The sequence below is a fragment of the Mesorhizobium sp. M8A.F.Ca.ET.207.01.1.1 genome, assembly GCF_004794715.1.
Lineage (GTDB): Bacteria > Pseudomonadota > Alphaproteobacteria > Rhizobiales > Rhizobiaceae > Mesorhizobium.
Genome location: NZ_SRUS01000019.1, coordinates 1 through 44,346, shown reverse-complemented (window position 1 = coordinate 44,346; position 44,346 = coordinate 1). Strand labels below are relative to the sequence as shown.

Below are 44,346 nucleotides of genomic sequence, written 5' to 3'. Positions count from 1 at the left end.
ATTGACGGTTGTAGCCGGAGGGGCAGCGGGCGACTTCGCCAAGCCTCGGGCCGGATGGCCATCCGGCCCGAGGCTCAGTCGCTTCCATCGCACAAAAATCATCTCGTGCAGATACAAGGGGCGGCGCAAACCTTCGCGCGAATAGCGCCTGTCAGCGCGGAGCCGCACCCAGCCGACGCCCTCAGATAAACTGCACCTGGACGATTTCGTACCCGCGTGCGCCACCAGGCGCGTTGACCTCGATGGCGTCGCCGACTTCCTTGCCGATCAGCGCGCGCGCGATGGGCGAAGAGATCGAGATGCGGCCGGACTTCACGTCGGCTTCCTGGTCGCCGACGATCTGGTAGGTCTTCTTCTCCTCGGTGTCCTCGTCGACCAGCACCACGGTGGCGCCGAACTTGACCTTGTCGCCGCTGAGCTTGGTGACGTCGATCACCTCGGCGCGCGCGATATAATCCTCGAGCTCGTTGACGCGGCCCTCATTGAGGCTCTGCGCCTCTTTCGCGGCATGGTATTCGGCATTTTCGGACAGGTCGCCATGCGAGCGCGCCTCGGAGATCGCCTCGATGATGCGCGGCCGCTCTTCCTGCTGGCGCCAACGCAGTTCTTCCTTCAATGACGCGAACCCCTCGCCTGTCATCGGGACCTTGTTCATAGTGCCTGACCTTTCCTGCCGCCGCCCCCGCGTTTCGGGGGAAGCCTTGTCGTTGGGTACAAAAAGAAAACGGTCCGGCAGCCTCGGGCTAACGGAACCGTTTCACCGCAATTTCCCTGAATATAGCAATCTTTGCGGGCTTTTCACGCTCAAAAATCGGTTTTGCCAAAATCATCCCTTCTTTTGTCAGCGAAGGTGGCTGTGGAATGGAGCGAACAAAAACGGCCGCGATCGCTCGCGGCCGCTTCGAGAAACCATGGTGCCCGATCAGCTCCTCATGAAATGTTCGATCTGCTCGGACAGCATGCCGTATTCGCGCGAACCCTTGCCGGTGCGCTTTTCGATCTCCGTCAGCTGCTGCTGGGCGCCGGCCAGGTCACCGATCTGTAGATGCGCCTCGCCGAGATATTCGCGCACCAGCGTGTAATTCGGGTCGATGCGCAGCGCTTCCTCGTAGTAGCCGAGGCCGACGGTAACGCGGCCGGAATGGCGGTGCGAATAGCCGAGATAGTTGAGGATGCGCGGATCCTGCTTGTTGGCGGCCAGAACGAGAACCGAGATCGCCTCGTCGTAGCGGCCGGCCATCGCCAGTGCATGGCCCGCATCATAGATGCTGTCGTCGTCCAGCATGCCTTCCTTGGGCGGCACGCATTTCTGCTTCTTCTTATCCCAGACCTCGCCCTTTTTGCATTGGGTGACAGTCTGGTCGCTGCCACCGCTGCTGCCGGCGGCAAACGCCGGAACGGCGAGGAACTGCAGAGCGACAAGCGCGCTCGCCGCCTGGATAAGCACTCTTTTATGCATGGAAACCTCCTGAGGCTGTGACAATGCCACACTAACGCCGAGCAGTCCGCGTTTCATCCCGGAAAAAAGCCCGCCTGGAGAACATGAGGTGACGGATGCCGCAAATCCGGTATCATCCGGCAAACGACTGACGGAGAGGCCCGTGCAGCGGCGGCGTGAAAAGACCTGGGATCTGACGATCGGACCCGACACCGTGCGGCTGTTCATTCTCAAGGCCAAGGCGCTGAGCGCGGCCGTTAACGAGGACTATGCCGACGGCGCCGAACACGAGGTCGAGTTCGACGGCGACAGGCATGACAACCATCACCATGACGGCCTTGCCGAGGAAAGCTCGGAAAACCTCACCGAGGAAGAGCTGCGCGAGCTGATCAACGACCTCAATATCGACGAGGCGGCCGAGCTGATCGCGCTGGCCTGGGTCGGCCGCGGCGACTACGACCCCTCGGAATGGGCCGAAGCGGTGGCGACGGCGCGGGAGCGGGCCAACAAACGCACGGCGAAATACCTGCTCGGCATGCCGCTGCTCGCCGACTTGCTGGAAGAGGGGCTGGAAGCGATCGGCGCGTAACGCGGAGGTAACCGATTGTGATCGGGTCGAAGGGCCTGTCCAGGCAACTTCAGCCGACCGGCGCCGTTTCCGAGCGATGGCAACGCTGAGCTTTTCCCGATTCTGCACTCTGGCGCTGCTTTTGGCGGCGGCGGTTCTGCTGGTAACGCCGGCCGACGCCAGACATCGTCACAGACACCACGGGCCGCTAAGCCCGCGCGTGGATCAGCCGCTGACGCAGCGGGCCGACCAGCCGCTGCGGCCAAGAGGCAAGCGACAGTCGAGAGCGCGGGTCAGGCAGCATATCGCGCCAAAACCCGCACCGCAAAAAACGCAAGATGCCCAGCCGTCCGCCGATGTTCCGGTGCCCGAGCCACGTCCGGCGGACGCCCCAAAGGTAGACGCTCCAAAGACGCAGGACCGGAACACCGAAGGTCCAAAGAGCGGCGGAGCGCCCGATCTGCTCAAGGACGAAGAGTCCCATCAGAAAAGCCAGACACCGCCCGAACCACCAGCCGAAACGGACAGCGAGCCGGAGCCGCCAGCCGTGGTGCCAACACCGACGCCTAAGCCCGACACCACGACGCCCGAGCCTCAGCCGCCGGCCGTCGCCCCCCAGCCGACGCCAAAACCGGCGGAAGCGGGCGACGAGGAGAAGATGCTGCCCGATCCGCGCTCGGCCGATCTCCCCGCCGACAAGATGCCGGCTGAGGAAGTCGCCTGCCGCGAGCGCCTGAAGACGCTCGGCGTCGAATTCGAGGACCACAAAGCCGAGAGCAATCCCGAAATCGGCTGCTCGATCCCCTACCCGATCGTGCTGAAGTCGCTCGGCAAGTCGATCGCGATTGCCCCCGGCACCGAACTCAACTGCCCGATGGCGGAGGCGGCAGTGCGTTTTGCCGCCGACGTCATCCAGCCGGCCGCGAAAGCCGAATTCGGCGCGGACCTGAAATCGATCAGCCAGGCATCCGCCTTCGTCTGCCGGCCGCGCCACGGCACGCGCAAACTGTCGGAACATGCTTTCGGCAACGCGCTCGACATCGCCAGCTTTACGCTGTCCGACGGCAAGACGATCGAGGTCGGCCCGACACCGCCGGAAAAGGACGGCAAATTCCTCGACGCCGTGCGCAAGGCCGCCTGCGGACCATTCAAGACCGTGCTCGGCCCCGGCGCCGACGCCGACCACGCGCTGCACTTCCATCTCGATCTCGAACCGCGCCGGCATGGCGGCACGTTCTGCCAATAATGCGGCTGTTACAGGCTCGCTGCCGCATTTCAGCCGCAGGCGTGAACGCGGGCGCTGAGTTTTCCTTTACCCTTGATCGTTAAAATGCCGGATATCCAACAGGATTCCGCCAATGGCCGGCACATTTCGCGCCGTTTTCCGCGCCGCCGCGCGGCAACTGAAACCTGCATCGCTGCTGGCCGCCGGTCTGGGGACGGCCGCGGTTTCGGCCTGCAACACTGGCAGCGTGCTGTCGTTGCAGCCCGCCGTCGATGTCGGCTCGCAGACCGCGGCCGTGCCGCAATATACGGGCATGCAGAGGCTTGTCCCGTCCAATCCCTACATGACGCAGGCCGCCTATCCACGCATGGATGAACCGATGTCGCCGGTGGAGCAAATCCCAGCCAGCGAAACCGATTGCCGCCAGCAGCTGAAGCGCCTCGATGTCGCCTACACCGACCTGGCGCCGATCCATGAAGGCCAGTGCGGCATCGACTATCCGGTCAAGGTCACCGCAATCGGCAGCATCCAGATGAAACCCGCCGCGACGCTGACCTGCGAAATGGCCGCCACCTTCGCCGCCTGGACGAAGAACGAACTCGTTCCCTCCGCCCGCTGGCGCTATTTCTCCGGCGTCAGGACCATCCACCAGGGCTCGAGCTATTCCTGCCGCAACATTGCCGGTGAGGGCGTGCTGTCCGAGCACGGCAAGGGCAACGCGCTCGACGTCATGAGCATCGAACTCAACAATGGCGATGACATCGACGTGCGCAAGCCCGGCCTGTTCGCCTTCCGCACCCGGGGCTTCCTCAACAATGTGCGCGCCGACGGTTGCCAGTATTTCACCACCGTGCTCGGCCCCGGCTACAATTACGACCACCGCAACCATTTCCACTTCGACATCAAGAACCGCAAGAACGGTTATCGCGCCTGCCGGTAGAGCACCGCAATCAAGGACGATGGAATTTAGCCGGAGCCGGTACTTCGTCATCCTAGGGTGGAGCAGTCGCGAAGCGACGTCGCGGAGACCCTAGGATCCATGCCGTGACCCCTGAGCAGGTGCGACGGTGAGATGCTATCAGAAGAACGTGTGTCCACTCTCAGGCAGTTCCGCTCATTCTGAACCGCTGTATTCTTCGGCCGTTGTCGTGGCATGGATCCTAGGGTCTGCGCTGCGTCGCTTCGCTCCTTGCTCCGCCCTAGGATGACGAAGGCATGGTGGCAGCAACGAGACAGTGAGTAGATGATCCACGGAAGCCTTCGACGACGCATTACGATCTGGGTAGCGGCCTTGTTGGCCGCCTATGTGGCGCTCGCCTATGTCGCCGCGCCGGAATTCTGGACATTGCGCGATCGCGGCTTTCGCAACCAGCGCTTCGAAATGGTCACCCACACGCCGCAAGGCATTCCCGGCGATCCCATCAATGTCGGCCTGGTCGGTACGGAGAAGGAGTTGGTGCACGCTTTCGCCGTCGCCGGCTGGGACACCGCCGACGCCGTCACCTTGAGGACCGCCATCGATATCGGCGAGAGTGTCCTGTTTTCCCGCCCCTATCCCGATGCCCCGGTGAGCCGCCTGCTGTTCGAGGGCCGCGCCCAGGAACTCGCTTTCGAAAAGCCGGTCGGCGACAGTGCTGACCGGCGCCACCACATCCGTTTTTGGCGGACGGATACGGTCGGCGACGATGGCAGGCCGCTCTGGCTGGGCGCCGCCAGCTTCGATCGCGGTGTCGGCTTGAGCCACGACACGGGCGCCATCACCCATCATATCGGTCCCGACATCGATGCCGAACGCGACTTTGTGATCGGCGATCTCAATGCCGCCGGCCTATTGTCCTCGACCAGCGACCTGGCGGGCATCGGCGCCACCAAAACCGGCCGCAACGGTGGCGGCGACCCCTATTTCACCGATGGCAGGGCGATCGTCGGCGTGCTGAAGCAGTTGCGGTGATCACAGGTCAGGCCGTGGCGATGACGATCTTGCCGAACGGCCCCTTCTCCAGATGCTCGAAGGCCCGCGGCACCTCGTCGAAACCAAAGACCTTGTCGATGACCGGCTTGATCGCCAGCGCCTCGATCGCCTCGTTCATCCGTTCGAAGGCGCGGCGATGGCCGATCGAAATGCCTTGCACGACAATACGGTTGCGCAGGAAGGGCACGATGGGAAAGCTGAGTTCCATGCTGCCCAGCAGGCCGATGATCGACAGCCGCCCATCGGCGGCCAACGCGTCGAGCGATCGCCGCGCATTGTCGCCGCCGACCATTTCGAGGATATGGTTGACGCCGGCGCCACCCGTCAACTCACGCGCCACCTCGTCCCATGCCGGTTTGGCGCGATAGTTGATCACCTGCCAGGCGCCGAGCGTCTTTGCCCGCTCGAGCTTGCCGTCGCTGCTTGACGTGACGATGGCGCGCAGGCCGAAGGCGTGGGCGAATTGCAGCGCAAACAGGGAAACGCCGCCGGTGCCCTGGATCAGAATGGTCTGGCCGGGCACCGGTCGTGTCGCCTCGGCCATGGCGAACCAGGCCGTCAGCGCCGCGATCGGCAGCGTCGAAGCCTCCGCATCGTTGAGCGAGGGCGGCGCCAGCACGGCGGCGTCCTCATGCAGGAGCAGATAGTCGCTCAACGTGCCGGGCAGCGACGATCCCAGCGTGTGCTGGTGCAGCACCGGCGGCGCATCGCCATCCGGCCAGTCGGCAATCACCTGCCCCAGCACGCGCTGGCCGGTCCGGAAACGGCTGACACCGCCGCCGACCGCCACCACTTCGCCAACGGCATCGGAGGTCGGCACGAATGGAAAGGCAAGGTCGGGGATCAGCACGCCATCGACGATCATCCTGTCCTTGTAGTTCAGCGATATGGCCTTGATCCGCACCAGCAGTTCATGCGGCCCGGGCTCGGGAACCCTCCCTTCGGCCAATTCCAGCCTGGGCAGGCCGAAGCCGGTCATCCGCCAGGATCTGTTGATGTCGCTCTTCATTGCGTCTGCTCCCGATTGCATGGCTGGCGGGATATTTACGCAATTTTACTGTGGAAAAAAGCGCTTCCATGATCCATAATCGGAAACGAGTTGGTGATCAGATTTCTACAATTGGAATAGATCGATGGAATCCGCGGATCTGCAAGGCATCGTCGCCTTTGTTCAAACGATCGAGGCCGGAAGCTTCACCGGCGCCGGCGAGCGGCTGCGCGTGACGAAATCGGCGGTCGGCAAATCGGTCGCGCAGCTGGAACAGCGCCTTGGCATCCGCTTGCTCAACCGCACCACGCGCAGCCTCAGCCCGACCAGCGAAGGCCTGTGCTATTATGAAGCCTGCGTCAGGGCGCTGTCCGAGATCGAAGCCGCCCAGGCGCTGCTGGCCTCGCGCCGGCAGGTGCCCTCGGGCCGCCTTCGGGTCGACCTGCCCTCGGCCTTCGGCCACCGCTGCGTGGCGCCTGTGCTGTTCGACATTTCCAGGCGATTTCCCGATCTGGCCATGGAGATTTCCTTCAACGACCGCCGCGTCGACCTCATCGAGGAAGGCATCGACCTCGCGGTCCGCATGGGCGACCTCGACGACAGCCTGTCGCTCGCCGCACGCCGGCTCTATACCCAGCGCTCGGCCATATGCGCCGCCCCCGCCTATCTCGACAGAAACGGCAGGCCACGGACGATCGAGGACCTCGCCGGCCATGACCTGATCGGCTACACCCGCAACGGCGTCGCCCACGCCTGGAGCATCAGGCAAGCCGATGGCCATGTCGCGAAATTCACGCCGCGGGCAAGGCTGGTGCTCGACAATGGCGAGCCGATGCTGGGCGCGGTCCTTGCCGGATGCGGCATCACCTTCCTGCCGACCTGGCTGGTGGCGGACAGCCTCAGGAGCGGCGCGCTGGAAATGGTGCTGGTGGACACGCTGGTCGAAAACATTTCCGTCCATGCCATCTGGCCGGTGACACGAGCCTTGACGCCCAAGGTGCGGGTCGTCGTCGACGCGCTGGTCGCGCACTTCTCGTCGCCGCCCTGGGATGCCGTCTGATCGGCCCGTATCGCCGTCATCTTTTTAAAATGGTCGCCGACTATTTTCGAAAGCCGTGCGGCAATGCTATTGACCCCTCATGTTATACGTTGAAATCGCCACCGTGGTCGTCCTCATCTGCGTGAACGGCCTTCTGTCGATGTCCGAACTCGCCATCGTCTCGTCGCGGCCGGCTCGCCTGAAGGCGATGATCGACCGCAACGTCAAGGGTGCCGGCCGCGCTCTGGCGCTTGGCTCCAATCCGGGCAAATTCCTGTCCTCCGTGCAGATCGGCATCACGCTCGTCGGCGTGCTCTCTGGCGCCTTTTCCGGTGCCACGCTCGGCCAAAGGCTGGCGCAATATCTGGCCTCGACAGGCATCCGCGAGACCATCGCCGATCCGCTCGGCGTCGGCATCGTCGTGGCCATCATCACCTACGCCTCGCTGATCATCGGCGAACTGGTGCCCAAGCAGATCGCGCTGCGCGATCCCGAGCGCGTTGCCGTGAGAGCCGCGCCGGCGATGACCATCCTCGCCACCATCTCGGCGCCTCTGGTCTTCCTGCTCGACATTTCGGGCCGTACCGTGCTCTGGCTGCTCGGCCAGCGTGGCGAGAGCGAGGAAAAGGTCACCGACGAGGAGATCAAGATGCTGGTCGCCGAGGCTGAGCATCACGGCACCATCGAATCCGACGAGCGGCGCATGATCGCCGGCGTCATGCGGCTTGGCGACCGCGCCGTGCGCGCCGTCATGTCGCCGCGCACCGATGTCGACTGGATCAACCTGCAGTCCGATGAAACCACCATCCGCAAGCTGCTGATGGACACCCAGCATTCGCGCCTGCCCGCCGGCGACGGCGGGGTGGACGCCATGATCGGCGTCATCCAGACGCGCGACGTGCTGGCCGCACTGCTCGGCGGCCGCGCGCTCGACCCGCGCAAATACGTGCGCGCGGCACCCATCGTGCACGACCAGGCCGACGCCCTTGACGTGCTGCAGAAGCTGAAGGAGAGCGACGTGCCGATGGCGCTTGTGCATGACGAATACGGCCACTTCGAAGGCATCGTCACGCCCGCCGACATTCTGGAAGCCATCACCGGCGTCTTCCGCTCGGACCTCGAGGCCGGCGAGGAAGAAAGCGCCGTCCAGCGCGACGACGGCTCATGGCTGCTCGCCGGTTACATGCAGGCGGACGAGATGGCCGAGGTGCTGGGCATCGACCTGCCGGAGAACCGCGACTACGAGACCGTCGCCGGCTATGTGCTGTCGCACATGCACCATCTGCCGGCGACCGGCGAGTGCGTCGATGCGCAAGGCTGGCGCTTCGAGGTGGTCGACCTCGACGGCCGCCGCATCGACAAGCTGATCGCCACCCGCCTGGCCAGCGGCCACCGCGAAGTGGTGCGCTGACCGTTCAAATGTCCAAGCGCCGGTTGACTGCCGGTCCTCGATCTACTGCTCCGCGAAAGCGCGCGAAAATGAATCGAGCATCGGCCGCGAGAGATACTCCAGGAAAGTGCGATCGCCCGTGCTGATGAACGCCTCGACAGGCGTCCCGGGATAAAGCTGGTCGCGCCTCACGCCGGGCGGCAGGTCGGCGGCAATCGTCAGCTTGGCGCGGAAATACGGTTCTCGCGTGGCCGGATCGATGAGCCGATCCGCCGAAATCTGTGTCACGGTGGCTGAAACCTCGGGCGTGAGCCGCGCGTTCAAGGCGGACAATCGCAGTTTCGCCGGCTGGCCGACACGGACCTGATCGATGTCCTTCGGCCGCAGCTTCGCATCGACGACCAGGCCAGACGCGGTGGGCAGGATTTCCATGATCTTTTCGCCTGGGGCAATCACGCTGCCCTTGGAATTGTAGGTCGATGACACCACGATGCCTGCCGCCGGCGCTTTGATCGTCGTTCGCCGCAGCACCGCCTCCGCCGCCCTGATCTGTTCCTCGACATCGGCCAGATTGGAGCGAACGTCGTCGAGTTTCGTCAGCGCCTCCTCGACGCGTTGGGTGGTCAGGCGCTCGGTCTGCTCCTGGGCCTCCACGATCTGGGTATTGGCCGTCGCCAGATTGGCCTCCAGCATCCCCGCTTGCCCGATGAGATCGGCCTCGCTGCGCAACAGCTGGGAGTATTCGGTACGGTTGGTGAGGCCCCTGTCCAGCAGGCTGGTCTTGATGCCGAGTTCTTTCTTGACGACTTCGGCTTGTTGCTGAATGGCCTGTTTCTGGGCCTGCAATCCCACCAGCGACTGCCGGTGCATGGCGACCCGTTGTGCCAGGATAGATTGTTCCGACCGGAACCGGGCGAGCCTGGCGTCGAATTCCTTTTGCTGTTCTCGAATCAGGATCTCGAAATCGGACTGGAAAGGTGCCGGCGCCGCTTCGGCGATTGGCGCCAGCCTGTCCAACCCGTCGCGTTCCGCCTCCAGCCGCGCCGCACTTGCCCTGAGCGCGATCGACTGTCTTGTCAGCCGGTTGAGCTCGGCCTGCGCAGCCGTTGGATCCAGCACGACCAGATCCTGGGCCAGTTGCACGCGATCGCCTTCATGGACCAGCAGCGCCTGGACGATACCCCCCTCGCGATGCTGGATCTGGATGTTTCCGCCGGTCGCCGAGATCGTGCCTTGCGTAATCACCGCTCCCGACAAGGGGGCGCTGACGGCCCAGTAGCCGAAGCCGCCCGCCAGCAGCGCCATGGCTGCATAGCCGGTGAGGGCCACGCGTCTTATGTCGGTGCGTGGCTGGCTGTCCCAGGCGATGCTCTGTGTCGTCATCTCACGATCCGAAACTGCCGCCCGCGCGGATCGTCGGGACGAACGACCCGGTCACCACCGTGCTCTGCTGGACGCCCTTGCCGATGACCGAGCGCCGCAGTATCTCGCTGCTTGGCCCGAAGGCTTCGATCATGCCGCCGCGCAAAAGCATCACGCGATCGCAAGCAGCGGCGATCGAAGGCTGATGGGTGATCACGATGACCGTGACGCCGGCCGTCCGCGCGGCCGAAAGCGCCGCCTCGAGCGCTGCCTCGCCGCTACCGTCGAGATGGGAACTGGGCTCGTCGAGCACCAGGAGCCGCGGATTGCCGTAGAATGCACGCGCCAGCCCGATCCGCTGGCGCTCGCCGCCCGACAGCGCCCTGTCCGACGGGCCGATCATGGTCTGGTAGCCGTCGCGCTGCGCCAGGATCAGCTCATGCACCTGGGCGCGCCGTGCCGCGTCCACGATCGCGGCATCGTCCGCCTCCGGATCGAAGCGGGCGACGTTTTGCGCGATCGATCCCGGAAAGAGCTCGACCTCCTGCGCGAGGTAGCCGACATGCTTTCCGAGCTGGCTTTCGTCCCACGTCCCGAGGTCGGCGCCGTCGATCCTGATGGAGCCGCCGGTCGGCTGGACGGCACCCACGAGCAGCCGCGCCAGCGTCGATTTGCCGGCGCCGCTCGGGCCGACGATGGCCAACACTTCGCCGGCGCCGATCGCGAAATTCAGCCGCTTGAGGATGGGCTCCGTGCCGGGCCGGGCATTCGGCGCCATGAAGAAAACATCCTGCGCGGAAATCGCGCCTGCCGGATCGGGCAGGATCAGTTTTCGCGGCTCGGCCGGACGCGCCGCAAGCGCCTTTTCCAGCCGCGTCCACGCGCGCCGGACGTCGGCGATCTGCCGCCAGGCGCCGATCAGCTGGTCGAGCGGCTGCAGCGCGCGGGACGAGACCAGCGACGAGGCGAAGATCATGCCCGCCGTCATCTGCCCTTGAAGCACCAGCCATGCGCCAGCGCCGAGGATCGCCAGCTGCAGCATCATGCGCAACGCCCGCGAGGCGCCGCTGAAGATTGCATTGGCGCTCGAGGAGCGGTCATGGAAGGCGAGCGCCGCCGCTACGTGCCGTCCCCAGACCCGCGAGGCATTTTCCACCATGCCCATGGCGCGCAGCGTCTCGGCATTGCGGGCAAAGGCCTGTTCCGCCTGGCTGGCCAGAGCCGAGCGCTCCGTGGACAAGGCGTCGTTCCGGCCGATGGCGAGCTGGTTGGCCACGACCAGGAAAATCAGAAGCACCGCGCCGGCGACCGTCACCCAGAACAGCACCGGATGGATGAGATAGAGCAAGGCAAGGAAGACAGGGGCAAAAGGCAGGTCGAACAGCACCGCCACACCGCGCGACCTGATGAAGGCGCAGACCGAGGCGAGGTCGCGCAGCGGCGACAGGCCGCCAGCATATTTTGCTCCGAGCGAAACGGCGAAGGTGCTGGCACCCAGCTTGCGGTCGACGGTCGCCGCGACGCGCTGCGTGTAAACCGCCCGGATCGCGTCCAGCAGCCCGAGGAAGGCGAGCGCGAGAACCGCGATGCCCGAAAGATAGACAAGCGTCTCGACGCTGGAGGACGGCAGCACGCGGTCATAGACCTGCAGCAGGTAGAGCGGAATCACCAGAAGGAGGATGTTGATCAGCAGCGAGAAGACGCCGACATCGGCGATGGCGCGCATGAAGACCGGTCGCAGGCCGGAGGGTCCGGTCATTTGCGCATTTCCCGCCGCTGCATGATCCCGGGACCTTATACGTGGCCCCCGAATTCGGAACCGCCGTGCAGCGTGCTGCTGGCGATGCTATGCGTGGCGGTGCTGCTGGTGAGGTGCAGGGCGCTCGCCGGCGCGTTGTCCAGCGTATAGGCCCGGATGTAGTCGATCTTCATCTCGGCAGGTGTCGCCAGATGATCGGGAGGCGCGCCGGCATAGCCGCCAACCGCGAGATCGGCCAGCATGTACATGGGCTTGTTCATGTCGGATGGCGTCGCCGCTTCCGCGACCTGCACACCGTCATAGGTCCAGACGAGCTTGTCCGGTGTCCAGAGCAGGCCGTAGGTGTGGAAGCCGGCGGTATCCATGGTATTCACCGTCGACGAGACCTTGGTGTGCGTTCCCGTTTCATTCGAGTGCGCCGTCATGATCAACGAGTTCGGGTCCTGCCCGCGCGTTTCCACGACATCCAGCTCGGGCGGCCACGAACCGTCTTCCGGCAGCAGCCAGAAGGCCGGCCAGGCGCCAGCGTTCTCGGGCAGGTCGGCCCGCATTTCGAAATAGCCGTAGGTTTGCGAGAAGGTGTCATGCGTGGTGATGATGCCTGACGTGTATTCGTAGTTGTTGATCAGCGGCTTGATGTCGGCCGGCGCCTGCGCGGCGGTGATGGTCAGCACGCCGTTGTTCACGCTGAACGGGTGGACGGAGCTCGTCGGCGCGTAATTGGCGTCGATGTACCATTGCAACTCGCCATTGTTGGTCAACGTGCTGCCGTTGGGCGCTCCCCACGAGAAATTGGTATCCCATGTGCCGCCCTGGTCGTTGTGAAGATTGAGCGAGTTGAACTCGTCGCTGAACGACAGCTTCATTGCCGACATGTCGATCGGCAGTTCGAACTGGCCGGGCTGCATCTTGTCGATGGTCGTGTCCTTGAACTCGAGAATCTCACCGGATCCCAAATTCAACAGCACGTTCGATCCCGCCTGGATCATGTTGGAATGGATGGCGTCGAACGACGTGAACCCATAGCCATTGAGGCGGACCGTGTCGGTGGCGGCAAAATTCGCGATCAAGTCGCTTCCATTGCCCTTCGAGACGATGAACGTGTCGTGACCGCCGCCGCCGTCGATCAGCACATCGTTTCCCGCGCCGCCGTCCAGGGTCTGGTGTCCGACCGTGGCGGTGATGATGTTGTCCAACCCATTTCCGAAGGCATAGTTGTTGGCGTGTGTGACGATGAGGTTCTCGACATTGTCGGGGAGCTTGTAGCTCATCCATGTGCTGATCGTGTCGATGCCTGCGCCAGCCGCCTCCGCCACCTTGTTGCCGGCCCCATAGAGGTAATAGATGTCGTCACCCGTGCCACCATGCATGGTGACGTTGACATTGCCTGCGCCATAGAAGGAGTCATTTCCGGTGCTGCCGTACAAGTCCGGCCCGGATCCCGCCGCCGAGTACCAATGGCTGGAAGCGCCGCTATAGGGAAGAGGAACGCCCACGGCGTTGACGAAGAAGCTCATCGGATAAACCCTTCTCGTGATGCCTGGCCAGTTCGCATCGTTCGATTCCCGCCGGCCGCATCCGGACCAACGTTGCCTTGCACGATATCGTTCCAGGAATTTGCCACATAGTCTGTCATAGCATCGACCATTCGGTGACATTTTCTGAGCGGACAGCACAACAGACCAACATAAAGTCTATGGACCGTAATCACGCGGGCGAAATATTTAATAAAAATTTCACGACACACAAAAATTTACTTGCGGCCACGCCCGCTTCAGAGTCACCCGGATGGCTCTCTGCTTTTGGGCGAGGCCGTCAAAACGCAAATGAGGGATTTGGAAATTTCAGGCTGAACACTGCCGTGAGCGGTGCCCCCTTCCGGCCCTCGAAACGAGGCCGCACCCGTCGCGCCCCGGCAGTCTCGCCGCCATCCAGGCATGCAAGGAATTACTTATATATATTGATTATATTCAGAACATCTAATGTTGCGTTGAAGTAACGGCAGAAAAAAATCAGTAACGAACGCTTCAACTGCGAGACAGGAATCAAACCCGGAGTTAACCTATTGCCGGTTTGGTTCGGCGCGAGCCACCCGAACCGCGACATTGGGCATGGCAGGCAGCAGAGTTTCGAGCGGGGCAGACTGATGAAGGCGAACGGCGGCGCGCTTCGGCGCATTCGGGACGGGATGCTCCTTGCGGGTGTGAGCGGCGCGGCGGTGGCCTGCCTGTTTCCAGGGATGGCATCGGCGGCGCAATACGACGTCGCCAGCCTGGGCGAACTCAACAATGCCCTGGCCACGATCACTTCGACGGGTGACCCAACTCCGGTTATCGTCTTGAGGGCCGACATTACGACCAGCATCAACGTCCTGACTTCGACCAGCCCGCTGACGATCGACACGAATGGATACACGCTGACGGCTCCTCAATTCAGCGGTGGACAAGCGGTGATCGTGACCGGAACCGGCAATGTTGTCGGACTGAGTAACGTGGCCGGGCTTGTGGTTAATAATGGGGCTAACGTCACCAATGAGGTATCGGTTGAAGGCGCCTCGTTCAGCACTCCGGGCACCACCGGACAAATTGGCGCGAGCGTCATGAACAATTCGACGCTTGCCAACAGCGGCAGCATCGTAGGCGGCAACGGCACCACGGCTGGCGGTCCAGGTGTGCAAGTGAGCTCCGGTGGCCAGTTGATAAACAACGCGGGCGGCACCATTCAGGGAGGTAGCGGTAGCCAAGGACCGGGAGGCATCGGCGTTGCGATTGGGAGTCCCGCCGGCGCGCAGACAAAGCTCACCAACAACGGTACCATCCTGGGTGGCGAGGGTACGACCAGCGGTGGCATCGGCGTAGTGGTGCGCACCAGTAATGTCGGGACGATTATCAACACCGGCAAAATCCAAGGCGGCACCGGAGCGGCTGCAATCATGACCAACAGCGTCGGGGGATCGCTCAGCATCGTCAACAGCGGCACCGTTAGCGGCGGCGCGGGCGCCAATGCCATTTCTCTTATCGCAGGCTCGACAGGGAGCCTTAAGCTTGAACTTCAGGCCGGTTCGGTGATCGTCGGCAATGTCGTGGGCGGAAGTGGAGCCAATGACGTCCTCACCCTCGGCGGCGACAACTTCGCGGTCCTCGACGGCATGATCGGCGATACCGGCCAGTACCGGAACTTCGACGTACTCGAAAAGACCGGCGCCGGCACCTGGGCGCTGACCGCGGACAACACCGCCACGCAAGCCTGGACGATCTCGCAGGGAACGCTTCAGATCGGCAATGGCGGTACGACCGGCGGCATTCTTGGCAATGTCACCAACAACGGCACGCTGGCCTTCGACCGCTCCGACACCTGCACCTATGCCGGCGTCATCTCCGGCAGCGGCGCGGTGAGCCAGATCGGCACCGGCACGACGGTGCTCACCGGTGCCAACACCTATAGCGGTGGAACCACGATCTCCGCCGGCACGCTCTCGGTCTCCGCCGACAACAATCTCGGCGATGCTTCCGGCGGCCTGACCTTCAATGGCGGCGTGCTGCAGGTGACCGGAACCGCCTTCACCGGCACCGACCGCACCATCACGTTGGGGTTGCTGGGCGGCAGCTTCGACATCGCCGACGCCGGTAACGCTTTCACCGCCAGCCAGGCGATCACCGGCAGCGGCGCGCTGACCAAGCTTGGCGCCGGCACGCTGATCCTGACCGGCGACAGCAACTACGGCGGCGGCACGACGATCTCGGCCGGCACGCTGCAGCTCGGCAATGGCGGCACATCAGGTTCAATCACCGGCAACGTCGCCAACAATGGAACCTTGGCCTTCGACCGCTCGGACACCTATACCTTTGCCGGCACGATTTCAGGCAACGGCGCAGCGATCCAGCAGGGTTCGGGCACAACGATCCTGACGGCCGACAGCAACTACACCGGCGGCACAACGATCTCCGCCGGCACGCTGCAGCTCGGCAATGGCGGCCTGTCGGGTTCGATAACTGGCAACGCCACCAACAACGGCACCCTCGTCTTCGACCGCTCCAACGGCCTGGTTCTTGCTGGCGTCATCTCGGGCAGCGGCGGCGTGATCCAACAGGGTTCGAGCACCACCGCCCTGACCGGCGACAACACGTACAACGGCGGCACGACGATCTCGGCCGGCACCTTGCAACTCGGCAATCGCGGCACATCCGGTTCGATAACAGGCGACGTCACCAACAACGGCACGCTCGCCTTCTACCGCACGGATAGCTATACCTTTGCCGGCACCATTTCCGGCAGCGGAGCGGTGAACCAGTTGGGGTCCGGCACCACGATCCTGACCGCCGACAACACCTATGCCGGCGTCACGACGATCTCGGCCGGCACACTGCAGCTCGGCAATGGCGGCACGTCAGGCTCGATAGCAGGTAATGTCATCGACAACGGGACGCTTGCCTTCGATCGTTCCGATGCAGTGACCTTTGCCGGCGTCATCTCCGGCAGCGGCGCGGTGAGCCAGATCGGCACCGGCACCACGATCCTGACCGCCGACAACACCTATGCCGGCGTGACGACGATCGCGGCCGGCACGCTGCAGCTTGGCAATGGCGGCACGTCAGGCTCGATAGCAGGCAACGTGACCAACAACGGCACCCTCATCATCGACCGCTCCAACGGCGTGACCCTCGCCGGCGCGATATCCGGCAGCGGCTCAGTTGTGCAGCAGGGCGCCGGCAGCACGACGCTCGCCGGTACGAACAGCTACGGCGGCGGCACGACGATCTCCGCTGGCACGCTGATCGGCCAGGCAACGAGCTTCGGCACCGGCAACATCCTGAACGACGCCGCGCTCGTCTTCGACCAGCCGGCGAACGCCACCTTTGCCTCCATCATCGAAGGCAGCGGCACGCTCACCAAGCGGGGCGCCGGCAATCTCGATCTCACCGGCATCAATACGCTGAACGGCGCGACCACGGTCGAGGCCGGCAAGCTCTCGGTGAATGGCTCCCTTGCCAACTCGGCCGTCACCATTCTCGGTGGCGGAGCGCTTGGCGGTAACGGCACCGTGGGATCGACGACACTCCAGGCCGGCGGCGTCATCGCGCCCGGCAATTCCATCGGCCTGCTGACCATCCAGGGCAATTTCGTCGGCGCGGGCGGCACGGTCGAGATCGAGGCTATTCTCGATGGCGACGCCTCTTCCACCGACAAGCTCGTCATCACCGGCAACACCTCGGGCACCGCCAACGTCAAGGTGATCGGCCTCGGCGGTGGTGGCGCGCAGACCGTCGACGGCATCAAGATCATCGATGTCGGCGACACGTCGGCCGGTACCTTCAACCTTTTGGGCGATTACGTCTTCCAGGGCGACCAGGCCGTGGTGGCCGGCGCCTATGCCTACCGCATGTATCAGAACGGCATTTCCACGCCGGCCGACGGCGACTGGTACCTGCGCTCCGCGCTGATCAATCCCGTCGATCCCGGCGGCCCGACGTCGCCGCTCTACGCTCCCAGCGTGCCGGTCTACGAGGCCTATGCCGGCGTGCTGCAGAGTTTCAACCAGCTCGGAACGCTGCAGCAGCGCGCAGGCAACCGCTCATGGACCGGAGCGGCGCAACCCGATGCGGACGACCGCGTCGAGGGTGGCAGTCCGATCTGGGGCCGCATCGAAGCCGCCCACAAAAAGTTCGACCCCGGCACGTCCACGACCGGCACCGACTACGACGCGGATCTGTGGAGAGTGCAGGCGGGCCTCGACGGCCAGCTCGCGCAAATGGCCTCCGGCGTCCTGATCGGTGGCGTGACCGTTCATTACGGTACGGTGAAGTCGGATATCTCCTCGGCTTTCGGCCTCGGCTCGATCGACACGACAGGCTACGGCTTCGGCGGCACGCTGACTTGGTACGGCAACAGCGGCTTCTATGTCGACGCGCAGGCCGAACTGACCTGGTTCGACAGCGACCTGTCCTCCGCCACGCTCGGCAAAAGGCTAGTCAAGGGCAATAACGGCTTCGGCTATGGCCTCGGTATCGAAGCCGGGCAGAAGATCGGTCTCCAGGGCAACTGGTCGCTGACGCCGCAGGCGCAGCTCAGCTATTCCTCGGTCGATTTCGACAGCTTTACCGACCCCTACGGCGCCGTCGTCGCCAATGGCGGCAGCGACAGCCTGATCGGCAGGCTCGGCCTGTCGGCGGACTATGAAAGCCGGTGGAAGGACAAGACGGGCCGGACGAGCCGCTCGCATGTCTACGGCATCGGCAATCTTTATTACGACTTCCTCGACGGCTCCGATGTCGATGTCTCGGGCACCGTATTCAGCAGCAAGTCGCGGCAGCTGTCGGGCGGGCTCGGTGTCGGCGGCTCGCTGAGCTGGGCCGATGACCGTTATTCCGTCAATGGCGAGGTCTTGGCACGCACCAGCCTGGAAGACTTCGGCGACAGCCGCTCCATCGGCGGCACGGTCGGCTTCAAGGTCAAGTGGTAAGTCGAGCCAGGCGCGCTTTCCGGGAACGGGGAGCACGCCTGGTGAAAACCAGCGGCAAACCTACCCTCAGACCGCGGCTTCGATCGGCTCGGCAAGCCTTGGATTGGAACGCGCCGCGATCAGGCAACTGGCGACGATAAGGCCCGCTCCCGCCAGCGTGGTCCAGGTCACCGCCTCGTCGAAGAAGAACCAGCCAAGCGCGATCGCCCAGATGAAGGCCGAGTACTCAGTCGGGATCAGATATTGCGCTTCGGCGCGCGCGTAGGCCCAGCTCATCAGGAACTGGCCGGCGAGCGACAGCGCCGTCACCCCGGCGAGCGGAAGCCAGAGCTCGCGCGGCAAGGCGATGGCGAGCCAGGGCGCCGCGAGACCGAGCATGACCGCCACGCACAGGTTCTGGAACAGCATGATCTCGATCGGCTTGGCCACCAGTGCCTGCTGCCGCGCAAGGATCAGATTGTAGGCATAGAATACCGTCGATACCAGCACCGCCGCCGTGCCGAGCAAGGCATCCCTTGCATGGTTCGCCTGCCCGAACTGGCCGCCCACGATGATTGCGACGCCCGCTATGCCGGCCATTGAGGCCCAGATCGCCTGACGCTGTATGCGTTCACCGAGCAGCAGCGCGGCGAGCAGCAGGGCAAACAGCGGCGCGACGAAACTGAGCCCGATCGCCTCCGCCAGCGGCAACCGGGCGAGCCCCCAGAAGAAGGACAGCAAGACAAAGCCGACGACCGCGGCACGCAGCGCATGCAGCCTGAGCACGGGAAGCGCGGGCAGCCTGCGTGGCCCCATCGACCAGCCTGTGCCCGCAACCACGGTTGCCAGCATGCTGCGCCACAGCACCGTGTTGTAGACGCCTACCGCGATGACCAGGACCTTCATGGCCGCGTCCATCCCCGACAGCAGGAAGATGCCTAGAGCGCAGACAAGCACCGGGACCATGGGAGAAACGGCGCCTGCCAGGCTAGATGACTTCACGAGGCCCCTCATGTGATGGATCGCAGCCGGATATATCAGGGCGGACCGGCGGGGCCAGATGGCAGCCTCGCCGATATGGCGGTCCAACACACGTTCGAGATCCGGGATTCGAAGTTTCTCCCGCGCCTGTCGATTTCACCATGGCCCGTTCGTCATATGATTGAACCAACCCAACCAAGGAGAAGACCATGCGGTTCATGATGCTGATGATCCCCGGCGGCTACGCGGAGGCGGCGCCCGATGTCATGCCCAGCGCCGAGGCGGTGGAAGGGATGATGAAGTACAATCACGAGCTGAAGAAAGCCGGCGTGCTTCTGACGCTCGACGGCCTGCATCCGCCGTCCGCCGGGGCGCGGGTCAGCTACAAGGGTGGCAAGCCTCTGGTCGTCGACGGCCCCTTCGCCGAGGTCAAGGAAGTGCTGGGCGGCTATTGGGTGATCGACGTGCGCTCACGCGACGAGGCCATCGAATGGGCCCGCCGCTGCCCCGCTGGAGAAAATGACGTGATCGAAATCCGCCAGGTCTTTGAAATGAGCGAATTTCCCGAGGACGTCCAGAAGGTGGCGGATCGTCTCGGCAGGATCAAGGATTGATCGCCAACAGAACCATCGAGGCCGTCTGGCGGATCGAGCAGCCGAAGCTCACCGCCAGATTGGCACGCACCCTCAGGGATGTCGGGCTGGCCGAGGAAATCGCGCAGGACGCCTTCGTGCTGGCGCTGGAGCGCTGGCCTCGCGACGGCATCCCGCGCAATCCGGCCGCCTGGTTGACGCAGGTCGCCAGGAACCGGGCGCTCGACCGGCTGCGCCGCACCACCATGATCGACGGCAAGCATCGCACGCTCGCCATCGACCTCGCCGAGCTGGAGCGCGAGATGCCCGACATCGAGACGGCGCTCGACGAGGATATCGACGACGACCTCTTGCGGCTGATATTCACCGCTTGCCATCCCGTCCTGCCCGCCGAGCAGCGCGCCGCGCTGGCGCTGCGACTCCTGGGCGGCCTGTCGACGCCGGAGATCGCCCGCGCCTTCCTGGTGCCCGAAGCCACCGCTGCCCAGCGCATCGTGCGCGCCAAGCGAACCCTTCGCGATGCCGCCATCCCGTTCGAGACGCCGCGCGCGGAAGAGCGCCGCGAGCGCCTCGCCGCAGTGCTGGAGGTGGTCTATCTCATCTTCAACGAGGGCTATGTGGCGACCGCCGGACCGGACTGGCTGCGCGCCGATCTCTGCGCCGAGGCGCTGCGCCTCGGCCGCTCGCTGGCGGCGCTGATGCCCGACGAGCCCGAGGTGCGGGGGCTGGTGTCGCTGATGGAGTTCAACGCCTCCCGCTTCGCGGCCCGCACCGGCAAAGCGGGCGATCCGATCCTGCTGCTCGACCAGGACCGCGGCCGCTGGGACTGGTCGCTCATCCGGAGCGGCCTCGACGGCCTGAATCGCGCCATGGTCCTGACCTCGGCGCCCGGCCCCTATCTGCTGCAGGCGATGATCGCGGCCTGCCACGCCCGCGCGGTCACCGCCGCCGACACCGACTGGATCGCGATATCGGCCTATTACCAGGCGCTTGCCTTGGCGGCCCCCTCGCCCATCGTCGAGATCAACCGGGCCGTGGCCGTCGGCATGGCGTTCGGTCCGGCGCAAGGCCTCGCCATCGTCGAGGCGCTGAAGGACGAGCCGCGCCTGAAGGACTCGCATCTCCTGCCCACGGTGCGCGGCGATTTCCTGGAGAAGCTCGGCCATCGGGCGGAAGCCAGCGCCGCGTTCCGCCACGCCGCCCAATTGACCGGCAATGACAGAGAGCGCGCGCTGTTGCTGGCCCGTGCCACCCTCAATGAGCGTCCGGCGGCGGCGCCTTCGGCGTGACATTGCGCAGGAACGGAACCAGCGCCGTCGCGATGACGAAGGCGGCCATGATCGCCAGGAAGGCGTCGGCGTAGGCCATGGTGGATGCCTCGCGATAGGCGAGCGCCCATAGCTGCTTCAGCGAAGCGGTGTGACCGTCGGCGACGGCACCGGGCAACTGCCCGTAACGCAGCGCGACGTTGTCGACCAGACGCATCGCGGCTTCGTTCTGCGGCGTCAGATGCGAAGCGATCGTCAGGAAATGGAAATTGGTGCGGTCGTTGAGGATCGCGCCGCAAATGGCGATGCCGACCGCGCCGCCGAGATTGCGCATCGTGTTGAACAGGCCGCTGGCATATTTCAGCCGTTCGGGCGGCAGGCTGCCAAGGCCGAGATTGACGCTCGGCGCGACGGCGAACACCTGCGGGAAACCGCGAAACAGTTGCGGAATGAGCAGCTCGGCCGCACCCCACTGGCTGGTGATGGCGCTGAAACTCCACATCGAGGCGCCGAAGGAGGCCAGCCCGAACATCATCAGCCAGCGCGTGTCGAAGCGCTTGGCGAGGAAGATGTAGACGGGAACGCCGACCATCGAGGCGACGCCGGTGGAGAACACAGCGAGCCCGGTCTGCAAGGCGTCGTAGCCCCTGACATAGCCGAGGAACAGCGGCGTCAGATAGATCGTGGCGAAGATGCCGATACCGGTGACGAAGGAGAGAAAACAGCCGATGGCGAAATTGCGGTTGCCGAAGGCACGGAAATCGACCACCGGCTGCGCAAAGGTCAGGCTGCGGATGACGAACAGAACCATGGTGATCCCGGCGACGATGGCGCCATTGCGGATCGTGGCATCGTCGAACCAGTTCCAGCGCGAGCCTTCCTCAAGGACGTATTCCGCCGTGCCCAGGCTGACCGCCATCAGCACCATCCCGATATAGTCGGCCCCCCTGAGCAGCGACGGATCGGCCTTGTCGATCTTGACCAGCAGCGCAACGAGGATGGTGATGATGGTGCCCGGAATGACGTTGACATAGAACAGCCAGTGCCAGTTCAGCGTGTCGGTGATCCAGCCGCCGATGACAGGCCCGAGCGTCGGCGCAATCGAGGCGATGCTGCCGACCACCGCTGCGGCATAGACCCGCCTTGGCCCCTGGAAATAATGGAACGACGAGGTGAACACCGTCGGGATCATCGACGCGCCGAGCAGCCCCTGCAGCGCGCGGAACACGATCATGCTTTCGATGCTCCAGGCGAAGCCGCACAGCATGCTGGCGAGCGTGAAACCGGCCGCCGAAATGGTGAACAGCCAGCGTGTCGAGAACACCCGCGTGAGCCAGCCCGACAGCGGGATGACGATAATTTCCGCCACCAGATAGGATGTCTGCACCCAACCGATCTGGTCCTGCGCGGCCGACAGGCCGCCGCCGATGTCCTGCAGCGACGACGCCACGATCTGGATGTCGAGAAGCGCGATGAACATCCCGACGCACATCACCATGAATGGCAGAATGCTGGCGATGAAGGATTGCGGGACGGCGCGCTCAGACATGGCGTCCTCAGTGCGCGCCAGTATCGACCATGACCGTGGTCGACAAGCCTGGCCGCAACGCGACCTTTTGCGCCTGGTCCTGGTCGATGGCGATGCGAACGGGCACGCGCTGGACGATCTTGGTGAAATTGCCGGTCGCGTTCTGTGGCGGGATCACGCTGAAGATCGCTCCCGTCGCCGGCCCAAGGCTGGTGACATGACCCTTGAGCGGCGCGTCCGGCGCGATGTCGGTATAGACCGTCGCCGCCTGCCCGTCGGTCATGTCGCGCAACTGGTCTTCCTTGAAATTGGCATCGACCCACAGGCCTGAAGCCGGAACGATGGTCAGGAGATAACTGCCCGGCGACACATAGGTGCCGACCTGCGCCAGCCTGTTGCCGACGATACCGTCGATGGGCGAGCGGACCTCGGTAAAGCCGAGATCGAGCTGCGCTGTATCGACATCGGCCCTGGCGGCCGCGAGCGCGGCGGTCGCTTCCGAGATCTGGGTGTTGAGCACATCGAGCCGTTGCGTGGCGGCCGCGAGCCCGGCGCGGGAGGCGGTCACCGACGCCCTGGCCTGGCCATCGGCGGCAAGGCTTCTCTGCGCGTCCTGCTGCGTGCCGGCTTTGGTGCTGGCCAGCGCCTCATAGCGTTTGGCGTCCTGGGCGGTGAAGACGGCCGCCACGTTCTTGGCCTCGAGATCGGCTTGCGCCTGCTCGATCAGCGAATTCTGCAGCGAGACCTGGGCGCGAAGATTATCGAGGGCCGATTGCTGCTGCTGGACGGCGGCCCGCGCACGGTCCAACGCCGCCATGAACGGCCGGTCGTCGATGCGGATGACGAGCTGGCCCGCCGTGACATGCTGGTTGTCCTCGACGAGGATCTCGTCGATGTGCCCGGCAACGCGTGGCGCCAGCGGCGTGACGTTGCCGCCGACATAGGCATCGTCGGTCGAGACGAGGAAACGGCCTGCCTGCCACCATTGGAGGCCATACCATCCGGCGACGCTGACAGCGACCAGGGCGCCCAATACCAGCAACGGCTTGCGGCGCTTCCTTGCCGGCGCGGGAATTTCAACGGTCGAGGGCTGCACTGGCTGCAACTCGGCAGCGGAGAGAACCTTGTTCATTTGCTCCGCGCCTCTTCACGGCTTTGATCAACCAGCGCGTTGTCGACAAGCGGCAGGCCGGAGCCGTTGCTGGTGAAGCGATATCGCTGGCGCATGCGGTCGGTGGCCATCGGCCCCGTGGCCATGGTGAAATCATCGCTGTCGAGCTGCCTGCCGCTCTGGCGATCCACCAGAACCGGCTCGGCCCAGCGACCATCAGTCTTGTCCACGACCACCAGGCTCGGGCCCTCGGGCGCCAGATGCTTGTTTCCCCAGGCGAGCAAGGAAAGCAGGACCGGGCGGAAATCGCGCGCCTTGGCGGTCAGCACATATTCGTGACGAAGCGGCCGTTCGCAATAGACGCGCTTTTCGAACAGCCCGCGCTCGACCAGGCTGTTCAGCCGCCGCGTCAGGATGTTGGGCGCGATCGCCAGGCTCTTTTGAAACTGGTCGAAGCGCGTCAGCCCCTGGAATGCGTCCCGCAGAAGCAGGATGCTCCACCACTCGCCGACATCGTCGAGGCTGCGCGCGATCGGGCACGGGCGTGTTTCGAAGCTTGTTTTCGCAACCATGATCGACAGTCTCTTTCAAGATGAAAGTGACTTGTAGCCAAGTTAGTTGCATTATGCAAGTCACTCGGTCGTGATCATGCGAGTGGGCGCGAGAGACGCAATTGACTGCGGGCGCAGCCGCAACTTCTTTGCAAGAACCCCAATGAAAAAGGGCGGCGCAAGCGCCGCCCTTCGGGAGGATGATGATCTGCTACGAGATCAGGCCGCCTGGGCTTCCCCAACGACGGCATCGGCGGCACGAGCGGCTTTCAGTACCTTGGCCCACCAGGCGACGTCGTTGACCAGCGCGGTGGCGGCCTGGTTCAGGTGCTCGAGATCTTCGAGCTTCTTCTCGCCCTGGCGCACGGCAAGGAAATCGCCCCAGGCGATATGGACGGCGGACTTGACCGGCGCCATCTGCAATTCGACGGCGTGCAGACGAAGCTGCTCGACGGCGCGCGAGCCGCCGACACTGCCATAGCCGACAAAGCCTGCCGGCTTCTTGTTCCACTCGTTGGCGGCGTAGTCGATGGCGTTCTTCAGCACGGCCGTCGGGCCGTGATTATATTCGGCGGCGGTGAAGATGAAGCCGTCGAATCCGGCGACCTTCTTCTGCCAGCGCTGTGCGACTTCGTTCTGCGACGGCGCCCAGGCCGAAGACGCTACCTCATCGAAGAAGGGCAGCGGAAAGTCGCGCAGATCGACAATTTCGACATCGATATCGGCATGTGCCTTGGCGATCTTGGCGATCCACTGCGTCGGCACGTCGGCGAAGCGGGCGGCGCGCGTCGAACCGATGACAATGGCGATTTTGGGCTTGGACATAAGGGGCTCTCCTTGCGGGAATTTTTGGTATCGTTTGGATACCGGCGCTATATGTGATACTGACAAACAGGCGCGCAAGGAGGCACGTTTTTGTTACTGAGGCACCCGCATAACACCGAGGACTGCCGGGCCGTGTCGGAGATCCTGCAGCGCGTCGGCGACAAATGGACCGTGCTCGTGGTCGGCAAACTGGGCGGCGGACCGCTGCGTTTCAACGAGCTGCGCGCGGCCGTCGGCGGCATCTCGCAGAAGATGCTGACGACCACCTTGCGCGGCCTGGAGCGCGACGGCTTCGTCACGCGCAAGGTGTTTCCGACCATTCCGCCGCGCGTAGATTACGAGCTGACCGAACTCGGCCATGAGTTGCTGGTACCGGTCGGCGCGCTTGGCGAATGGGCGCGCAAGAACACCCAGCGCGTTCAGTCGGCGCGCGCCAGATTCGACGAGATGCAAGCCTGAAACCCTTGCACGGCAAGGGCTCCGGAATTCGCACCGAGCGACGCTGCGTGTTTGCAGGGAAGTCATGGTTCCCTGAAATAGACGCCTTGGTCCGCTGAAAAAGACCTGGGAGTTTGTCTGTGGCGCTCGAGGCTCGGCCTCACGCATGCTCGCGCCCCGCGACGGTGACCGCATTCCAAAGGCAGCCAATCAGGCTCTTGGCGCCATGGCCCCGCAAGGCATCGGGCTGCAGATCGCGCACGTCGCTCTCCGCTCCTTCACACCAGTCGTGTCATGCAAACAGGCGGTGCGCCCGAGGTCCTGTTTGACTTCGGCATAAGCAGTTATGCCGAGCAGGCAGGCCAGGGCGGCGAGAGCCGCCGCAAGCCAGCCGTTCAATAGGTGTTGACGCATTGTCTTCCTCCGACGCCAGCAGAATTGGCCGTGGAGGCAACGGCAGGATGTCGCTGAGCGCATCGCTCCGCTCGGGCGATGTTACAAATGTCGCGCGGTGGCGGTATCGAATCAATTCTCGGCCGGAACGGCTTTCGGCTTGCCCTCGCCGTCGAGCGCCACCATGACGAAATCGGCGTGGGTGACCTTTTCCATCAGGTCGGAGAGATAGCGCTGCGCCCAGGCCTCGACCTTGAGCGTCATCGAGGTGCGGCCGACGCGTTCGACATGAGTGTAGATGCACAGCGTGTCGCCGATCTTCATCGGCTTGGCGAAGGACATCTCCTTGACCGCCGCCGTCACCACGCGGCCCCTGGCGCGCTCGGCGGCGCGAATGCCGCAGGCAAGGTCCATCTGCGCCATCACCCAGCCGCCAAAAATGTCGCCGGCCGCATTGGCGTCCGAAGGCATGGCCAGCGTGCGCAGCGTCAGGTCTCCGATCGGCCGTCCATCCGCGTACTGCACCATGCGAGAAATCCCTCGATATAATGATCATCGGTATCGCCACGGCAGGAATAGGTCAACGCAAGGCAGCCCCCGCTTCCTCGCCTCCATGGGATCACAGGCTCGCCGGTGGTGCCCCATTTTCGGTGATAGTGGGTTTTGGAGAGGGCTTCCCCCACTCCGTCGCTGCTTCGCAGCGCCACCTCTCCCCCCTCCGGAGGGAGAGGAAGGGAGCCCGGCCGGGCAAGCTCGCGCCTTTCCTCTCCCCGTCGATCGGGGGGTCCGAAGGACGGGCGAGACCCGCGGCTCGCCCCGGCAAGGTGTCGAGCGAAGCTCGACGGAGTGGGGGTCGACTGCGCGGCGTAAGACCAGGCGCTAGCTGAGAGACGCACCTCTCAAAAATAATCTGCAAGGTTAGCTCGGATACGATCGAGAACCGTATCCCCGGAAAGGTCGGGAACGAATGCCTTGCCCGTAATCGCCTCGAAGGCCTGGGCATAGACACGCGAAGCCTGTTCGACGACCTCGTCCGGGATCCTCGGGATCGGATCCTTGTAAGGATCGCAGCGCGCCGCCACCCACGAGCGGATGAAATCCTTGTCGAAGCTCTCCGGCCGCGTGCCATCAGCCAGCGCCTGTTCGTAGCTCGCCGCGATCCAGTAGCGGCTGCTGTCGGGCGTGTGGATTTCGTCGGCGAGAATGATCGTCCCGTCCTTGTCGGTGCCGAATTCGTATTTTGTGTCGGCCAGGATCAGGCCGCGCTCGGCGGCGCGCGCCTGGCCGCGGGCGAACAGCTGCAAGGCGTAGCTCGAAACGGTCTCCCACTGCGCCGGCATGAGCAGGCCCTGCCCCAGGATCTCGGCCCTGGACAGCGGCTCGTCATGGCCGCCATCGGCGGCCTTGCTCGTCGGCGTGATGACCGGTTCGGCCAGCTTCTCATAGTCGCGCAGGCCGTCCGGCAGGCGCATTCCGTACATCTCCCGTTCGCCGCGCTTGTACCGGGTCAGGATGGAGGTGCTGGTGGTCCCGGCCAGATAGCCGCGCACGACGATCTCGACCGGCAGGATCTCGAGCCTTGTGCCGACGACGACGTTGGGGTCGGGATATTCCAGCACATGGTTCGGACAGATGTCGGCGGTTTCCTCGAACCAGTAGCGCGCCGTCTGCGTCAGGATCTCTCCCTTGAACGGGATCGAGGTCAGGATGATGTCGAAGGCGCTGAGACGGTCGGTGGCGATGATGATGCGCCTGCCGTCGGTCAGGTCGTAATTTTCGCGGACCTTGCCCCGGTAATAGCCCGGCAGTTCGGGAATGAAAGCATCCGACAGGACACGCATGGGTTCTCCTGCCTTGTGCAGAGTGGCCGATGTCCCCGCATAGTCCTTCGACCCCATGCATATCAAGCGCGATTGTCGGTATTCCCCACAACCCGGCCGGATAGACCAGTCGCTTTTTTCACAACCGATGCCGGAAGGCGCGGCGACGCGGCGAACTCGTGGCGTCTAGGCTGCGCCCTGTTTTCAGGAGCCGCCCATTTCCATCATGCAGACCTATGATTTCATCATCGTCGGCTCCGGCTCGGCCGGCTCGGTGCTCGCCGACAAGCTCTCGGCCTCGGGCCGTTTCTCCGTGCTGGTGCTGGAGGCCGGCGGCAGCGACCGTCGCTTCTACGTGCAGATGCCGCTCGGCTACGGCAAGACCTTCTTCGATCCCACGGTGAACTGGAACTACAAGACCGAGCCGGATCCCGGCCTTGGCGGCAATGTCGACCACTGGCCGCGCGGCAAGCTGCTCGGCGGGTCGAGTTCGATCAACGCCATGGTCTGGATCCGCGGCGCGCGCGAGGATTTCGACGACTGGCGCGCCGCCGGCAATCCCGGCTGGGGCTATGACGATCTGTTGCCGGCCTTCAAGGCGCTCGAGGACAATGAGGCCGGCGCCGACCAATGGCGCGGCACCGGCGGCCCGCTTCACATCAGCGACACCACGAACGCCGTCCACCCGCTGACGAAGCGTTATCTCGCCGCCGGCCAGCAGGCCGGCCTGCCGCTCAACCCCGATTTCAACGGTGCTGCCCAGGAAGGCGTCGGCATCTACCAGATCTCGACCAAGAACGGCCGCCGCATGTCGGCCGCCCGCGCCTTCCTGCGCCCGGCGATGAAGCGCGCCAATGTCCGCGTCGAGACCAACGCGCTGGCGAGCCGCATCCTGTTCGAAGGCAAGCGCGCCGTCGGCGTCGAATATCTGCGCAACGGTGAGACCAGGACGGCACGAGCCGGCCGCGAAGTGATCCTCTCCGCCGGCTCGATCAACTCGCCGCAGCTCATGCAACTCTCCGGCATCGGCCCCGCGGCATTGCTCAAAGGCTTGGGCATCCCGGTCGTGCAAGCCAACGAGAATGTCGGCGCCAATCTGCAGGACCATGTCGGCATCAACTACACCTTCAAGGGCAAGCTGCCGACGCTCAACCAGATCCTGCGGCCCTGGTGGGGCAAGCTTCTGGTCGGCATGCAGTACATCCTGACGCGCTCCGGCCCACTGTCTTTGTCGATGAACCATGGCGGCGGCTTCTTCCGCACCGACCCGGCCTTCTCGCGGCCCAACATGCAGCTTTATTTCCAGGCCTTCTCGACCCTCATCCCGAAAAACGGCGAGCGGCCGATCCTGACGCCCGACCCATGGCCGGGCTTCTCCATCGGCCTGTCCAACTGCCGCCCCTCGAGCCGGGGCGAGATCATGATCCGCTCCAGGAACCCGCTCGATTATCCCAAGATCGTCGCCAACGCCTATTCCACCAATGCCGATGTCGACGAGATGCTGGCGGCGGTGAAATTCGTGCGCAAGATCGCCTCGATGCCGGCCATGGCCGAGATCATCGCCGAGGAGGTGTTGCCCGGCCCGTCGATCCAGTCCGACGCCGACCTGCTCTCCGATTTCAGGAAGCGCTCCGGGACCGTCTATCACCCGGTTTCGACCTGCCGCATGGGGCCCGACCCCTCGCGCTCCGTCGTCGATCCGCGCCTGAAAGTTCATGGCCTTGAAGGCCTGCGCGTCATCGACGCTTCGATCTTTCCCGACAACATCACCGGCAACACCAACGCCGCCTCGGTCATGACCGGGTGGAAGGGCGCCGAACTGGTTCTGGAGGACCACACATGAAGATCACCGACGTCAAGACCTGGGTTGTCGGCAACCCGCCGCCCGGCATCGGCGGCAAATATTTCATCTTCGTCAAGCTCACGACCGACGGCGGCGTGGTCGGCTATGGCGAAGCCTACAATGCCACCTTCTCCGCCCATGTCACGGCCAGGATGATCGAGGACATGGCCGAGCGCTATCTGATCGGCCGCGATCCGCACGACATCGAAAACTTCTTCCGCCGTGCCTATTCCTCGGGCTTCACCCAGCGTCCCGACGTCTCCGGCATGGGCTGCTTCTCGGCACTCGAAATGGCCTGCTGGGACATCGTCGGCAAGGAAGCGAACAAGCCGGTCTACAAGCTGCTCGGCGGCCAGGTGCACGAGACGCTGCGCTCCTACACCTATCTCTACCCGCACACGGGCAGCGTCCATTCCGAGGACGCGCCCGATGGCAGGAACGTCTACAACGACCCTGAGATGGCCGCAGCCTGCGCGCTCGAATATGTCGAGCAGGGATTTAATGCCGTCAAGCTCGACCCGGCCGGTCCCTACACCGCCTTCGACGGTCATCAGCCGCGCCTCGTCGACATCGATGTCTCCACCAGCATGATCAAGGCGATCCGCGAGGCGGTCGGCACCCGCGCCGACATATTGTTCGGCACGCACGGCCAGTTCACCGCATCGGGCGCGCTGCGCATGGCGCGCGCCATCGAACCCTACGACCCCCTGTGGTTCGAGGAGCCGGTGCCCCCGGACATGCCCGAAGTGATGGCGCAGGTGGCGCGTGCGACTTCGATCCCGATCGCCACCGGCGAGCGGCTGACGACCAAGTCCGAATTCGCCCGCGTCATCGAGAACCGCGCCGCGACCATCCTGCAGCCGGACCTCGGCCGCTCCGGCGGCATTCTCGAAACCAAGAAGATCGCCGCCATGGCCGAGGCCTACCACATCCAGGTCGCGCCGCATTGCTATTGCGGGCCGATCGTCGGTGCCGCCAACATCCAGCTCGCGGTGACACTGCCGAACTTCCTGATCCTGGAATCGCTGAAGCAGTGGGACGGCTTCCACGCGACGCTGCTGAAGAAGAAGATCGAATGGCAGGACGGCAACGTCATCCCCTCGAAGGAGCCTGGCCTCGGCGTCGAGCTCAACGAGGCGGTCTGCGACGCGCATCCTTACACCGGCAAGGACCTGCATCTGCAGATGATGCAGATGCCGCTGATGCCGTGAGCGAAAGCTACGCCTTCATCGGCCTTGGCCATCTCGGCGGCAACCTTGCCGCCAGCCTGATCCGCAACGGCTTTGCCGTTACCGTTGTCGACCGCGACCCCACCGCCGTCGAGCGCCTTGTCGCGCTCGGCGCCACGGCTGCCGGCAGTCCCGCCGAGGCCGCCGCCCGCGCCGGCAATGCCATAAGCTGCCTGCCTTCACCAAAAGTCAGCGAGGCGGTGCTGGCCGGCCCGGGCGGATTGCTGGAAGGCCTGCCCAAGGGCGGCACCTGGATCGAGATGTCGACCAACGGCCGCGACGAGATTTTGCGGCTTGCCGCCCTCGCCTCGGCCAAGGGCGTCGAGACATTGGAATGCCCGGTCACCGGCGGCGTGCATCTGGCGGCGGTGGGCAAGATCACCGCGCTGGTCGGCGGCAATGCGGCCCTCTACAAGCGCCACCGCCCCGCCATCGAAGCGATGTGCGCCAAATCGTTCCTGATGGGGCCGATCGGCTCGGCGGCGGTGATCAAGGTCATCACCAACATGCTGGCCTTCATCCATCTGGTCGCCGCCGGCGAGGCGCTGATGCTGGCCAAGCGGGGCGGGCTCGACCTCGCGCAATCCTACCACGCCATCGTTGCTTCTTCCGGCAACAGCTTCGTCCACGAGACCGAAAGCCAGCTCGTGCTGAACGGCTCCTACGACATCGGCTTCACCATGGACCTGGCGCTGAAAGACCTCGGCTTCGCGCTCGCCATGGGCGAACAATCGGGCGTGCCGCTCGATCTGGCATCGCGGGTCAACGCGATTTTTCAGCAGGGCAAGGCAGCCTATGGCGGCGCCGCCTGGTCGACGCAGATCGTCAAATTACTGGAGGATACTGTCGGCACCGACCTGCGCGCGCCTGGTTTTCCGGCCAGATTGGAGATGTGATCCCGGCAGACCAGCCAATGAAATCAAGGCGTTGGGCAAGCATCTGGAATCACGGCCTCAACAACTTGAATCAGAGCTGGAACATCCCGACTGGTTATCGGGAGAGAGTTTCGATCACGCTGCACGTCTCGGCGATCGGCAGAAGCACCCCTTCCCTTCGTCATCCTCGGGCTTGACCCGAGGATCCATGCCGTGACCTTGGCCAAAGAATGCGACGGAGCAGAATCAGCACCGTTGCAGCGCTATGGGAACGCTCCACCCCGCTCAACGCCTTCATTCAATATCTCAGCGTCAGGGCCCCCGGCAAAATCTCGAAGGTCGCGGGTATCCGCCCGGGCGACTCGCCGTCTATATCGACCAGCGCGCCATTCTTCTCGACGTCGCCGAGCGGTTCGACCACCACTTTCCGGCCGCGCAGGATAGTAATGGCGGGGTGGTTGCGGTGCCTGCCGCCATAGAGCAGCCTGATATCCCAGATCAGCTTCAGCTTGCCCGCCGCGCGCAGGATGACGATGTCGAACTGTCCGTCGGCCAGCTCCGCATCCGGCGCGATCATCATGCCGCCGCCGAAGAATTTGCCGTTGGCCACCGCCACCAGCGCCATGCGCGCCTCGACCGGGTCGCCGTCATCGACGGTAATCCGCACGTCCTGAAAGCGGTAACGGACGAACTCGACCACGGTGCGCCACAGGAACAGCGCTTTGGCCGACATGCTGCCCTTGCGCTTGTCGGCATTGACGGCGCGGTCGGTGGCGCCCGACAGGCCAAGGCTGGCGATGTTGATGAAGTGGCGGCTGGCCAGCGCGCCATGCTCGTCGATGTAGCAGATACGGCCGGCATCGACCGCCCTTGCCTTGGCTTCGGCAATCCGCTTCAGCGTCGCGTCGATCTCCGTCGGCAGGCCGAGGCCGCGCGCGAAATCGATGCCTGTGCCGCACGGCAGGAGGCCGAGTTCGGTTGTCCTGCCGCCCTCCTCGCGGGCCTGCAGCAACCCGTCGGCCACTTCGCTCGCGGTGCCGTCGCCACCGGCCGCGATCACCAGGTCGAAGCCGTTTGCGGCGAGATCGAGCGCAAGCCGCTCGGCATCGCCCTCGGCCTGGGTCTCGCGCAATTCGAAATCGCCGAAGTGCTTTTTCAGCGCGGCGGCGACATCGGGCCAATGCCGTTTCAGCCGGCCGCCGCCGGCAATCGGATTGAGCACCACCCCGACCTTCAATGCTTTCCTCCCCCGGATGGCGCCAACCCGATCCTTTGCCGGCCCCGATCGTTTGCCAGCATTGAAACCCGCGCCTGTCGGCAGGGCAAGGGGCACCATCGGTTCGTTCGCCGAAAAAGCGGGGCAGGCTGTCTAAGGTGTTCGCGCTTGAATTTCCCTGGCTTCTGGCATCGGTCCCCGATAATCCCGCTATCCACAGGGGCAAGCCCATTCCCCACAACCCTTACCCGGCGTAAGTTCAACCCATCTCAGGCGGCTACCGATCGCCAAGCCGAAAGGCGAAGTGAAAGGCGGATTTCCTGAGGCCCGTACGGCCCGGATCGAGACCAGGCTTGCCTGTTCGAGGGATGGTAGCCGAGACCTACGGGGCCGCGGAAAGCGTGCCAACGCCGACGGCGGACCGATGCTGCCATGAAGGACGGCAAAAACCTTCGATGGCACGCAGGGCAAAGCCCGCAAGGGCCAAGACCAGCGTGGTCTGGAACGGATGCTGCCTTCGGGTGGCTTCTGGCAGGACCGTCAAAATCAAGGCCGGCATGGCGCGACGACTTTACGGAAGTTGCTGCCGCGACCGTGTCCTGATCTGACAGGGAGGCGCTGGGAGAAATCCCGGCGCCGACTGTCTTTCTTAACCCTCGCAAAGTCCTTTCCCGGCGAAGTTGCGGGCGCCGCTTCACCGCGCGTCAAAATCGGTTAGTATCGCTGCGTCGTCAGAGTCCGTCTGCAACGGGCTTTTCGGAGGGGGATACTTCATGACGCTGATCCAGAAGCTTGCCATCACCTACGCGTTCCTGTTCTTCGCGGTCGTGGCCATCGGCTACATTCCGGCCTTCAACGATGCCAACGGCAATCTGTTCGGCCTGTTCTCCCTGCAATGGTATGACGACCTGCTGCACGCCTTTTCCGGCGTCTGGGCGCTGGCCGCCGCCTTCATCTCGCACCGCCAGGCGGTGTTCTATTTCAAGCTGTTCGGCTCGGTCTATCTGTTCGACGGCGTGCTCGGACTGGTCACCGGCTCGGGCTGCCTCGATGCCGGCATCTTCATCAATGGCTTCCGCTCCCTCAACGACATCGAATTCCCCACCCGCTTCTTCGCCAACCTGCCGCATATCGTCATCGGCGGCATCGCCGTCTACATCGGCTTTTGGCTGTCGAAGCGCATCTACGACCACTTCGCCACGGCCTGATCGGCCATGTTCCTGTTCCGCTTGATAAAGCGCATCGTCAAGACGATCCTCTGGCTGATCGTCATCGTCATCCTGATCCCCATCGCCGGGCTTGCCTATGGCTTCCTGACCACGCCGTCACTCGACAGGACGCCGCTGCCCGGCATTGCCGACGGCGCGCCGCCAAAGGCGCTGGCCGACAAGGTGCGCGCCGAGATTCCCGGCTACCAGCGGCCGGAGGAATCGACCTTCCTCACCTACCCCGAATGGGCGATCGTCTACGCCGCGCGCGAATATGCCGGTTTCGTCGCCAAGGACCAGCCAAGCGGCTTTCCCTATTGGTCCTATGTCGGCCGCTTCTGGCAGGATTACGCGACGGTGATCCGCGCCAGTTCCCCCTACAAGTTCAACTACGCCAACCACCAGATGCTGGTCATCATCGGCACCAGCCATTCGATCGAGCATATCCTGCAATGGGCCTATGAGAACACGGTCGGCCGTATCACCGAGGCGGCATCGACCAAGCGTACCGCCGCCGACATCTACCAGGCCAAGGTGGCGGCGGATTATGCAGCTTTTCTCGACCAGGTGCCGTGGTACCAGTTCCCCTACGCGCAAAAGCGCGCCGGGCTGTTTGCCGTGCAGCCGGCGCCTGGTGACAGTTCCATCCGCACCAGCGAACGCAAGCTCGCCTTCGGCCTCGCCGACACCATCAAGCAAGGCTATGCCGATCTGATCAAGCAGGCGCTGGCGGCGACCTCCGACCCGGCCTTCCTCGATGTCCATGTCTGGGCCAAGGGGCCGGTCGGCGAGGCCACCCGCAACGAGCCCGACACCTTGCTGGAACGGGACCTGGGTCCGGACGGCACCGTCTTCGTCACCAAGCGCTATCAGGTCTTCACCGACATGATCCCGCGGCTGATCGACAAGGGTGTCTCCTTCGTCGAGATCGGCGGCAATGACGAGATCATGGTCACGGTGCTGTCGACCGACGCGATCGCCATTCCCGAAGGCATGCGCATCCTGTTCAGCTATCCGCTCCCGGCGGATCCCTCGACGCGCCGCACCGGAATGGTCGTGGCCGTGCGCAAGCTGCATCTGGTGCTGCCGTCGCTGATCAAGGCCGGCGCCAGGCTCGAACACGTCTACGACTACTGAGGTGACAGCCCTGCCATGCGTCGACTGATCCGGATTGTCGGCTGGCTCGCGTTCACGCTGCTCGTGCTGATCATGGTGGTGCTCGTCGGCTTTCGCGGCGCGGCGGCCTGGCGCGAGACGCTGTCGCCACAGGAGGCTGCGCCGGCGGGAGCCCTGTTCGCGACGGTCGATGGGCTGAAGATGCACTACCAGGTCTGGGGGCCGCCGGACGGGCCGCCGCTGCTTTTGTTCCACGGTACGGCGTCGTGGGCCGAAACCTACCGCGATATCGCAGCACCCCTGGGTGAACAGGGCTTTCGCGTGATCGCCGTCGACATGCCGCCCTTCGGTTATTCGGAAAGACCGGCCGACCAGGACTATTCGCGCGCCGCTCACGCCAGGCGTGTCCTGGGCTTTGCCGACGCGCTCGGCCTTCGCCATTTCAGCGTCGGCGTCCACTCTTATGGTGGCGGAGGCGTGATTGAAGCCGCCTTCTCGGCCCCGGGCCGCATCGATGCGCTGATCCTGCTCGACGTGGCGATTGGCCTCGGCCAGACCGAGGCGCCCGCCCCACCGTTCGCATCTCTCCTGAAAAGGGATTGGCCACGCCAGCTCCTGACCGCCTCGACCTTCACCAATCCGCTCATGACCGGGATCGGTTTGCGCCGGTTCATCGAGAACGACGATCTGGTCACGGCGGAGCGCATCGCCATCTACACGCGCCCGCTGAACGTCACGGGCACCACCAATGCCGTTGGTCACTGGCTGTTCAGCGGCCTCTACAATGACGAGCGGAAATCGCTTGCCGCCAACAAGGCGAATTATCGCGCCTTCACACCGCCGGTCCTCGTCATCTGGGGACGAGAGGATTCGACCACGCCGCTGGCCCAGGGCGAAGAGATCGCCTCGCTGTTTCCACACGCCGAACTGGCCGTCCTCGATGGCGTCAACCACATCCCGCAGGTCGAGCGCCCGCACGACGTGGTGCGGCTGATCGCCAATTTCCTCAGACGGATCTTCCCGGGCACCGGGTAGGCACGCGCCGCCACGCACATTCCACGGTCGAAGCCAAAATCCCGCCTTGTTCGCGCGCAATGGAGAATTGCATGTCGCCTGGAACGCGGCACGCACCTGAATGGGCTGCCGGGGGGCATCTCGAAGGGACGAGACCGTGATCAAGACCGCCCTTGTCGCCATGACCATCGTCGGCTGCGACTGCGACGCCAAGCTGTGCGAATATATCGGCGAGACGCCGGCCAAGTGGTCGACCATCGCCGATTGCGAAGCCGCGATGAAAAGCCAGATCCTGCACGAGCGCAATTTCAATTATCCGCTGGTGTCCGGCATCTGCCGCACCAAGGGTTCGGCGTCCTCATCGCACCTGGCCGCGATCGCGTCAGGCCCGGAACTGAAGCCCGCCAGCAAGATCGTCAGAACGGAGAGCCCGCTGCCGCCGGAGCTCAGCCATCGGCCGAGCGTGCCCGTCAGATCGCCGACGACGGCCTTGGACGCGGCCGCTGCCCGGCCCGTCGCATATGAACAGGTGGTGGATGGCGGAACCGGCGTCCTCTATCGCACGAAGAACGGCTACGCCGTGGTCAAGACCGATCTCGGCCGCGCCGCCTCGGCAACCGCCGACGCGGCAAAGCGCTCGGTGAACTGGCTGGCCGGCCTGGTGCCGAGCAAGCTCTAGGCACAGCCTACATCTTCAGCTTCAGGCTCTGCCAGAACTTGTCGATCAGCGGCTTCTCGGTCGCCGCATCCTCGCCGGCAACGCGCGTGATGAACAAAAGCCCCTGATCGGCGCGACCGTAGCCGACGATTTCGAAATAAGCGGTGTCGGTGCGGGTCTTCACCTCGGCGGTGATGCCGGTCAATTCCTTGCCGTCGGCGAGCTTGCGCGTCGTCGGCTGCTGCGTCAGCGCGGCACCTGCCTGCACCGATTCCTTGGTCATCTCCTGCAGCATCAGCTGGTTGAGCGACACCGGGTTCATCTCGCCGTATTCCTGCACCACGACGATCGTGCCCAGCGCCGAGGCCATCAGATATTGCGTGATGTTCTCGCCGAGATCGCTCTTAGTCACCGAAATGCCGCTCGGATGGTTGAAGGAGAAACTGCCGCCGGAAAAGGTGGCGAAATCGTTCTTGTCGAGCTTCACTTCGACCTGTCTGCCGTCCGGCAGCGTCACATGGGTGCTCTCGCCGGCGTCGATATCAATCGCCTTGCCGTCGATCGTCACCTTGAAGGCCTTGAGGTCCTCGGCTCCGGCGGATCCAGCGCACAGCGCGATAAGAGTGAGGGCTGCCGCCGATACCATGCGCATTGATTGTTCTCCTGCTCTATTCCTGAGCAGTTCCGGACGGAAAACCGCTTCACACTTTTCCTGGAACTGCTTCTTATACCACCCCGCTCAGCGCCTTGATGGCACGGTAGAAGGTCGAGGAAAACATTTCCGTCGGGTCATAGCGCCGCTTTGCCGCCAGGAAGGCGGGCAGTTCGGGATAGGACGCCAGCAGCTCCTTGCCCGTATAGTGCAGCTGGTAGGGCAGGAAGAACCGACCGCCATGCTTGATCGTCACGTCGATCAACGCCCGCGTCAGCGCCCGCATCCTGGCATTGCCATCGGCATCGGCCGGCTGGTTGATATAGAGCACCAGCGAATAGGCCGGCTCCGGCGCGTAGGTCAGCGCCAGATCCTCCTTGTGGACGACGCGCACCGAGGCGTTGAGGACAGGCAGATCCTGGTTGCGCAGGATTTCGCGCGCTTCCGCGATGAACTCGACATAGGCGGCGCGAGGAATAAAATATTCGTGCAGTATGTCGGTCTCGTTCATGAGGTCGTTGAACAGATACGGCACCGAATCGTGCATCGGGTTGTTGCGGGTGACGAGACAGGCCTCGCCCTGGGCAAGCGCCGAGCTGCGCGGCACCGTGCAGCTCTCGAATTTCGGCTCCAGCGTCTTTTCGGTGAACCATTTCAGTTCCTGGAACGCGCTGCCCCACTTGGCCATGTTCATGATCACCCGCTTCAGGCCGACGCCATCGGGTTCACCGAGCGCCGGCTGGTCCGCCGGCGGCTGCTCCGCCACCTTGTCGTAGCGGTAGACGATCATGTCCTCGAGGAAATTGCCCGGCGCCGTCGACAGATGGCCGTAAAACAGGCCGATGTTCTTGTTCGGCTCCAGCACCTCGGCGAAGAATTTCGGAAAGTCGTCGGATTTGATGATCTCGCGCGAGGTGCGGTAGACGGCATTGTCGACGATATCGAGCGTCGCCTCCAGCACCACGCCGAACAGGCCGTAGCCGCCGACAACATGGCGGAACAGCTCGCTGTTGTCGGCTGGCGAGCAGGTGGTCACCGACCCGTCGGCCAGCATCACCCGCATCGAGCGGATCGAGCCGGCCACCGAGCCCGCCTGATGGTCCATGCCGTGCGCGTTCACCGACAGCGAACCGCCGACCGAAAAAATATCGGTCGACTGCATCGCCTTCACCGCGAAGCGCGGATGCAGCATGGTCTGGATGTCGTGCCAGCGCGCGCCCGGCTGCAAGGTCATTGTCCTGGCCGCGGCGTCCACCGTGAACTTGTTGAACGGTCTGAGGTCGAGAACCAGCGCATTGTCGTCGAAGGCATGCCCGCCCATCGAATGGCGGATGGCCGCCAGCGACACTTTCAGCCCGTTGGCGCGCGCGAAGGCCAGCGCCTTGGCGATATGCTCTTCCTCGCTGACCTCGACCACGCCATAGACCGGCGTCCTCGACAGGCCGCTGGCATCGTTTATGTCGCCGCCTTTTGCCAGCCAGGGCAGCGACGGATCGAAGGCCGGCGCGTTGTCGATCGGCTTCAGCGGCAGCGCGATGCCGTCGATATCGGCGATGCGTCCGGTGTTCTTCGGCCCTGACGGGCCTCGCGCCAGCCGCGCCACGGTGGTGCCGCCCCACAGGACGGCGCCGCCAAGGACAGCCGCGCCCAGAAGCAGCCGCCGCGACAGGCGAAATCCCTTTTGTTCCTCGGCCATGCAGATCCCCCGCAGCCAAGGAATAGCGCGGCCTCTGGGCAAAAACCATAGCAGCGCTGCCGGAACGGCGTTTCGCCACCGTCGACGCCCGGCGGTGCGTGTCCAAGGTCATGAAAATGGCCGATCCCCGAAGGAACCGGCCAGATTGGAGCAGGGTCTCAAAAGTCCGATCAGGAGTCTCTATGAAGCCTTCTTGATCGACGTCACCATGCCGGTCTTGTCGTCGACGGTCACCGCCACCTTGGCGCCGACCTTCAATTTCCCGACCGACGCATCGGGCGACAGCTGGTAGATCTTGCCGTCGTCGAGGGTGACCGACTTGGTTGTCGGATCGACCGCCTGGATAGTGCCCTGAACGGTCGCGGCATAGGCCGTGCCAAGAAAGGCGAGCAGAGCGGCGGTGGTTGCGAGGGTCTTCTTCATGGATAGCACTCCGTGCTGTTTCGGTTTTCCGGCACCGCTTGGGAGAGGCAGCACCGAACGGCCCGAGACTGGAGCGGAAAGCGCGCCATCGGCAAATCACGTTGAATGAATTTTCGCAAAGGAAATCATTGGCTTAATTCCGACACAATAGCCTCCAAGCCCTCCGATGCCGACAGCTTTCCCGCCCAGATGGAAGCCTCTTCTCCGCACGAAAAGAGTCGTTTGACGGATTGTGGCTCGCGCCGCCGGCGATCACGCGGCCGCCGCAATCCCTTCCCGGCCGCATCACGAAACAGGACTTCGATTTTTCATCGGTACACATTTTATGTCGCGGGGCCGGCTCGAGCCTCCCATTCGGCGGAGAGCAATTTCGCGCTCAGGTTGCAAACTCGAAGCGAATGCGGGATGGTGTCGCGCTTGTGATAAGGGGGGACTTCCATGAAAATCGCCGTCCGGACCACGCTATCCCTGATGCTGGCGATTTTGCCGGGCCTGGCTGGCGCGCAAGGCGCCGATCCGGGTGACGACAGCACGATCATCTTTGCTCCTGATGATCCCGACATGGCGTCGGCGACCGCGCGAGCCCTCGCCGGCCTGGATGAATTCCTGGCCTTGTCCGAAACACCTCCGTCCGGCACCGACAGGTTCAAACTGAAGGTCAAAGTGCGTGACGGCAATGTCACCGAACACTTCTGGGTCATACCGTTTCGCCGCATGGAGACCGGATTTGTCGGCATATTGGCGAACGAACCGGAAGAAGTGCACAACGTCGTGCTCGGTCAGAATATAGAATTCACGCGCGACGACATTTCCGACTGGGGATACACCAGGGACGGCCATCAGGTCGGCAGCTTCACCGTCTGTGTGATGTTCAAGAGAATGTCCAAGGAAGAGGCGGACTATATGCGCGGCAAATACGGCTTCGACTGCTGAGCCTGCTTCGGCCGATCAGATCGCCCCGTCCCTCACACCGATCTTCCTCACCAAGGCCGCCGTCGCCAGCATGGCGCCCATGTCGGAGATCATCGGCGCGACATGGGTCTGGTAATCCAGCGGCACCGAAATGGCGGGCAGTTCGAAGAAGTTTTTCGCTTGCGGCAACAACAGAAAACCGTCGCCGCCATTGAGCGCGACACGCGCCGGCTCGTCCGGCCAGGTTTCGCCGAGCCATTTCAGCGCCTGCGCCAGCCGCCCGGTCACCAGCGGCCGCGCCGCCTCGACATTGTCGGTGCGGAATTCATAGGCTGCGTCGAGAAAAGGCTCGCCCGACGACAGGTCCTGCAGCTTGGACCCAAACACCCCACGGAAAAAGCCGACGACCGCATTGGTTCGCCGCGTCGCCACCAGGATTCCAGGGAACGGCTCGACGGCCTCGAAGGCGACGATGACACCCTTGAATGCAGTCGACGAACCCTTGCCGTTCCCTTCTCGCAATTCCGTCTCGTAAAGCTCGAACGGAAACTCTTCGTAGCGTCCGGAAACGACATCGTCGAAGGACTGCCGGTTGAAAGGCCCGACCGTCTCGCGCGGCAGCCGGTCGAAGGAGTTCGGCCTTCCGCCATGCTGGTAGTGCACATCGCGGATGAAACCGAAGATGATGGGCAGCAGCGTGTCGCGGAACGATTGCTGCAGCCGCGTCGCCGGTTTCATGGCCTGGAAATAGAGCAGGACCGAAGCGGCGAAGCCGATGACATAGAGAAATACATGCGGCGTCGAGAACCATTGCTCGTGGGGATCGGCGACCTTGTTGAACAGCCAGGCAATGAGCGCGACGAAAACGACCGCCAGGCCAACGAACAATGGGACGCGCCACTTGACCCTGCGGGCGACCGAGGCCCTTGTCGCTTCGTATGTCTCGATGTCCTTCTTGATGGCCGCGATAGCTGCCGCGCCCGGCATGAAATCCGCTGTTCCCATCGCCATCCCCCGCTGCCGAAGCCCGCTTTGCGCCATTATGATAGCTGCTTTTGCAGGAACGACGCCAGCCGGATAGAGCGGTGATCCCTTCTCACCTTGAGGGAGAAGGGAAGATCGCCCTCAGCCGACGCTCGACCTTTTGCCGCATTCCACCTTCCAATCCGTCCACCGACACCAGCCGCTCATGGTCGCCCACGCGTAGCCGCATGAATGGAAGCAGCCGATAGGCGGCGACCCTGCCGCGCGTCTGCGCTTCAGCACTGACGTCGACGATGAAAATCCCGCCGATACGCCCTGGCCATGGCTGGCGGGCAAAAGCGGTGCCGAGGAAGTCGCCGAGCCCATAGGCGACGATCGCCTCGCCGATCCGCTGCACCGGCTGCACGACATGGGCATGATGGCCGGCGATCAGCCCGACGCCGTGCCCGGCCAGCCGCCGCGCCAGCGCCCGCGTTCCGGCACGCGGAAAATGCCGGAATTCCCAGTCCCAGTGCGGCACCGCACAGAGGAGATCGATCCCCGCGCTCGCCTCGCGCGGCCAGCGCGCCGGATCGCCTTCCATCAAGACGCGGCCGGCAAACAGGCTTTCGTCGGCGTTGCGCCAGAGCGTGAAAGCGGCGAAGCCGAGAGCGATCGGCCCGACCGCGAAGCGTTCGACCGGGCCAGTGGCGGCCAGGCCGATGGTGCGGATATCGAGCAGCCTCAACGTGGCCGCCGTCGCGTCGAAACCGGCGACACCCTGGTCGAACACATGATTGTTGGCCAGCGACAGCACGAGTTTTTCGCACTCGATCCCGACCGCCGCCAATGCTTCCACCAGAAAGCGTTCGCTCATCGCATGATGCGTGCCGAGCTTGGTCCCCAGCACGGCACTTGGCTTGTCCACGATCGGGCTTTCGCAATTGCCGATCACCAGGTCGGCAGTGCCGAGCAGCGCCTTGATCGCCGGATCGCACGCCGGCGCGCTGCGGTTGGCCACGGCCGAGATGTCGCCGACGAAGGCAAGCCGCACCATCTGCTTCGGCGACGGGTCCATCAGCGTCCCCGCCGCCGGGGCAAACCCGTTGGCGTCGCCGCCAAGCGACGGCTTCAGGAATCGTGGCAGCCAGGACAGTTTGTAGGAAAGCGGATAGTTTGACACGCGACGCCCAATTTGCTTGCCCTGTGTAGACCGTCCGTCCGGCGAGTTGAAGCCATCCGGCGACAATCATGCGCCGAGACCGGCAGACGGCGGACGGCAAATTCGTGTATGGTCGCCGGCGCGAAACGCACCTGGAGGGGGAACATGAAACGAGTTGCGAGCCTGCTGGCCTCAGCCTTTATTCTGCTTGTGCCGTTGTGTTCGGCTAACGCCGCCATGCCCGAAGCGGCAACCGCATTGTTCGAAGCCAAGACCGTGGCCGCGCGCGACGGCGCCCTGTCGACACTGGAAGCGGCTGCGCCGAAAGATCCGGCTTCGGCCTATGCCGCCGGCGCCGGCGAGTTCTTCACCGCACTGGAATTGCTGGCGAGCGGCCTGCACCGCCATGGCTTCGAGAGCCCGCAATCCTTCATGCTGCCGCTGATGCAGCTGCCGGTGCCGACAAACCCCAACCCCGAGCCGCTGACCTACGAAGAGTTCCGCTCCATCCTGGTCGCCTTCCGCGACCGGCTGGCAAAGTCCGCGGCTACGCTGGGTTCGGTGCCGGCCGACGCCGATATCGGCATGGTCATCGACCTCACCCATGTCGGCATCGACCTCAACGAGGACGGCACGATCGCACCGGATGAAAGCATGGCGGCGATCATGGCGGCGCTGTCGCACGGCGGCATGGCGCCAGACGGCGCCGCACCGGCGCTCACCTTTCGCTTCGACCGCGCCGACGGCTACTGGCTGCAGGGCTATGCCGAGTTCCTGATGGCGCAGGCCGATTTCTGGCTGGCGCATGATTTCAGGGGCACGTTCGACGGCTCGTTCCACATGCTGTTCCCGCGCGCCAAGCTGCCATTGCAGGACATCCTGGTGCCGCCGCCCAGCGAGATGGGCGGCAACATGTTCTCCTCGGAATGGCGCATCGCCGATTTCATCTCGATGGTGCACATGATCAACTGGCCGGTGATCGAGCCGGAGCGCCGCAAGGCGGCGCGCCAGGAGCTGCTCGAAATGATCCGGCTGTCGCGCGAGGACTGGAAAGCGATCCGCGCCGAGACCGACAATGACCGCGAATGGCTGCCGGGCCCGCAGCAGAAGGGCGAAAACCAGCTCACCGGCCTCGAAGTCGGCGAGGAGCAGGTCCAGGCCTGGCTCGCCACCTTGACCATGGCCGAGGACTTGCTTGAAGGCCGGGCGCTGCTGCCGCATTTCCGCATCACCGGCAAGGGCATCAACATGAAGCGCTTCTTCGACGAGCCGAAGCCCTTCGACCTCGTACTGTCGATCACCGGCCCCGGCATCGCACCCTATCTGGAGGCCGGCAAGATCCTGACCAGCGAGGATTTCGACCTGATCCAGCGCGAATTCGGCGGCGGCGGGTTTCTGACGTTCGCGCTGTGGTTCAATTGAGGACCTAACAGAACCTGGGTTCCTCGCCCCACGAACGTGGGGGAGGTGGCTCGGCGAAGCCGAGACTGAGCGGGGGCTGGTGCGGCCTTTTACATTCAGAAAAAGCCACCAGCGTCGTAGCCCCCTCTCCGACCGCTTCGCGGCCACCTTGTATCTACACGAGAGAGATTTCGTGGGATTGAAGCGATTGAGCCAAGGTCCGGGCGGCCGCCCGGACCTTGGCTTGGCGAAGTCGCCCGTACCACCTGAGGTTACAGCCGCGGGAGAGC

Annotated in this window: 38 protein-coding genes; 19 read left to right on the top strand and 19 right to left on the bottom strand. The window is 64.1% G+C overall.

Annotated elements, in window-relative coordinates; genetic code table 11:
* Positions 1–181: 181 nt before the first annotated feature.
* Both greA and EN850_RS32150 read right to left on the bottom strand, forming a co-directional pair.
* A complete protein-coding gene (gene greA / locus EN850_RS32155) occupies positions 182–655 on the bottom strand; it encodes a transcription elongation factor GreA (RefSeq protein WP_023671981.1) in 474 nt (157 codons plus the stop codon).
* Positions 656–922: 267 nt separating this feature from the next.
* Positions 923–1,459: a tetratricopeptide repeat protein gene (locus tag EN850_RS32150; RefSeq protein ID WP_127873473.1), complete on the bottom strand. Its 537-nt coding sequence runs from the start codon at positions 1,457–1,459 to the stop codon at positions 923–925.
* Positions 1,460–1,601: 142 nt separating this feature from the next.
* Here EN850_RS32150 and EN850_RS32145 point away from each other — a divergent pair, with 142 nt between their 5' ends.
* From EN850_RS32145 to EN850_RS32125, 4 genes are all read left to right on the top strand, one after another.
* Positions 1,602–2,027, top strand: coding sequence for a DUF3775 domain-containing protein (locus tag EN850_RS32145; RefSeq protein WP_127281208.1), 426 nt, complete (start codon positions 1,602–1,604; stop codon positions 2,025–2,027).
* Positions 2,028–2,226: 199 nt separating this feature from the next.
* Entirely contained in the window at positions 2,227–3,252 is a 1,026-nt protein-coding gene (locus tag EN850_RS32140; RefSeq protein WP_246689309.1) for an extensin family protein, read from the top strand.
* Between the two features lie 112 nt (positions 3,253–3,364).
* Positions 3,365–4,171: an extensin family protein gene (locus tag EN850_RS32135; protein WP_136092890.1), complete on the top strand. Its 807-nt coding sequence runs from the start codon at positions 3,365–3,367 to the stop codon at positions 4,169–4,171.
* A gap of 303 nt (positions 4,172–4,474) precedes the next feature.
* Complete coding sequence (locus EN850_RS32125) at positions 4,475–5,182, top strand: LssY C-terminal domain-containing protein (RefSeq protein ID WP_136092888.1); 708 nt, start codon at positions 4,475–4,477, stop codon at positions 5,180–5,182.
* A gap of 7 nt (positions 5,183–5,189) precedes the next feature.
* Here the strand turns inward: EN850_RS32125 and EN850_RS32120 are convergent, their stop codons facing one another.
* Positions 5,190–6,212, bottom strand: a complete 1,023-nt coding sequence (locus EN850_RS32120) for an NAD(P)-dependent alcohol dehydrogenase (RefSeq protein ID WP_136092887.1) — start codon at positions 6,210–6,212, stop codon at positions 5,190–5,192.
* Between the two features lie 124 nt (positions 6,213–6,336).
* Here EN850_RS32120 and EN850_RS32115 point away from each other — a divergent pair, with 124 nt between their 5' ends.
* Positions 6,337–7,251, top strand: a complete 915-nt coding sequence (locus EN850_RS32115; RefSeq protein ID WP_135884174.1) for a LysR family transcriptional regulator — start codon at positions 6,337–6,339, stop codon at positions 7,249–7,251.
* A gap of 79 nt (positions 7,252–7,330) precedes the next feature.
* Positions 7,331–8,641, top strand: coding sequence for a hemolysin family protein (locus EN850_RS32110; RefSeq protein WP_136092886.1), 1,311 nt, complete (start codon positions 7,331–7,333; stop codon positions 8,639–8,641).
* A 42-nt stretch (positions 8,642–8,683) separates the two neighbouring features.
* On the opposite strand, the gene EN850_RS32105 is transcribed toward EN850_RS32110, so the two are convergent.
* From EN850_RS32105 to EN850_RS32095, 3 genes are read right to left on the bottom strand one after another with little or no spacing between them, the layout of a single operon-like run.
* Positions 8,684–10,003, bottom strand: a complete 1,320-nt coding sequence (locus EN850_RS32105; RefSeq protein WP_136092885.1) for an HlyD family type I secretion periplasmic adaptor subunit — start codon at positions 10,001–10,003, stop codon at positions 8,684–8,686.
* Position 10,004: 1 nt separating this feature from the next.
* A complete protein-coding gene (locus tag EN850_RS32100) occupies positions 10,005–11,741 on the bottom strand; it encodes a type I secretion system permease/ATPase (protein WP_136092884.1) in 1,737 nt (578 codons plus the stop codon).
* A 35-nt stretch (positions 11,742–11,776) separates the two neighbouring features.
* Entirely contained in the window at positions 11,777–13,258 is a 1,482-nt protein-coding gene (locus EN850_RS32095) for a family 16 glycosylhydrolase (protein ID WP_136092883.1), read from the bottom strand.
* A 548-nt stretch (positions 13,259–13,806) separates the two neighbouring features.
* Between EN850_RS32095 and EN850_RS32090 the strand changes: the two genes are divergently transcribed.
* The gene (locus EN850_RS32090; protein ID WP_136092882.1) at positions 13,807–18,201 is read left to right on the top strand and encodes an autotransporter outer membrane beta-barrel domain-containing protein; all 4,395 of its coding nucleotides are present in this window, start codon (positions 13,807–13,809) and stop codon (positions 18,199–18,201) included.
* 66 nt (positions 18,202–18,267) lie between these two features.
* Here the strand turns inward: EN850_RS32090 and EN850_RS32085 are convergent, their stop codons facing one another.
* Positions 18,268–19,194: a DMT family transporter gene (locus EN850_RS32085; protein ID WP_136092881.1), complete on the bottom strand. Its 927-nt coding sequence runs from the start codon at positions 19,192–19,194 to the stop codon at positions 18,268–18,270.
* Positions 19,195–19,370: 176 nt separating this feature from the next.
* Here EN850_RS32085 and EN850_RS32080 point away from each other — a divergent pair, with 176 nt between their 5' ends.
* The gene (locus EN850_RS32080) at positions 19,371–19,775 is read left to right on the top strand and encodes a YciI family protein (RefSeq protein WP_127280567.1); all 405 of its coding nucleotides are present in this window, start codon (positions 19,371–19,373) and stop codon (positions 19,773–19,775) included.
* A complete protein-coding gene (locus tag EN850_RS32075) occupies positions 19,772–21,043 on the top strand; it encodes an RNA polymerase sigma factor (RefSeq protein WP_135930923.1) in 1,272 nt (423 codons plus the stop codon). The genes EN850_RS32080 and EN850_RS32075 overlap by 4 nt, the downstream gene beginning before the upstream one ends.
* Here EN850_RS32075 and EN850_RS32070 read toward each other — a convergent pair.
* The 4 genes from EN850_RS32070 to EN850_RS32055 all read right to left on the bottom strand — a co-directional run bounded on the left by EN850_RS32070 (position 21,009) and on the right by EN850_RS32055 (position 25,037).
* Positions 21,009–22,571 (bottom strand): DHA2 family efflux MFS transporter permease subunit, encoded by a 1,563-nt coding sequence (locus EN850_RS32070; protein ID WP_135867454.1) that lies wholly within the window; start codon positions 22,569–22,571, stop codon positions 21,009–21,011. The two genes, EN850_RS32075 and EN850_RS32070, sit on opposite strands and share 35 nt — an antisense overlap.
* A 7-nt stretch (positions 22,572–22,578) precedes the next feature.
* On the bottom strand, positions 22,579–23,682 hold the full coding sequence (locus EN850_RS32065; RefSeq protein WP_127873487.1) for an HlyD family secretion protein: 1,104 nt from the start codon (positions 23,680–23,682) through the stop codon (positions 22,579–22,581).
* On the bottom strand, positions 23,679–24,233 hold the full coding sequence (locus EN850_RS32060; protein WP_127873488.1) for a helix-turn-helix domain-containing protein: 555 nt from the start codon (positions 24,231–24,233) through the stop codon (positions 23,679–23,681). The genes EN850_RS32065 and EN850_RS32060 overlap by 4 nt, the downstream gene beginning before the upstream one ends.
* Before the next feature lie 198 nt (positions 24,234–24,431).
* Entirely contained in the window at positions 24,432–25,037 is a 606-nt protein-coding gene (locus EN850_RS32055; RefSeq protein WP_127873489.1) for an NADPH-dependent FMN reductase, read from the bottom strand.
* A 90-nt stretch (positions 25,038–25,127) separates the two neighbouring features.
* Between EN850_RS32055 and EN850_RS32050 the strand changes: the two genes are divergently transcribed.
* Positions 25,128–25,496, top strand: coding sequence for a helix-turn-helix domain-containing protein (locus EN850_RS32050; RefSeq protein ID WP_127281183.1), 369 nt, complete (start codon positions 25,128–25,130; stop codon positions 25,494–25,496).
* A gap of 504 nt (positions 25,497–26,000) precedes the next feature.
* Here the strand turns inward: EN850_RS32050 and EN850_RS32040 are convergent.
* Together EN850_RS32040 and EN850_RS32035 are read right to left on the bottom strand one after the other, a co-directional pair.
* Complete coding sequence (locus tag EN850_RS32040) at positions 26,001–26,396, bottom strand: acyl-CoA thioesterase (protein WP_127279779.1); 396 nt, start codon at positions 26,394–26,396, stop codon at positions 26,001–26,003.
* A gap of 371 nt (positions 26,397–26,767) precedes the next feature.
* The gene (locus EN850_RS32035) at positions 26,768–27,709 is read right to left on the bottom strand and encodes a phosphoribosylaminoimidazolesuccinocarboxamide synthase (RefSeq protein ID WP_127279780.1); all 942 of its coding nucleotides are present in this window, start codon (positions 27,707–27,709) and stop codon (positions 26,768–26,770) included.
* Positions 27,710–27,914: 205 nt separating this feature from the next.
* Here EN850_RS32035 and EN850_RS32030 point away from each other — a divergent pair, with 205 nt between their 5' ends.
* From EN850_RS32030 to EN850_RS32020, 3 genes are read left to right on the top strand one after another with little or no spacing between them, the layout of a single operon-like run.
* Positions 27,915–29,531 carry a GMC family oxidoreductase N-terminal domain-containing protein gene (locus tag EN850_RS32030; protein WP_127279781.1) on the top strand — a complete coding sequence of 539 codons (1,617 nt, stop codon included), beginning with the start codon at positions 27,915–27,917 and terminating at the stop codon, positions 29,529–29,531.
* Positions 29,528–30,742: a mandelate racemase/muconate lactonizing enzyme family protein gene (locus EN850_RS32025; RefSeq protein ID WP_136092880.1), complete on the top strand. Its 1,215-nt coding sequence runs from the start codon at positions 29,528–29,530 to the stop codon at positions 30,740–30,742. The genes EN850_RS32030 and EN850_RS32025 overlap by 4 nt, the downstream gene beginning before the upstream one ends.
* Entirely contained in the window at positions 30,739–31,656 is a 918-nt protein-coding gene (locus EN850_RS32020; RefSeq protein ID WP_136092879.1) for an NAD(P)-dependent oxidoreductase, read from the top strand. Before EN850_RS32025 ends, EN850_RS32020 begins: the two co-directional genes overlap by 4 nt.
* 277 nt (positions 31,657–31,933) lie before the next feature.
* On the opposite strand, the gene EN850_RS32015 is transcribed toward EN850_RS32020, so the two are convergent.
* Complete coding sequence (locus tag EN850_RS32015; protein ID WP_135915212.1) at positions 31,934–32,872, bottom strand: diacylglycerol kinase family protein; 939 nt, start codon at positions 32,870–32,872, stop codon at positions 31,934–31,936.
* Between the two features lie 752 nt (positions 32,873–33,624).
* Here EN850_RS32015 and EN850_RS32010 point away from each other — a divergent pair.
* The 4 genes from EN850_RS32010 to EN850_RS31995 all read left to right on the top strand — a co-directional run bounded on the left by EN850_RS32010 (position 33,625) and on the right by EN850_RS31995 (position 36,868).
* Positions 33,625–34,059: a DUF4383 domain-containing protein gene (locus tag EN850_RS32010; RefSeq protein WP_136092878.1), complete on the top strand. Its 435-nt coding sequence runs from the start codon at positions 33,625–33,627 to the stop codon at positions 34,057–34,059.
* Positions 34,060–34,065: 6 nt separating this feature from the next.
* Positions 34,066–35,196, top strand: coding sequence for a hypothetical protein (locus EN850_RS32005; RefSeq protein WP_135915211.1), 1,131 nt, complete (start codon positions 34,066–34,068; stop codon positions 35,194–35,196).
* Between the two features lie 15 nt (positions 35,197–35,211).
* A complete protein-coding gene (locus EN850_RS32000; protein WP_127873620.1) occupies positions 35,212–36,210 on the top strand; it encodes an alpha/beta hydrolase in 999 nt (332 codons plus the stop codon).
* Positions 36,211–36,346: 136 nt separating this feature from the next.
* Positions 36,347–36,868, top strand: a complete 522-nt coding sequence (locus EN850_RS31995) for a hypothetical protein (protein WP_136092877.1) — start codon at positions 36,347–36,349, stop codon at positions 36,866–36,868.
* Positions 36,869–36,875: 7 nt separating this feature from the next.
* Here the strand turns inward: EN850_RS31995 and EN850_RS31990 are convergent, their stop codons facing one another.
* The 3 genes from EN850_RS31990 to EN850_RS31980 all read right to left on the bottom strand — a co-directional run bounded on the left by EN850_RS31990 (position 36,876) and on the right by EN850_RS31980 (position 39,618).
* Positions 36,876–37,499, bottom strand: coding sequence for a hypothetical protein (locus EN850_RS31990; RefSeq protein ID WP_136092876.1), 624 nt, complete (start codon positions 37,497–37,499; stop codon positions 36,876–36,878).
* A gap of 73 nt (positions 37,500–37,572) precedes the next feature.
* On the bottom strand, positions 37,573–39,195 hold the full coding sequence (locus EN850_RS31985; RefSeq protein WP_136092875.1) for an FAD-binding oxidoreductase: 1,623 nt from the start codon (positions 39,193–39,195) through the stop codon (positions 37,573–37,575).
* A 180-nt stretch (positions 39,196–39,375) separates the two neighbouring features.
* Positions 39,376–39,618, bottom strand: coding sequence for a DUF1344 domain-containing protein (locus tag EN850_RS31980; RefSeq protein ID WP_015316128.1), 243 nt, complete (start codon positions 39,616–39,618; stop codon positions 39,376–39,378).
* A 438-nt stretch (positions 39,619–40,056) separates the two neighbouring features.
* On the opposite strand from EN850_RS31980, the gene EN850_RS31975 reads away from it, so the two are divergent.
* Positions 40,057–40,551: a DUF2314 domain-containing protein gene (locus EN850_RS31975; protein ID WP_136092874.1), complete on the top strand. Its 495-nt coding sequence runs from the start codon at positions 40,057–40,059 to the stop codon at positions 40,549–40,551.
* Positions 40,552–40,566: 15 nt separating this feature from the next.
* Here EN850_RS31975 and EN850_RS31970 read toward each other — a convergent pair whose 3' ends face one another.
* Both EN850_RS31970 and EN850_RS31965 read right to left on the bottom strand, forming a co-directional pair.
* The gene (locus EN850_RS31970; RefSeq protein ID WP_136092892.1) at positions 40,567–41,535 is read right to left on the bottom strand and encodes a DUF3137 domain-containing protein; all 969 of its coding nucleotides are present in this window, start codon (positions 41,533–41,535) and stop codon (positions 40,567–40,569) included.
* Positions 41,536–41,626: 91 nt separating this feature from the next.
* Positions 41,627–42,676 carry a CapA family protein gene (locus EN850_RS31965; RefSeq protein WP_136092873.1) on the bottom strand — a complete coding sequence of 350 codons (1,050 nt, stop codon included), beginning with the start codon at positions 42,674–42,676 and terminating at the stop codon, positions 41,627–41,629.
* 144 nt (positions 42,677–42,820) lie between these two features.
* Between EN850_RS31965 and EN850_RS31960 the strand changes: the two genes are divergently transcribed.
* Entirely contained in the window at positions 42,821–44,077 is a 1,257-nt protein-coding gene (locus tag EN850_RS31960; protein WP_136092872.1) for a hypothetical protein, read from the top strand.
* The last annotated feature ends 269 nt before the right edge of the window (positions 44,078–44,346 follow it).

Coding starts and splice junctions, on each gene's coding strand:
- EN850_RS32115 (WP_135884174.1), top strand. CDS start 6,337: ATGGAATCCGCGGATCTGCAAGGCATCGTCGCCTTTGTTCAAACGATC.
- EN850_RS31975 (WP_136092874.1), top strand. CDS start 40,057: ATGAAAATCGCCGTCCGGACCACGCTATCCCTGATGCTGGCGATTTTG.
- EN850_RS31970 (WP_136092892.1), bottom strand. CDS start 41,535: ATGGGAACAGCGGATTTCATGCCGGGCGCGGCAGCTATCGCGGCCATC.
- EN850_RS32125 (WP_136092888.1), top strand. CDS start 4,475: ATGATCCACGGAAGCCTTCGACGACGCATTACGATCTGGGTAGCGGCC.
- EN850_RS32120 (WP_136092887.1), bottom strand. CDS start 6,212: ATGAAGAGCGACATCAACAGATCCTGGCGGATGACCGGCTTCGGCCTG.
- EN850_RS32150 (WP_127873473.1), bottom strand. CDS start 1,459: ATGCATAAAAGAGTGCTTATCCAGGCGGCGAGCGCGCTTGTCGCTCTG.
- EN850_RS31985 (WP_136092875.1), bottom strand. CDS start 39,195: ATGGCCGAGGAACAAAAGGGATTTCGCCTGTCGCGGCGGCTGCTTCTG.
- EN850_RS31990 (WP_136092876.1), bottom strand. CDS start 37,499: ATGCGCATGGTATCGGCGGCAGCCCTCACTCTTATCGCGCTGTGCGCT.
- EN850_RS32085 (WP_136092881.1), bottom strand. CDS start 19,194: ATGAGGGGCCTCGTGAAGTCATCTAGCCTGGCAGGCGCCGTTTCTCCC.
- EN850_RS32005 (WP_135915211.1), top strand. CDS start 34,066: ATGTTCCTGTTCCGCTTGATAAAGCGCATCGTCAAGACGATCCTCTGG.
- EN850_RS32135 (WP_136092890.1), top strand. CDS start 3,365: ATGGCCGGCACATTTCGCGCCGTTTTCCGCGCCGCCGCGCGGCAACTG.
- EN850_RS32070 (WP_135867454.1), bottom strand. CDS start 22,571: ATGTCTGAGCGCGCCGTCCCGCAATCCTTCATCGCCAGCATTCTGCCA.
- EN850_RS32065 (WP_127873487.1), bottom strand. CDS start 23,682: ATGAACAAGGTTCTCTCCGCTGCCGAGTTGCAGCCAGTGCAGCCCTCG.
- EN850_RS32010 (WP_136092878.1), top strand. CDS start 33,625: ATGACGCTGATCCAGAAGCTTGCCATCACCTACGCGTTCCTGTTCTTC.
- EN850_RS32040 (WP_127279779.1), bottom strand. CDS start 26,396: ATGGTGCAGTACGCGGATGGACGGCCGATCGGAGACCTGACGCTGCGC.
- EN850_RS31960 (WP_136092872.1), top strand. CDS start 42,821: ATGAAACGAGTTGCGAGCCTGCTGGCCTCAGCCTTTATTCTGCTTGTG.
- EN850_RS32030 (WP_127279781.1), top strand. CDS start 27,915: ATGCAGACCTATGATTTCATCATCGTCGGCTCCGGCTCGGCCGGCTCG.
- EN850_RS32000 (WP_127873620.1), top strand. CDS start 35,212: ATGCGTCGACTGATCCGGATTGTCGGCTGGCTCGCGTTCACGCTGCTC.
- EN850_RS32080 (WP_127280567.1), top strand. CDS start 19,371: ATGCGGTTCATGATGCTGATGATCCCCGGCGGCTACGCGGAGGCGGCG.
- EN850_RS32055 (WP_127873489.1), bottom strand. CDS start 25,037: ATGTCCAAGCCCAAAATCGCCATTGTCATCGGTTCGACGCGCGCCGCC.
- EN850_RS31980 (WP_015316128.1), bottom strand. CDS start 39,618: ATGAAGAAGACCCTCGCAACCACCGCCGCTCTGCTCGCCTTTCTTGGC.
- EN850_RS32100 (WP_136092884.1), bottom strand. CDS start 11,741: ATGACCGGACCCTCCGGCCTGCGACCGGTCTTCATGCGCGCCATCGCC.
- EN850_RS32105 (WP_136092885.1), bottom strand. CDS start 10,003: ATGACGACACAGAGCATCGCCTGGGACAGCCAGCCACGCACCGACATA.
- EN850_RS32095 (WP_136092883.1), bottom strand. CDS start 13,258: ATGAGCTTCTTCGTCAACGCCGTGGGCGTTCCTCTTCCCTATAGCGGC.
- EN850_RS32025 (WP_136092880.1), top strand. CDS start 29,528: ATGAAGATCACCGACGTCAAGACCTGGGTTGTCGGCAACCCGCCGCCC.
- EN850_RS32110 (WP_136092886.1), top strand. CDS start 7,331: ATGTTATACGTTGAAATCGCCACCGTGGTCGTCCTCATCTGCGTGAAC.
- EN850_RS32060 (WP_127873488.1), bottom strand. CDS start 24,233: ATGGTTGCGAAAACAAGCTTCGAAACACGCCCGTGCCCGATCGCGCGC.
- EN850_RS32035 (WP_127279780.1), bottom strand. CDS start 27,709: ATGCGTGTCCTGTCGGATGCTTTCATTCCCGAACTGCCGGGCTATTAC.
- greA (WP_023671981.1), bottom strand. CDS start 655: ATGAACAAGGTCCCGATGACAGGCGAGGGGTTCGCGTCATTGAAGGAA.